44 protein-coding genes, 1 tRNA gene and 1 pseudogene are annotated in these 47,034 nt (G+C 67.2%); 36 read left to right on the forward strand and 10 right to left on the reverse strand.

The features are described 5' to 3' along the window. Positions 1-943: ATP phosphoribosyltransferase regulatory subunit (locus AAHM41_RS12830; protein ID WP_342236934.1), on the forward strand; the 943-nt coding region annotated here is incomplete at its 5' end. Between the two features lie 67 nt (positions 944-1,010). Continuing rightward, positions 1,011-2,303, forward strand: coding sequence for an adenylosuccinate synthase (locus AAHM41_RS12835; RefSeq protein WP_342236935.1), 1,293 nt, complete (start codon positions 1,011-1,013; stop codon positions 2,301-2,303). Here the strand turns inward: AAHM41_RS12835 and AAHM41_RS12840 are convergent. After that, entirely contained in the window at positions 2,300-3,448 is a 1,149-nt protein-coding gene (locus AAHM41_RS12840; RefSeq protein ID WP_342236936.1) for a PQQ-dependent sugar dehydrogenase, read from the reverse strand. The genes AAHM41_RS12835 and AAHM41_RS12840 overlap by 4 nt on opposite strands. Before the next feature lie 116 nt (positions 3,449-3,564). Between AAHM41_RS12840 and AAHM41_RS12845 the strand changes: the two genes are divergently transcribed. From AAHM41_RS12845 to AAHM41_RS12855, 3 genes are all read left to right on the forward strand, one after another. Continuing rightward, a complete protein-coding gene (locus AAHM41_RS12845) occupies positions 3,565-4,152 on the forward strand; it encodes a phosphoribosyltransferase family protein (RefSeq protein WP_342236937.1) in 588 nt (195 codons plus the stop codon). Between the two features lie 14 nt (positions 4,153-4,166). Then, entirely contained in the window at positions 4,167-4,559 is a 393-nt protein-coding gene (locus tag AAHM41_RS12850) for a VOC family protein (RefSeq protein ID WP_342236938.1), read from the forward strand. Between the two features lie 77 nt (positions 4,560-4,636). Beyond that, positions 4,637-5,674, forward strand: coding sequence for a WD40 repeat domain-containing protein (locus AAHM41_RS12855; protein WP_342236939.1), 1,038 nt, complete (start codon positions 4,637-4,639; stop codon positions 5,672-5,674). Positions 5,675-5,743: 69 nt separating this feature from the next. On the opposite strand, the gene rpoH is transcribed toward AAHM41_RS12855, so the two are convergent. Further along, positions 5,744-6,628, reverse strand: coding sequence for an RNA polymerase sigma factor RpoH (gene rpoH / locus AAHM41_RS12860; protein WP_342236940.1), 885 nt, complete (start codon positions 6,626-6,628; stop codon positions 5,744-5,746). A gap of 87 nt (positions 6,629-6,715) precedes the next feature. After that, on the reverse strand, positions 6,716-7,696 hold the full coding sequence (locus tag AAHM41_RS12865) for an RluA family pseudouridine synthase (RefSeq protein ID WP_342236941.1): 981 nt from the start codon (positions 7,694-7,696) through the stop codon (positions 6,716-6,718). 74 nt (positions 7,697-7,770) lie between these two features. Between AAHM41_RS12865 and AAHM41_RS12870 the strand changes: the two genes are divergently transcribed. The 9 genes from AAHM41_RS12870 (at position 7,771) to AAHM41_RS12910 (ending at position 16,603) form a co-directional block, all read left to right on the forward strand. Next, on the forward strand, positions 7,771-8,049 hold the full coding sequence (locus tag AAHM41_RS12870; RefSeq protein ID WP_342236942.1) for a hypothetical protein: 279 nt from the start codon (positions 7,771-7,773) through the stop codon (positions 8,047-8,049). A gap of 27 nt (positions 8,050-8,076) precedes the next feature. Further along, the gene (locus AAHM41_RS12875; protein ID WP_342236943.1) at positions 8,077-9,135 is read left to right on the forward strand and encodes a threonine aldolase family protein; all 1,059 of its coding nucleotides are present in this window, start codon (positions 8,077-8,079) and stop codon (positions 9,133-9,135) included. Positions 9,136-9,206: 71 nt separating this feature from the next. Then, positions 9,207-9,282 (forward strand) — tRNA-Glu (locus tag AAHM41_RS12880). Between the two features lie 572 nt (positions 9,283-9,854). Beyond that, positions 9,855-11,561 carry a putative bifunctional diguanylate cyclase/phosphodiesterase gene (locus AAHM41_RS12885; protein WP_342236944.1) on the forward strand — a complete coding sequence of 569 codons (1,707 nt, stop codon included), beginning with the start codon at positions 9,855-9,857 and terminating at the stop codon, positions 11,559-11,561. Between the two features lie 72 nt (positions 11,562-11,633). Beyond that, positions 11,634-12,155 (forward strand): hypothetical protein, encoded by a 522-nt coding sequence (locus AAHM41_RS12890; RefSeq protein WP_342236945.1) that lies wholly within the window; start codon positions 11,634-11,636, stop codon positions 12,153-12,155. Next, entirely contained in the window at positions 12,155-13,327 is a 1,173-nt protein-coding gene (locus AAHM41_RS12895; protein ID WP_342236946.1) for a class I SAM-dependent methyltransferase, read from the forward strand. Before AAHM41_RS12890 ends, AAHM41_RS12895 begins: the two co-directional genes overlap by 1 nt. Then, entirely contained in the window at positions 13,324-15,684 is a 2,361-nt protein-coding gene (locus AAHM41_RS12900) for a SpoIIE family protein phosphatase (protein ID WP_342236947.1), read from the forward strand. The genes AAHM41_RS12895 and AAHM41_RS12900 overlap by 4 nt, the downstream gene beginning before the upstream one ends. Next, entirely contained in the window at positions 15,684-16,265 is a 582-nt protein-coding gene (locus tag AAHM41_RS12905; protein WP_342236948.1) for a slr1658 superfamily regulator, read from the forward strand. Before AAHM41_RS12900 ends, AAHM41_RS12905 begins: the two co-directional genes overlap by 1 nt. After that, positions 16,265-16,603, forward strand: coding sequence for a slr1659 superfamily regulator (locus AAHM41_RS12910; RefSeq protein ID WP_342236949.1), 339 nt, complete (start codon positions 16,265-16,267; stop codon positions 16,601-16,603). The genes AAHM41_RS12905 and AAHM41_RS12910 overlap by 1 nt, the downstream gene beginning before the upstream one ends. 143 nt (positions 16,604-16,746) lie before the next feature. Here the strand turns inward: AAHM41_RS12910 and AAHM41_RS12915 are convergent, their stop codons facing one another. Then, positions 16,747-17,583, reverse strand: a complete 837-nt coding sequence (locus AAHM41_RS12915; RefSeq protein WP_342236950.1) for a response regulator transcription factor — start codon at positions 17,581-17,583, stop codon at positions 16,747-16,749. Between the two features lie 323 nt (positions 17,584-17,906). Between AAHM41_RS12915 and AAHM41_RS12920 the strand changes: the two are divergent. Then, positions 17,907-18,145 (forward strand): annotated as a pseudogene (locus AAHM41_RS12920) (transposase); the annotation flags it as partial. A gap of 450 nt (positions 18,146-18,595) precedes the next feature. Next, positions 18,596-19,189, forward strand: a complete 594-nt coding sequence (locus AAHM41_RS12925) for a hypothetical protein (protein WP_342236951.1) — start codon at positions 18,596-18,598, stop codon at positions 19,187-19,189. Positions 19,190-19,532: 343 nt separating this feature from the next. Here AAHM41_RS12925 and AAHM41_RS12930 read toward each other — a convergent pair whose 3' ends face one another. From AAHM41_RS12930 to AAHM41_RS12945, 4 genes are all read right to left on the reverse strand, one after another. Further along, positions 19,533-19,892, reverse strand: a complete 360-nt coding sequence (locus tag AAHM41_RS12930; protein ID WP_342236952.1) for a ribbon-helix-helix domain-containing protein — start codon at positions 19,890-19,892, stop codon at positions 19,533-19,535. Positions 19,893-20,375: 483 nt separating this feature from the next. Next, positions 20,376-20,837 carry a YeeE/YedE family protein gene (locus AAHM41_RS12935; protein ID WP_342236953.1) on the reverse strand — a complete coding sequence of 154 codons (462 nt, stop codon included), beginning with the start codon at positions 20,835-20,837 and terminating at the stop codon, positions 20,376-20,378. Further along, a complete protein-coding gene (locus AAHM41_RS12940; protein WP_342236954.1) occupies positions 20,834-21,250 on the reverse strand; it encodes a YeeE/YedE family protein in 417 nt (138 codons plus the stop codon). Before AAHM41_RS12940 ends, AAHM41_RS12935 begins: the two co-directional genes overlap by 4 nt. Before the next feature lies 1 nt (position 21,251). After that, a complete protein-coding gene (locus AAHM41_RS12945; protein ID WP_342236955.1) occupies positions 21,252-21,482 on the reverse strand; it encodes a hypothetical protein in 231 nt (76 codons plus the stop codon). Positions 21,483-21,574: 92 nt separating this feature from the next. Here AAHM41_RS12945 and AAHM41_RS12950 point away from each other — a divergent pair, with 92 nt between their 5' ends. The 3 genes from AAHM41_RS12950 to hemN all read left to right on the forward strand — a co-directional run bounded on the left by AAHM41_RS12950 (position 21,575) and on the right by hemN (position 24,673). Next, positions 21,575-22,072, forward strand: coding sequence for a hypothetical protein (locus tag AAHM41_RS12950; protein ID WP_342236956.1), 498 nt, complete (start codon positions 21,575-21,577; stop codon positions 22,070-22,072). 151 nt (positions 22,073-22,223) lie between these two features. After that, the gene (adhP, locus tag AAHM41_RS12955; protein ID WP_342236957.1) at positions 22,224-23,255 is read left to right on the forward strand and encodes an alcohol dehydrogenase AdhP; all 1,032 of its coding nucleotides are present in this window, start codon (positions 22,224-22,226) and stop codon (positions 23,253-23,255) included. 41 nt (positions 23,256-23,296) lie between these two features. After that, a complete protein-coding gene (gene hemN, locus AAHM41_RS12960; protein WP_342236958.1) occupies positions 23,297-24,673 on the forward strand; it encodes an oxygen-independent coproporphyrinogen III oxidase in 1,377 nt (458 codons plus the stop codon). Positions 24,674-24,676: 3 nt separating this feature from the next. On the opposite strand, the gene AAHM41_RS12965 is transcribed toward hemN, so the two are convergent. Then, positions 24,677-25,420 (reverse strand): sulfite exporter TauE/SafE family protein, encoded by a 744-nt coding sequence (locus AAHM41_RS12965; RefSeq protein WP_342236959.1) that lies wholly within the window; start codon positions 25,418-25,420, stop codon positions 24,677-24,679. A 131-nt stretch (positions 25,421-25,551) separates the two neighbouring features. Between AAHM41_RS12965 and AAHM41_RS12970 the strand changes: the two genes are divergently transcribed. The 9 genes from AAHM41_RS12970 to ccoS are packed head-to-tail and all read left to right on the forward strand — an operon-like array spanning position 25,552 to position 33,497. Then, a complete protein-coding gene (locus tag AAHM41_RS12970) occupies positions 25,552-25,776 on the forward strand; it encodes a hypothetical protein (RefSeq protein ID WP_342236960.1) in 225 nt (74 codons plus the stop codon). Continuing rightward, the gene (gene ccoN / locus AAHM41_RS12975) at positions 25,770-27,245 is read left to right on the forward strand and encodes a cytochrome-c oxidase, cbb3-type subunit I (RefSeq protein WP_342236961.1); all 1,476 of its coding nucleotides are present in this window, start codon (positions 25,770-25,772) and stop codon (positions 27,243-27,245) included. The genes AAHM41_RS12970 and ccoN overlap by 7 nt, the downstream gene beginning before the upstream one ends. Positions 27,246-27,248: 3 nt before the next feature. Further along, entirely contained in the window at positions 27,249-27,971 is a 723-nt protein-coding gene (gene ccoO / locus AAHM41_RS12980) for a cytochrome-c oxidase, cbb3-type subunit II (RefSeq protein WP_342236962.1), read from the forward strand. Between the two features lie 9 nt (positions 27,972-27,980). Beyond that, a complete protein-coding gene (locus tag AAHM41_RS12985) occupies positions 27,981-28,151 on the forward strand; it encodes a cbb3-type cytochrome oxidase subunit 3 (protein ID WP_342236963.1) in 171 nt (56 codons plus the stop codon). Positions 28,152-28,153: 2 nt separating this feature from the next. Beyond that, on the forward strand, positions 28,154-29,023 hold the full coding sequence (gene ccoP / locus AAHM41_RS12990; RefSeq protein ID WP_342236964.1) for a cytochrome-c oxidase, cbb3-type subunit III: 870 nt from the start codon (positions 28,154-28,156) through the stop codon (positions 29,021-29,023). Further along, positions 29,020-30,468 carry a cytochrome c oxidase accessory protein CcoG gene (ccoG, locus tag AAHM41_RS12995; RefSeq protein ID WP_342236965.1) on the forward strand — a complete coding sequence of 483 codons (1,449 nt, stop codon included), beginning with the start codon at positions 29,020-29,022 and terminating at the stop codon, positions 30,466-30,468. The genes ccoP and ccoG overlap by 4 nt, the downstream gene beginning before the upstream one ends. Continuing rightward, positions 30,465-30,950 (forward strand): FixH family protein, encoded by a 486-nt coding sequence (locus AAHM41_RS13000; RefSeq protein WP_342236966.1) that lies wholly within the window; start codon positions 30,465-30,467, stop codon positions 30,948-30,950. Before ccoG ends, AAHM41_RS13000 begins: the two co-directional genes overlap by 4 nt. 7 nt (positions 30,951-30,957) lie before the next feature. Then, positions 30,958-33,330, forward strand: coding sequence for a heavy metal translocating P-type ATPase (locus AAHM41_RS13005; protein ID WP_446719447.1), 2,373 nt, complete (start codon positions 30,958-30,960; stop codon positions 33,328-33,330). After that, positions 33,327-33,497, forward strand: coding sequence for a cbb3-type cytochrome oxidase assembly protein CcoS (ccoS, locus tag AAHM41_RS13010; RefSeq protein WP_342236967.1), 171 nt, complete (start codon positions 33,327-33,329; stop codon positions 33,495-33,497). The genes AAHM41_RS13005 and ccoS overlap by 4 nt, the downstream gene beginning before the upstream one ends. A 53-nt stretch (positions 33,498-33,550) precedes the next feature. Here the strand turns inward: ccoS and AAHM41_RS13015 are convergent, their stop codons facing one another. Further along, positions 33,551-34,270: a cyclic nucleotide-binding domain-containing protein gene (locus AAHM41_RS13015; protein WP_342236968.1), complete on the reverse strand. Its 720-nt coding sequence runs from the start codon at positions 34,268-34,270 to the stop codon at positions 33,551-33,553. A gap of 288 nt (positions 34,271-34,558) precedes the next feature. Here AAHM41_RS13015 and AAHM41_RS13020 point away from each other — a divergent pair, with 288 nt between their 5' ends. From AAHM41_RS13020 to AAHM41_RS13055, 8 genes are read left to right on the forward strand one after another with little or no spacing between them, the layout of a single operon-like run. Continuing rightward, the gene (locus AAHM41_RS13020; RefSeq protein ID WP_342236969.1) at positions 34,559-37,258 is read left to right on the forward strand and encodes a nitrate/nitrite transporter; all 2,700 of its coding nucleotides are present in this window, start codon (positions 34,559-34,561) and stop codon (positions 37,256-37,258) included. Between the two features lie 15 nt (positions 37,259-37,273). Next, a complete protein-coding gene (locus AAHM41_RS13025; RefSeq protein ID WP_342236970.1) occupies positions 37,274-41,005 on the forward strand; it encodes a nitrate reductase subunit alpha in 3,732 nt (1,243 codons plus the stop codon). Then, positions 41,002-42,528, forward strand: a complete 1,527-nt coding sequence (narH, locus tag AAHM41_RS13030; RefSeq protein WP_342236971.1) for a nitrate reductase subunit beta — start codon at positions 41,002-41,004, stop codon at positions 42,526-42,528. The genes AAHM41_RS13025 and narH overlap by 4 nt, the downstream gene beginning before the upstream one ends. Beyond that, a complete protein-coding gene (narJ, locus tag AAHM41_RS13035) occupies positions 42,528-43,232 on the forward strand; it encodes a nitrate reductase molybdenum cofactor assembly chaperone (protein ID WP_342236972.1) in 705 nt (234 codons plus the stop codon). Before narH ends, narJ begins: the two co-directional genes overlap by 1 nt. A gap of 11 nt (positions 43,233-43,243) precedes the next feature. Continuing rightward, on the forward strand, positions 43,244-44,023 hold the full coding sequence (gene narI, locus AAHM41_RS13040) for a respiratory nitrate reductase subunit gamma (RefSeq protein ID WP_342236973.1): 780 nt from the start codon (positions 43,244-43,246) through the stop codon (positions 44,021-44,023). 5 nt (positions 44,024-44,028) lie between these two features. Beyond that, the gene (locus tag AAHM41_RS13045; RefSeq protein ID WP_342236974.1) at positions 44,029-44,904 is read left to right on the forward strand and encodes a peptidylprolyl isomerase; all 876 of its coding nucleotides are present in this window, start codon (positions 44,029-44,031) and stop codon (positions 44,902-44,904) included. A 9-nt stretch (positions 44,905-44,913) separates the two neighbouring features. Beyond that, positions 44,914-45,243 (forward strand): hypothetical protein, encoded by a 330-nt coding sequence (locus tag AAHM41_RS13050; protein ID WP_342236975.1) that lies wholly within the window; start codon positions 44,914-44,916, stop codon positions 45,241-45,243. After that, positions 45,240-46,436 carry an NnrS family protein gene (locus AAHM41_RS13055; protein WP_342236976.1) on the forward strand — a complete coding sequence of 399 codons (1,197 nt, stop codon included), beginning with the start codon at positions 45,240-45,242 and terminating at the stop codon, positions 46,434-46,436. The genes AAHM41_RS13050 and AAHM41_RS13055 overlap by 4 nt, the downstream gene beginning before the upstream one ends. Positions 46,437-47,034 lie beyond the last annotated feature (598 nt).

The raw sequence follows: 47,034 nt of genomic DNA on the forward strand, positions 1-47,034 counted from the left end.
CCGCGGCGCCAACTTGCGGGGGCTGGCCCCCCCCCCCCCCCGCCCCCCCCGGGCCGCGGCGCCGCGGCCGCTGCGCCTGGCCTATGCCGGCCAGGTGCTGCAGGTGCGCGGCACCCAGCTTCGCCCCGAGCGGCAGTTCGCCCAGGTCGGCGCCGAGCTGATCGGCGGCGCCCAGCCGGCCGCCGACGCCGAGGCGGCGCTGCTGGCGGTCGAGGCGCTGCAGGCGGTCGGGGTCGACCGGCTGGCGCTGGACCTGACCGAGCCGACCCTGGTGCCGGCGCTGTTCGGCGCCCTCGGCGTCGATGGAGAAGCCGGTACGGCGCTGCGCCACGCGCTCGACCGCAAGGACGCCGCCGCCGTCGCCCAGCTCGGCGGCGCTGCGGCCGCGGCACTCGGCGGGCTGCTCGCCGCCTCCGGCCCGGCCGATGCGGCGCTGGCCGCCCTCGCGGACATCGACCTGCCGGCGGTGACCCGGCCGATCCTGGACCGGCTGGCCGAGGTGGTGCGGCTGATCCGCGCCTCGGCGCCGGAGCTGATGGTGACGGTCGACTTCGTCGAGCATCGCGGCTTCGAGTACCACACCGGCGTCGCCTTCACCCTGTTCGCCCGCGGCGCCCGCGGCGAGGTCGGCCGCGGCGGCCGCTACCGCGCCAATGGCGCCGAGGGCGAGGAGGCGACCGGCTTCACCCTGTTCATGGACACGGTGCTGCGCGCGGCCACGCCGCCGCAGGCGCCGCGCCGGGTGTTCCTGCCGCGCGGCACCGCCCGGGCCGAGGGCGCCGCCCTCCGGGCCGAGGGCACTGTCACCATCGCCGGGCTGGAGCCCGGCGCCGATCCTCTCGTCGAGGCGCGCCGCCTCGGCTGCGGCTGGGTCCTGCGGGACGGCCGGCCATGCCGGGTTTCCGACCTCGCGGGCGAGGGCGAGAACCCGGCAAAGCTGTAAAGTCTGCAGGTTCTCCCGCAGGGAGAACCTGCGGCGAGATCTGAGTTAGAAGGCACGAGGTATTCCGATGGCGAATGTGGCCGTGGTCGGCGCCCAGTGGGGCGACGAGGGCAAGGGCAAGATCGTCGACTGGCTGTCCAGCCGGGCCGACGTGGTGGTGCGATTCCAGGGCGGCCACAATGCCGGCCACACGCTGGTCATCGGCAACAAGGTCTTGAAGCTGTCGCTGCTGCCCTCGGGCATCGTGCGGCCGGGCAAGCTCGGCATCATCGGCAACGGCGTGGTGGTCGACCCCTGGGCGCTGCTGGCCGAGATCGAGCGGATCCGCGACCAGGATGTCGAGGTCGGGCCGGAGAACCTGCTGCTGGCCGAGAACGCGGCGCTGATCCTGCCGGTGCACGGCGCGCTGGACCGGGCCCGCGAGGCGGCGCGCGGCGAGAGCAAGATCGGCACCACCGGCCGCGGCATCGGCCCGGCCTATGAGGACAAGACCGGCCGCCGCGCCATCCGGGTCTGCGACCTGGCCGACGAGGCGGCGCTGCCGGGCAAGATCGAAAACCTGCTGGCGCATCACAACGCGCTCCTGCGCGCGCTGGGGGCCGACGAGGTCGACCCGGCCGAGCTGCTGGCCCAGCTGCGCGAGATCGCGCCGAAGATCCTGCCCTATGTCGGCGTGGTGTGGGAGCGGCTGGACGCGCTGAAGCGCGAGGGCAAGCGCATCCTGTTCGAGGGCGCCCAGGGCGCCATGCTCGACATCGATCACGGCACCTATCCCTTCGTCACCTCCTCCAACACCGTCGCCGGGCAGGCGGCGGCGGGCTCCGGCATCGGGCCGAAGGGCATCGGCTACGTGCTGGGCATCACCAAGGCCTACACCACCCGCGTCGGCTCCGGCCCGTTCCCGACCGAGCAGGAGAACGAGATCGGCCGCCGCCTGGGCGAGCGCGGGCACGAGTTCGGCACGGTCACCGGCCGGCCGCGGCGCTGCGGCTGGTTCGACGCGGTGATGGTGCGGCAGGCGGTGAAGACCGGCGGCATCGACGGCATCGCCCTGACCAAGCTGGATGTGCTGGATGGCTTCAAGACGCTGAAGATCTGCATCGGCTACGAGCTGGACGGCCAGGTGCTGCAGCACTTCCCGGCCGGCCAGTCGGCCCAGGCCAACGCCAAGGCGGTCTACGAGGAGTGGGACGGCTGGGAGGAGAGCACCAAGGGTGCCCGCTCCTGGGCCGACCTGCCGGCCACCGCGATCAAGTATATCCGCCGGATCGAGGAGCTGATCGAGGCGCCGGTGGCGCTGCTCTCGACCAGCCCGGAGCGCGACGACACCATCCTGGTGCGGGATCCGTTCGCCGACTAAGTCGCCGGTCCGACGCGCAGGATCTCGCCGTCGCTTTCGTCGGTGAGCAGGTACAGCGCGCCGTCCGGGCCCTGGACCACCTGGCGGATGCGCAGGCCGAGATCCTCCAGCAGGTCCTCCGACCCGGTGATCCGGTCGCCGTCGCGCTCGAGCCGCACCAGCTTGGGGATGGCGAGGCCGCCGACGAAGACGTTGCCGCGCCAGCCCGGCATCGCGTCGGCGGTGTAGAAGGCCATGCCGGAGACGCCGATCGACGGCGTCCAGTGGTAGATCGGCCCGGTCATGCCCGGCGCCTCCCGCTGGCCGGTGCCGACCGGGCTGCCGTCGTAGTTCACGCCATAGGAAACGATCGGCCAGCCGTAGTTCTTGCCGGCCTCGGGGATGTTGATCTCGTCGCCGCCGCGCGGGCCATGCTCGTTGATCCAGAGCACGCCGGTCTCGGGGTTCAGCGCCGCGCCCTGGGCGTTGCGATGGCCGTAGGACCAGATCTCCGGCAGCACATCCTTTCGCCCGGCGAAGGGGTTGTCCTCCGGCACCGAGCCGTCCGGCCAGATCCGGATCACCTTGCCGAGATGCGAGTCGAGCCGCTGCGCCTGGTCGCGGAACTGCGCCTTCGACCGCTCGCCGAGGGTGATGAACAGGTGGCCCTGCCGGTCGAAGACCAGGCGCGAACCGAAATGCATGGCGCTGTCGAGCTTCGGCTTCTGCGAGAACACGACCTGCACTCCGGTCAGCCGCGTGCCGTCCTCGCTGAGCCGGCCGCGGGCCACGGCGGTGGAGTTGCCGCCGTCGCCAGCCTCGGAATAGCTGAGATAGACGAGGCGGCTCTGGACGAAGGTCGGGTCGACGGCGACGTCCAGCAGCCCGCCCTGGCCGCCGGTGTCCACCTCCGGCACCCCTTCCAGCGGCTCGGAGACCTTGCCGCCGCCGATCAGGCGGAGATTGCCGTCGCGCTCGGTCACCAGGATCCGCCGGTCCGGCAGGAAGGCGAGGCCCCAGGGATGGCGCAGCCCTTCGACGATGGTCTGGACGCGGATCCGGCCCTTCTCGGTGTCGTAGGCGGCGTCGACCGCCGCGGCCTCCGGCACGGGGGCCAGCACGACCGCAAGGGCCGTGGCAGCGAAGGCGGGGAAGGGCGTGCGCATCGGGCTCTCCTCGTCTCGGTGTCGTCCTGGTTGAGATGGGGCCATGGCCAGTGCAGGCAACGCTTCGCCGCAGCGCGCTTCGCGGACATGATGACGCGGTCGGGGAGGGCAGGCGGATGACGGACGGGATCGGGCAGGCGCTGCTTCAGGCGGTCTCCGCCACGCGCGGGCACTTCCTCTATGAGTCGGGCCATCACGGCGACCTGTGGCTCGACCTCGACTCGCTGTTCCTCGATGCCGCCCGGATGCGCGGGTGGGCGGCGGCGCTGGCCGGTCGGGCGGCAGGGCTGGGGGCGGAGATCGTCTGCGGCCCGCTGACCGGCGGCGCCTTCCTGGCGCAGCTGATCGCGGCCGAGCTCGAATGCGACTTCGTCCACGCCGAACGCCGTGTCGAGGGCGGCATGGTCGAGTACCGGATCCCGGCGCCGCTGGCGGCGACGCTGGCAGGGCGGCGGGTCCTGGTCGCGGAGGATGCGATCAACGCCGGCTCGGCGCTCGGCCTGACCCTGGCGGAGCTGCAGCGCCACGGCGCGGTGCCGGCCGGGATCGCCTGCCTGCTCACCCTCGGCGAGGCGGCCGGCCGGATCGCCGTGGCACAGGGTGTGCCGCTGCTGGCCCTGGCGACGCTGGAGCGCGGCATGTGGCTGCCTCGGGACTGCCCGCTTTGCGCCGCCGGAACGCCGCTGCAGGATCGGACAGTCTGACGGAAAGGCAACGCATGACGCGGCAGAGGATCGGCGCGGTGACCGTGGTGGTCCGCGACTATGACGAGGCCAAGGTCTGGTACACCGAAGTGCTCGGCTTCGGCCTGGTCGAGGACACGCCGATGGGCGGCGGTAAGCGCTGGCTGCTGGTGGCGCCGCCCGGCGGCCCGAACCTGCTGCTGGCCCGGGCGGCGACGCCGGAGCAGGAGAGCCGGATCGGCGACCAGACCGGCGGCCGCGTCTTCCTGTTCCTGCACACCGACGATTTCCGGCGCGACCATGCGGCGATGACCGCCCGCGGCGTGGTGTTCCGCGAGGCACCGCGGGAAGAGGCCTATGGCACCGTCGCCGTGTTCGAGGACCTGTACGGCAATCTCTGGGACCTGCTGCAACTCAGGCACAGATAGCCGCACCGCCATCCGGCCTTCATGAAATCGCCCGGATTCCGCGGCAGGATCGGAGGCGGCGATCGAGGGGGGATCTCATGCGAGGCTGGCAGCGTGTGGCGGCGGCGGTCGTGGCGGCCGCGGCGATCGGCGGCGGCGTCTATGCCTGGGGCGAGGGAGCCTTCCTGCCCTGCGGGCCGGTGGATCGCCTGCTGCACACCAGCGCCTGCCGCATCATCGCGGTGCTGGACGACCAGGCTCTCGCCACGCTGAGCCCGGCGCCCGACGGCACGCTGCTGGGGGTGGTGCAGCAGCCGGGGCTGGCAAAGGAGGCCACCCGCCCGCAGGAGCTGCTGCGGATCGACCCGGCGACCGGAGCGGTGAAATCCCGCCTTCCGCTGCCGGGTGTGCCGAAGGATGCGGGCTGGCTGGGCCTCGCGGTCTCGCCCTCGGGCAATCTTGTCGCCGGCGGGTTCTTCGAAGGGCCGATCCAAATCATCGACAGCCGGACGGGCGCCACGCTCTCCCGCATCCGGCGCGGCGCCACCGGGCTGGCCTTCGTCGCCGAGGACCGCATCATGATCGACATGGGCTGGGGCAGCTTCTGGGAGGGCGCCGGCGAGACGGCGGTGCTCTCGGTTGCCGACGGCGGCGAGGTCGCCGCCATGCCCGTTCCCGGGGCGCTGCGCGCCACCGGCGTGTCCTCCGCCGTCTCGCCCGACGGCACCCTGGCGGCGGAGCATGTCGAGACCCGCGGCGACAGCGGCGTGATCGCGATCCGCCTCGCCGACAATGCCCACCGCAGCCTGTCCGGCCGACTTCTGGTCGGCGCGCTGTCGACCTGGCGGGGCAACGGCTCGCACCTCATCCCGCTGCTCGCCTTCAGCCCGGACGGGCGATCCCTGGCCGCCAGCTTCGACGACCCCGATGTCTGGGGGCGGGAGACGGCGGCCCTGTTCATCTGGGATGTGACGGATGGACGGCTGCTGCGCCGGGTGCCGACGCGGTCGCAGTGGCGGGAGCTGGTGTGGAGCGCCGATTCCCGCAGCCTGATGGCCACCCGCTACACGCCGGACACCTATACCGGGCCGGTGAAGACCGGCGTGTCGGAACTGGCGCGGATCGACCTCGACTGAAGCCACGGCCGGCGCAAACGAAAACGGCCGGAGCATCGCCCCGGCCGTCGCGTTTCAGCTATCCGCGTGTCAGTGGGCCAGCTTGGCCTCGACCGCGGCGTTGCGGATCGCCTTCTGCAGCTTCTCGAAGGCGCGCACCTCGATCTGGCGCACCCGCTCGCGGCTGATGCCGTATTCCTGGCTCAGATCTTCCAGCGTGGTCGGCTCGTCGCGCAGCCGGCGCTCGCTCAGGATGCGGCGCTCGCGGTCGTTCAGATGCGCCATCGCATCCTTCAACAGCTGCTGGCGCTTGCCGAGCTCCTGCCGGTCCGCGAGCATCACCTCCTGGCTGTCGCGCTCGTCGACCAGCCAGTCCTGCCACTCGCCCTCGCCGTCGACGCGCAGCGGCGCGTTCAGCGAATGGTCCGGCGCGGCCAGGCGGCGGTTCATCGAGATCACGTCCTGCTCAGGCACCGACAGCTCGGTGGCGATCTTGGTCACCGTCTCCGGCTTCAGGTCGCCATCCTCGATCGCCTGGAGCTGGCCCTTCAGCTTGCGCAGGTTGAAGAACAGCTTCTTCTGCGCCGCCGTGGTGCCCATCTTCACCAGCGACCAGCTGTGCAGGATGTATTCCTGGATGGCGGCGCGGATCCACCACATGGCGTAGGTCGCCAGGCGGAAGCCGCGGTCCGGGTCGAACCGCTTCACCGCCTGCATCATGCCGACATTGCCTTCGGAGATCAGCTCCGAGATCGGCAGGCCGTAGCCGCGGTAGCCCATCGCGATCTTCGCGACCAGCCGAAGGTGGCTCGTCACCAGCCGATGTGCCGATTCGGTATCGCCATGCTCTCGCCACGCCTTGGCGAGCATGAACTCCTCCTGCGGCTCCAGCATCGGAAACTGCCGGATTTCCTGCAGGTAGCGGCTCAGGTTGGATTCGGCCCCCAGGACCGGCAGGCGTGCTGCTTGTGCCATAAATCTTGCTCCCTCTCCGGCGCCCGGGCCTTGGAAGGCGGGCGCCCTTCCGGATGACTCATCCGGACCACTTCATAATACCCGACTTCAGTACTCGGGTATACGGTCTTCCCCCGCGAGGGAGACGAGCAAATGTCGCATGTCTCCCGGCAGGGGCCTCGTGAATTCGAGTTCACGTTGATCCGCCGGATGGCGGAAGCGCAGCTTCGCCGCATGCAGCGCCTGCCGCGGGAAGCCGCGCGCCGTCTCGTTGCCGCCGGCCTTGGGCCCGATAGCCGAGCGCTGGCGTCGGCCATAGACCGGGTCGCCGATCAGCGGGTGGCCGATCGAGGTCAGGTGGACCCGGATCTGATGGGTCCGCCCGGTGTCCAGCTTGCAGGCGACCAGGCTGGCCTCGGTGCCGGCCGGGCGCAACACCCGGTAGTGGGTCCGCGCCGGCTTGCCACCAGCCTTAACCAGGGCCATGCGCTGCCGGTTCCGCGGGTCGCGGCCGATCGCGCCCTCGATGGTCCCGGCCGAGGGGCTCGGCCGGCCCCAGACCAAAGCGAGATAGGTGCGCGACAGGGTGCGGTCCGCGAACTGGGCCGACAGCGCCTTGTGGGCCGCGTCGGTCTTGGCCACCACCATCAACCCGCTGGTTTCCTTGTCCAGCCGGTGGACGATGCCCGGGCGGGCGACGCCGCCGATGCCGGACAGCTGCGCGCCGCAATGGGCGAGCAGGGCGTTGACCAGGGTGCCATCGGGATTGCCAGCCGCGGGGTGGACCACCAGCCCTGCCGGCTTGTCGATGACGATGAGATGGGAATCCTCGTACACGATATCAAGTCCGATCGCCTGCGGTTCGGGCTCCGCCGGAACCGGCGGCGGCACCCGGATTTCGAAGCGCTGGCCGGGTTTGACCTTGATCGAGGCGTCTTCTACTGTCCGCTCGCCCTCCCGCACGCAGCCCGTGGCGATCAGCGCCTGCAGCCGTGACCGAGACAGATCCGGCACCGCGGCGGCCAGGGCGCGGTCCAGCCGCTGGCCGGCGGCGTCCGGGCCGATGACGACGGGAATCGTCCCGTCCATGGATAGGGGTGAGGCGGGTGCGTCTGGAAGCTGGGTCATTGCGGGCGGTGAAGATAACCGTTTGGGCGATGCTTGTGGTCATCATCCTGATCGCTGCCGTCGTCGTCGGGGAATTGGGCCGCCGGTTCCTTGCCCCGGGGACCGCCCCGGCACCGGCCGCCGCCACTCCCGCCACGACGCCGGCGACCGCCGCCGCGCCGTCCGCGCTGCCCGCCGGCAGCCGCATCACCAGCATCACCGCGATCGGCGATCGCGCAGTGACGCTGATCACACTGCCCGGCGGCGGGCAGGAGCTGCGCAGCATCGACCCGCGCACCGGCGCCGCCGCGACCCTCCTCACCACCTCTCCGTAACCGACCCCATCCGCCCGAGGATCCGGCATGACCGACGTGATCAATCTTGCCAGCGACAATGTCGCCGGCGCCGCGCCCGAGATCCTGGCGGCGATCGCCAGCGCCGCCGGGGGGCGCGTGCCCTCCTATGGCGGCGACGAGATCACCGCCCGGCTGCAGGACCGCCTGTCCGAGGTGTTCGAGCGCCGCGTCGCCGCCTTCCCGGTGCCGACCGGCACCGCGGCCAACGCCCTGGCCCTGGCCACGTTCACCCCACCCTATGGCGCGGTGCTGTGCCACCGCGAGGCGCATGTCGCGGTCGACGAATGCGGCGCGCCGGAATTCTACACCCATGGCGCCAAGCTGCTGCTGGCCGACGGCGCGCATGGCAAGCTGACGCCGCAGGCCCTGGCCGCCGCCGTCCCGGAGTGGCGCGGCGACGTCCATCGCAGCCAGCCGGCGATGCTGAGCCTGTCGCAGGCGACCGAATCCGGCACGGTCTACAGCCCGGCCGAGATCGGCGCGCTGGCCGAGGCGGCGCGGAGCCATGGTCTGGCCGTGCACATGGACGGGTCGCGCTTCGCCAACGCGCTGGCCGCCCAGGGCTGCTCGCCGGCCGAGCTGACCTGGAAGGCCGGGGTCGACGTGCTGTCCTTCGGCGGCACCAAGAACGGCTGCGTGATGGCCGAGGCGGTGGTGTTCTTCGACCCGGACAAGGCGGCGGATTTCGCCTTTCGCCGCAAGCGGGCCGGGCACCTCTTGTCGAAGATGCGGTTCGTCTCGGCCCAGCTCGAGGCCTATCTGGCCGACGGGCTGTGGCTGCGCCTGGCGCGCAACGCCAATGCCCGGGCGCGGCAGCTGGCCGAGGGGCTGCAGGCGCTGCCGGGCGTGACGCTGGAGCATCCGGTCGAGGCCAATGAGGTGTTCGTGCGTCTGCCGGCGGCACTGGCCGAGGGGCTGAAGCGGCAGGGCGTGTTCGCGGCGCATTGGGAGGGCGAGATCTGGCGCTTCGTCGGCGCCTTCGACACCGACGGCGCGACCATCGAGACGGTGCTGGAGCGGGCGCGCCGTTGCCTCGCGCCGGGCACCGTGGCGGCGGCCGGATAGGGCTGTCAAAAAACCGACGGAAATGTCTTGCGTCGGCGCGCGGGCTCCCCTATATCCGGGCCCGCGCCTCAGTCCCCTTCGTCTAGAGGCCTAGGACACCGCCCTCTCACGGCGGTAACAGGGGTTCGAATCCCCTAGGGGACGCCACTTCGGTACAAAACTAAGTACCTCCGGTGCCGCCGAGTCGGCGGTCTCCGCAGCGGCAAGTGTGCGCAGCAGCGCGCCTTTCGTGTAGCGCGCCAAATCGTTTGATCCCTCGCGCCACCAACTTTGATCCTGCTGCAAACCCGGTTTAAATCGTCATCAACCGGGCTGCAAACCACCTCGCCACCGATTCAACAGCGTTCCGTTCTGAAAGGTCATTGCTGACCTTCACAGGCCGTCAGAGCTCCTCCGGAGCGGTCTGTCATGCAGCCTTGGATGTGCGCAAACAATCGTATCAATGGTCTTTATAGCGCTGAGTTGCCCGACAAAAAACCGGAATTGTTAGGGCGGGTTTTCGCAGACGGGGCGAAGCGTGGGCGATTCTGGATCGTCCGGGTGCCTGCACCTGGACGTCAACCCAGCTTCATTCTATATTAATTACACAGAATAATTGCATACGTCGGTATGCCGACGTCTTGAGCGATTTGGTTGGTTGAATTTGATTGCGCCAGGACGTTGATTCCATGCGGCGGCGGGGAGACGTGAGGTTGCGGGGATCCTGGAAGAGCCGTGCATTGATCCAGCGTTGGAAGAGGCTGGTTGATGAAGAGCTAGGCCTCGCGAGCGCTAGCGCCGACCGCATCCGCCTGACGGATTGGCTGCACCACAGCCGGGAACTTGTAGCATTCTGCAGTGACGACCTGCGCCTCGTTCTCCTTGGCGACGGATTCCGGGACGCCTTTCCTCTGGCCGCCGAGCCAGGGGCGGAACTCTGCAACATTCTGCCGAAATTCGCCGATCCAGCGGTTCGGGATGCTCTGCTTAACCTTCGCGAGGTGGGCATGGCACTCGACGTCGACATGCCCCATCCGGCCACCGGGGTCAGGATAAACGCGCATGTGTTCCGGACCGGTGTAGGCTTCGGGGTCATCGTTCAGCCAACCGTGAAGCGGGAGGGAAGCTCGGATCATGGAGAGGTGGATACGCTTCTGCATTGGGCCACCCGCGACTCTCTGACCGGGCTGCAGAACAGGAGAGTATTCAGCGACAGCCTCGCGGGAATTCTGGCGGGGCTCGGCCGGTCGAAAATGGGTGTGGCGCTGCTTCAGATAGATCTGGACGACTTCAAGGCCGTCAACGATACGCTGGGGCACGGTGCCGGCGACGCTCTGCTGCAACTCGTCGCGCGACGGATCGAGGAGGCACTGGACCGGAACGCCGTCGGCTTCCGATATGCCGGCGACGAGTTCACGGTGATCCAGACGGCCGATGGACAGCCGCAGGCCGCCGAGCGGCTGGCCGATACCATTATTTCGCGGCTGCGGGTGCCTTTCGAGATCAGCGGCATACCGGTGTTCATTGGCGCCAGCGTAGGGATCGCCTTCGGGATCGAGCACGGCTCCAGCACGGAACAGCTGATGAAGGCCGCCGACATCGCTCTCTACGCCGCAAAGAGCGAGGGGCGGGGACGGGCCCGCATCTTCAACAATGCGATGCTGCTCTTTCTGGAAAGCCGGGAGAGTCTGCGTCGCGATCTCCGCAAGGCTCTGCAACGCGGCGAACTCTTCGTCGAATATCAGCCGGTGGTAAGGCTCCCGGTCTCCGTGGTCGCATTCGAGGCCCTCGTTCGCTGGCGTCATCCGGACGCCGGAGTCATCGCGCCCGGCGCATTCATATCGATCGCGGAGGCCGACGGCCTCATGGATGAAATCGGTCAATGGGTGCTGGAGCAGGCCTGCACCGATGCGCTGGAATGGCCGCCGACGATCAATATCGCGGTCAACCTGTCTCCAGCGCAATTCAGGAGCGGGATGCTCACCGATAATGTGGCGAAAATCCTCGACCGCGTTGGCATCTATCCGGAGCGGTTGGAATTCGAGATCACAGAGACGGTCTTGCTGGAGCAAACCACGGATAATCTGGACACGCTCCACACGCTGGGCCTGTTGGGGGTCAGGGTGCTGCTCGATGACTTCGGGACGTCATATTCCTCGCTGGGTTATCTCAAGGATTTCAGTTTCAGCGGACTGAAGGTGGATAAGTACTTCATCCGCGATCTCGAGGTGAATCCGAAGAGCCAGACGATCGTGCGTTCCATCCTTGGGCTCGCCCATGGTCTTGGAATGACGGTTACTGCCGAAGGCGTGGAGACCGATACCCAGGCGAAGTGGCTGGCCAGGGAAGGCTGCGACCGGCTGCAGGGATTTCTGATCGCGCCCCCACTGAGCAACCGCGACGCGATCGAGTTCATTCAGCGGGCACGGCATGGCGCGGTCGCGTGACAATGACTTCTCCGTCGTCCGGCGCGGAGCGGTGCCGGACCGGATCGGCTTCTGACAGCAGCGGGGGACGGCATGGTGACCGGTTCTGAAGCGACCTCGACGCCGGGCTTTGAGCCCTTGATCGAGGTGGCGATGACGGCCCGGGCCTTTTCGGCCTATTGGGCCCAATGCAGCTACGTCGCCACCTATGCCGCGCGGGCCGTCAGCCACAATCGAACCGATTCCACCCTCTATTCCAACCTGTTCTCCTCGGCGATCAACGAGCTCCTGGAACTCGCCTACCGCAGCCAGCATGGCGAAGGCGTCGTGGCATGCAGGGTGCTTCGGAGGGGCGCCGTGGATCGGATCGAGATCGAGATTCCGTGCGCGCCGGCCCACGGCCGGTTCCTGCTGAAGGCGGTCGAGCAGCTGTCCGGCCCCGGCTCCGAAGCGCGATATCTGAACGCCCTGACGTCCGACGAAGGGGGATGCCCGGAGATCGGTCTGCTCGAACTCGCGCACGACTACGGTGCCGACATCTCGGCGACGGCCGAGGATCACGAGCAGGTCAGATTGACCGTCAATCTTCGGCTCGAAGATCAGGTGTTGGTCTGATGCCGGGATCGTCGCAATCCTTTGCCGCACGGTATGACGAAAACAATCAGGAGTTCTCGCTGTCCGGCACAGTCCGGCCGGAAGCGGGCAGCGAGATCGCTGATTGCATGATCGTGTTCGACCGCGCCCTCCGTCATGTCAGAGGTACCCTCTACGTCAATGTGAAGCGCCTGGCCCGTCTGAACAACACCGGGTTCCGTATCCTGGCGCGAGCCATGGTCGAGGCTTGTCGCGTCCGGCCGGAGCTGAGGATCGTCGTGGTGACCTCCAGCGTGGTGGGCTGGGCCACCGCAAAGTTTGGCCGCTTGAGGCAGATCGAGCCGCGGATCTCCGTCAACGAGTATGACGGGCATTTCTATCCGGGCCAAAGCTTCCTGGAGGATGGCGGATTCATCTCGATCCTGAGAACCCAGACCAGGATGACGTGGCGCCACGAACGGGCCATTCTCCCTCGTCATGGGCTGAAGGAAGGCATGTCGATGGCCGACATCTGCTGCGGGATCGGTGACTTCGCGGTCCTGGTGCAGCGGGAGTTCGCGCCGTCCAGGATGGTTGCGCTCGATCATTCGAAAACGAGCTTGGCGTATGCGAGGTCGGTCGCGGAGGAATTTGGCATTCACGGCATCGAGTATACCTATGGTGATGCCGCAGAGATGCTTCTCGATCCCGACCAGTTTGATTTCGTGACTTGCCGGCACTCGCTGCAGATATTCAACAAACCTGACATGATTTTGAAAGAGCTGTTCAGAATTTGCCGGCCGGGCGGGCGTGTTTATATTACCAATGAGAAGAATTCTCACTGTCTTGGCGAACCGCGGGCGCGAAGCATTCAGTGGACTTATAATGAGGTGGCCAAGCTTTTCGAATATTTTGAGATGGACGTCGAGTTTGGCCCGAAAAGCCGGCGCTATTTGATGGATGCGGGATTCCACGATATCCGGATGGAGTCCTTCATGGTAACCAATCTCGATGGAGACCCGCAGGATTTCGCCGACATGATCGCCGCGTGGGAAAACGTCTATGCGGGCGAGATGTCCGCGCGGCGCGGGGACCCGCCGGAGTTCACCGAGCGCTTCCGCCAGGGATTCCGGGACCACATCCACGCCGCCCTTCACCCCAAAGGATATGCCGGCTGGCCGATCTGGGTCGCCTCCGGACAGAAGCCGGTATGAGGGTGCCGGCCGGCCTGCCCGCTCTCGGGCTTCGCTCATTCCGCGCCAAGTTCATCGCGATCGTCGGCACCGCCGTGCTGTTCGATCTTCTGCTCAGCAGCGGGCTCGCCCTGTGGAATGTGCAGCGCCTGTCCAGCGATGCCACCGTCCGGCTCGGCGAAGGCCTCACGGAGGCGACCGAAGAGTATATGCGCACCTATGCCGTCAATACGGCGCGGGATGCCAACCTGCTCATCAACCAGGTCCATGCCGAGGTGAACGCGCTGGCGGACGTCCTGCAATCGCAGATCGGCAATCCCGGGCAGCAGGCGGCGGTAGGGGAGGCGGTGGCCCGGGTGAATCCGAGCGCCACCTCAGTCGCTTACGACGAGAAAGGCGGCTGGGCCCAGAACCGGCCGGGCTCGCCGTCGGTGGTCAGCGTCTGGGGATATCTGCTAGGCCCCGATCGCAAGCCCTTACCCGCGGTTCAGGCCGAAATCGACGACAGCGCCGTCATCGATCTGGTCGCTCCTAGCCTGATGGCGGCCGGATCACCGAAGTTACAGATGTACTATATCGGCCCGAAAACAGCGCCGATCTTCCGAACCATTCCCTATACGGATCAGGCTCAGACCTTTGATCGGCTCTATCCGGGACACAACACATCGGAATTCTGGACCTTCTTCTTTCCGGGACTGTACGAGTCGTGGGAACGGTGGCTCGCCGAGCCTGGCACGCGGCCGGTCGGCAGCGAGATCACCATGACCGCGCCTTATACCGATGCGATCACCGGGAAGCTGATCGTCAGCTTCTTCCGACCGCTTGTCAGCCGGGATCATTCACGTGTCGCGGGGGTGGCCGGTACGGATATCACCCTTGACCAGCTGGCGGAGGTCGTAAAGAGCGTCCGCGTCGCAGATACCGGCTTCGGCTTCTTGGCGATGTCGAACGGGAACGTACTCGCGATCGAATCTGCCGGTGAGAAGACGCTCGGGCTGGTCTCCTCGAGCGATGCCGCCGGCCAAGGCGTCACAGCCGTCGACCGTTCGCTGAGAAAGAGCATTGAGCCGGCGGTGGCTTCCCTTTCCCTCGACGCGGCCGGAGGGGCGGTGCGCCGGATCGAGCTCGATAGGGCCGGGACCCCGATGCCCTATGTGATCGCCCTGTATCCGCTCAGCCCGGTTCATCTCTGGAGCGGCGGCCAGGTCGCCTCCGAAACGATGTCCGTCGGGATCGTCGTTCCGGAAAGCGAGATCTATGCGCCGCTGCATGCGGCCCAGCAGGGAATCTCGCAAGCAACCAAACGGATCATCGAGTGGCAGATCGCGGCCATCCTGCTCTGCATGATCGTCGTGCTCGGCGCGATCGTCGGCATTTCCAAACGGATCACCGCCGGGCTGAGCGCGCTGGCCGATGGGGCGAGAAAGCTCCAGGCGCAGGACTACTCGGTCCGGGTGGACATCCCGACGCGCGATGAGGTCGGCGAGGTGGGGCTGGCCTTCAATCGGATGGCGGAGGAGATCCGATATCACACGGAGAATCTGGAGCGGCTCGTCGAGGAGCGGACGGTCGAGCTGGCACGTGCCAATGAAGAGATCTCCGGCCTCAACGCGAAGCTGGCCGACGAGAACCTCCGGCTGGGGGCCGAGCTCGATGTCGCCCGCCACATCCAGCAGATGGTGCTGCCGAAGCGGAGCGATCTCGATGCGGTTCCCGAGATCGAGATCGCCGCCTTCATGCAGCCGGCCGATGAGGTGGGGGGCGACTACTACGACGTGCTGCGCAACGGCTCGGCGGTGAAGGTCGGCATCGGCGACGTCACCGGCCACGGCCTCGAAAGCGGTGTGCTGATGCTGATGGTACAGTCTGTGGCTCGCGCTCTTCACGAAGCTGGCGAAACCGATCCCAAGACTTTCCTTAGCCATGTCAATCAGGCGATCTTCAAGAACATCGAGCGCACCGGCTCCGGAAAGCACCTCTCGCTGGCGTTTCTCGACGTCGCCGGTCCGGAAGTGGTCCTGACTGGCCAGCACGAGGACGTAATTGTGGTACGTTCGTGTGGCGAGATTGAAATACTGGATACCGTCGATCTGGGATTCCCGGTTGGGTTGGAGCCGGATATATCACGATTTATAGAAACCAAGACATTTTATTTCGGAAAGGGCGACTTAATAGTGCTTTATACAGACGGTGTGACCGAAGCGGTTAATGGAGATGGTATCATGTTTGGTATGGAAAGGCTGTGCAAGAGCATATTTGATCGAAGAGAAAGAAGTTCTGAAATAATAAAATCTGGAGTTATTGGAGATCTTCTCGCTTATATCGGAACCGAGAAGATTCACGATGATATCACGCTCGTCGTCCTGAGGCACAAGTGATGTCAGGGACGGTGATCGGCTCGCCGGACATCGCGATCGAGGTTGGCGCATCGATCTGCAGTCTCCAGCTTTTCGATGGTCCGTTGGAGCTCAACTGGCATCATTGTGCCATTACGTCCGATTTCATCAGCGACCTGTGTATGCTCCGGATCCGTTGGTCATTCCAGGAGAGTAGGGATGTTCGACACAGCGTGGCCTATCTGACGAATGAATTGCTTGAGAATGCCGTGAAATTCAAGGCGTCGGGAAACATCGGTGTTCAGGCTGCTGTCACCAGCCGGTGCTTCACTGTCAAGACCTGGAACAGGATAGCGGCGGGCTCGGCGCTGCGATTGCAGAACCTTCTGTCGGAGCTCATGGCGGGCGATGCGGCCGATCTGCTGATCCGGAAGATCGAGAGCAACGCGCATTCCGGGACAGTCGAATCCGGCCTAGGGCTGCTGACCTTGATGAGCGACTATGGCGTCAGGCTTGCCTGGACCTTCGAAGCGGTTGATCGTTCGGACGAGGTGCGCTTGGAGACCTGCGCAGCGCTGCAGATCGGGACCGAAGATATGACGAACACCAGGAGTCGCCCTTGATGGAAATCAAGACCAATGATTTTCATGCCTGGTCGGAAGGAACCGAGGTTCACCTCGAAGGCATGATGCGCTTGGCCGGCAGCGAAGCGTACGCCCCGATCTATGCGTTGATGATTGACGTTTTGGATCGGGCAACTCCATCGATCATCATGAATTTGAGCAACCTGGAGTATCTCAATTCGTCAGGAATCAATATGATTGCTAAGTTTACGATTGAGGTTAGGAAAAGAGAGAGCATTCATCTGATCATAAAGGGTTCTGATCAAATCCCCTGGCAAAAGAAATCGTTAAGAAATTTAAAAAAATTACTTCCGGAATTGGATTTGCTTATTGAGTGATGGCTTGGCTTGTGGCGCGTTTATTCCCCAGATGCCAATTCTGCTGAGCGCAGATTGCATGCGCCTGCCGACACATGCTTGTCTCCGAAGTGAAGGCGGCGTCCTGTCCGCGAGTGACGGCCTATCCTGCTCCGCCGGCCCGGTCAGGCGTTCATCCCGGATGGCCACGCCGGGACGGGAGCAATCCGTCGAGTCTCGAGGTTGTGGAGTTTGAAGGCGACCTCGGTGCGGTTCCGGGCTTGCAGCTTCTTCATGATGCCGCGGATATGAACCTTCACCGTGCTCACACAGAGATTCAACTCATAAGCGATGACCTTGTTGGCCTTGCCCCTGGCGACCCCATCGGCCACCGCTGCCTGCCGTGCCGTGAGCAACTGGTTCACAGGGAGGCTGGTTCGGGATCCTTCCACCGGCTTCTGCTTGGACTGCATCAGGCTGCTGGCCGGCACGAACAGGCCGCCTGCCCGGGCGAGCGAGATGGCCTGAATGGCGACGACAAGGCTGACGCTGGTCGGGATGTATCCGCGGGCCCCATGGCTCAGTATCCCGAGAACATGGGACTGGTCCTCGATGTCTCCCATCACGATCGCGGGGATGTGGCTGAACTCCCGCGCCAGCAGTTGGAGGTCCTCTGCCAGGCCCGGATCATCCGCGTCCGTCGCGCCGATGCCCAGCAGGATTGCTGCCGTGTCGCTGCGGATTTGGTCATTCCGCAGCCATTCGTTGAGGCAGGCGAACGCCTGGCTGCGGAAACCGTGTTCCGGTGCCTCGAGCGCCCGCGCCAGGCTGTCCCGACCGAGGGTGCGGGGATCGATGATCGAGATCAGCGACGATCCGTTGTCCGGTCGCGTCAACGATAGTGCCTTGGCCGCACCGTGCGCCGATAAGTTGGCCTCATGCACGGCCTGAGAATTGGGGAGAGACTCTTCATGGACGATGTCGCAGGTCGAAGCAGATTGAGAGTTTCTGTAAGCGATCATGGCAATGACTCTCGGCGTTTGTTTTCAGGTGCTATCGATATGTTCGAGTTGGCCGAATTTCTATTCCTCATAATCAGATATGCGGTCGCGACAAAACTTTCCCGACGGGTCTTGGATCACATGCATGACCTCGACAGACGGCTAGGATATAAAGCATACTTAATTGGTGGATATCAAGTAAATTGTCTAAAATTTTATATATCATTTGAGTTAGGCGCCGTGCTCCAGTTGAGTTGTGCCGGGTACTCGAACTTGGGTGCGCAGCCACGGTGCTCGAGAGATCGGCATCGTTCAAAGGAACGGTTCCGGTGGTCCCTGCGGGCAGGCTGTGCGAGGAGGTGCATCTGAACCTTGCCTATCGCTGGTTCTGCCGGCTCGCCTGGAGGGCGATGTTCCGGACCATTCGACCTTCTCGAAGAACCGTCACGGCCGCCTCCGGGACAGCGATCTCCTGCGCGAGCTGTTCGAGACGACGGTGCGGCGCTGCATCGCGGCCGGGCTGGTCGGCGGCGACGGCTTCGCCACCGACGCCAGCCTGATCAAGGCGGACGCCAACAAGCAGCACTCGGGCCAATGCCGGCCTGAATGGCCTCAAACTGACGCCGGTCCTGCACGCCGTCATACCAGCGCCTGCGCCAATACGTCTTCTTCAACAAAGTCGGCGCCCTTCGGCTGCGTATCGGGAAGCGGGGATTGGCGGCCCGACATTCGCCTCATCAGATGGCTTGATATCGCGATGATCAGGCAACAGGAATACTCTGCATGCCATTTTTCGAGTTGTGCAGGATATCGAGCGATAGCGCCACTGAATGCTCGGAATTGTCCAGTCGCGATCCTCCAGCGATAGGGTGAATGACGGCGCCGGCAATAAAGTAACGCTATAGCAATTTATTATTTCGTTTTTGCGATCTGAATACTATTGTATTGACGCAAATATACAGCAGAATACCATTGTATGGAAGAAGGCGCATTTAGAGGAAGTGGATAATTTATCTAAAATTAGGAGGAAATCATGGCTGGTTTACTTGATGGTCTTCTCGGTAGCGTGTTTGGCATTGTCCAGCAGGTTCTGAATGGCGACAGCGATGGCTTGCTCGGCGGGCTGGTCAGTGGCCTGACCACCGGCGTGGCCGAAGGTCAAGAGGCCGGAGAGCAGGGGCTCCTCGGTGTGGCAGGTGGCGCAGTGGGCGGTGTTGTCGGCGTCGCCGTCGGCGCAGTCGACAATCTTGGCGATGCGGTCGGCGGAATTCCGTTGGTCGGCCCGCTGGTCGGAGGCCTCGTACACACGGTGACAGGGTTGGTGAATGGCGTGCTCGATACTGCCGTCGGCTTGGTCGACGGACTTCTTGCCGTCACTGACATCATCGATCTTGGGCCTGTCGGCCAGCTGCTGAACGGCGATAGCGGAGGCCTTGCCGGCGGGCTCACGGCAGGGCTGGAGATCGGCCTGGAGTATGGCAACGAAGTCAGTGCCCAGGGCGTTCTCGGCAGCGTCGGGGGCACAGTCGGCGGGCTCGTCGGCTTCATCAACGGCACCATCGTCAACCTCGACGAGGTGTTCGGTGCAGGTGAGGCAGCATCGGGCTCCGCGGATTACATGCTGTGACGCATCGAACGGGCCGGTCGCCCCGTTTGGCGACCGGCCTGCGACCTGTGCTGCTCCTCCGGCCATGACCGCGCCGGCAGAAGATCCACCGCCCGCGACAGTCGGGGCGCCGCCGGGACCCGTGCGCGTCAGGAGCCGAGCCACATTTGAAGAAGCTCTATCCGCGAGATGAACGTGCCATCGTCGCGCTGAATTTGATGCACTACTTTCCAGACGTCTCGATTGCGTGCGCTGCCCGAACGGCGTCGGCCCCGGTGTCTCGTTCGGTTGACGGCAACGGCTGCTGTGGTTGGCGGAAGCAGTCAAGCCTGCGATCCGAGTGCCATACGATGAAGGGCGTCATTTATTCGGGATCCTGAATCGAATCTCGATTGCGCGGCTTATGGGCCTTCCAGGCGGCCCCCCTCGGGAGCCTCGGTGTCCTGTCCTGGCTCAGCGCATAGAAGTAGCTGTGGATGAATACGCGAACTGCACTTGAGAGGTTTCCCCTGGCCGATTGGCGATCAGAGATTCTCGTGACAAGATCATTCAATGTGAGGCCTTCACGCTTGAGAATCTCTTCAAGTGCTTCCCAAAACGCCTCTTCCAGTCGTATGGTTGATCGCACTCCACCAATTGTTACGTTGCGCGTTCTTGACGCCGGAGCGGCCTGACTGCCCGAGAAATACATGATGCTGTCGTGATTATCATTCGATCCTTTCATTTCGATCCCGCAAAAACTCGTGATGCGAATTTCAATAAATGTCTTACCTTTAGAAAGGTAATAGCTGGATCATAGCATTAGTTTTTATTCCTGTCACGGCGTCGGGCAATTGGATCTGGCGCTGATTGAATCTGACAATCCAGCATCAGTCGAATGCCTGCTGCTGCCTCGCGGCCGCGAGCGCAAGATGCGCCGGTGCGAGTGTCCGCTCCTGAGTCGATCGGCCTGTGTCCGGAAATGGCTCGATTGAGCCGGATTTGGTGGGTTGCCAGGCCTGAGAGGAGGCGTCCCCGAACAGCGATGCACATTGCTCCTTGAAAGACTCCAAGGACCCGCGGTTCGCGCGTTTCCTGTACGATAGAAATGTCGATGTCGGGAATATTCTAAAGCAGAATCGGTGTCGTCAGGATCGATCCGCCGTCCCCGATCAAGCCCGGAGTAGATCCGACGAGGCTGCCGGAAGCCATGCGGCGACGGATCCGATCACGGCTGGCGTCCGGCCGGGGATCCGGCCCCGCCGACCATGCGGGTGAAGGCTCGATCGTGGATGGCCATGCCGGCGAGCATCGCGATGACGAACACCGCCGTCGGCAACAGCCCGACGGCCAGCGAGGCGATCGCTGGACCCGGGCAGAACCCGGCTAATCCCCAGCCGATCCCAAAGATTGCGGAGCCCACCACCAGCGGCGGATCGATCCGCGTCTTCTTCGGCAGGTGGAAGCTCTGGTCGAGGACAGGACGGGAGCGGCGGCGCATGATCAGGGTCCCGACCGCGGACACCGCGACCGCGCCCGCGAGCACGAAGGCGAGGCTCGGATCCCAGCCACCCGCGACATCCAGGAAGCCGCGTACCCGGGCCGGGTCCATCATGCCGGACATCGCGAGTCCGAGCCCGAAGATCAGGCCCGCGGCCACAGCGACCCCGATCCGGAGCAGCCCGATCATGGCAGGCCTCCCCAGCGCATGAGGGAGACGGTCGCGATGCCAGTGACCAGGAAGGTCGCCACGGCCACGATCGACCGCGGCGAGAGCCGCGCGAGACCCGCGATCCCGTGACCGCTGGTGCAGCCGGAGCCCATCCGTGTTCCGAACCCGACCAGAAGTCCGGCCGCCGCGAGGAGAAGCAACGAGCCATGGATTCGCATGATCGGCCATTCACCGATCCAGAACCGGTAGAGCACCGGCCCCAGGACCAGCCCGGCGACGAAGGCCGCGTTGGCCGTGGCGATGGGACCTCTTTGGATGAGGCCGGCGACGATCCCGCTGATTCCGGCGATGCGGCCGTTGAGCAGCAGGAGCATGGCCGCCGACAGGCCGATCAGCATCCCGCCCAGCAGGGACGGAAGGTACGCGCTCATTTCAGGCCATCTCCTGTGCGCCGGCAGTGGTCTCGGCGTCGAAGCCCTCGGCGCAGAAGATCGCGGGCAGTGCCTCGATCAGCTGTGCGGCCTTGCTCTCTATTCTTCGGTGCGCGATCACGATTTCACCTGGATGAGCATCGGCAGCCACGCGCCCGCATGGGCCAGGTGCTCCAATTTCCTTGCGGTCTATATCGATCAGATCGGACTTGGGCGATTTGACCTGGATCAAAGTCCCACCAACCAGGCCGATGTGCCCGGCCGAGGTCCGGAACGGGGGTCGGAGCGGGGACCGGAGCGCTAGACGCAGCCGGTAAGACGATCTTGCCCGCGATCGCCGTCTTGAGCCTGGCCCCGGCGGGCACGCCGTCGAAAGGGGGCGCGGACAGAGGCGCGCCGCGCCGAAATCCGCCTCGCCACGGCCGCGCACTGTCCGCGCGTCTCGTGGTCGCCGCCGACAGCCGCTTCTCGGAGATGCGCCGGATCTTCGGCATCCCGACGCGGATGCGCGATTTCGGCAGATCGATGCTGGTGTGCCGGGCGATCCACGAGGTCCCGCACGACCACACGGCCTGGGAGTGGTTCGACCACGGGCAGACCCTGGCCCTGCTTCCTCTGGGACGGGAGGGCGATCCGCGGAACCGCTCCTCAGCCGTCCTGACCTTGCCGGCCGCCTGCATGGACGAACTTCAGTCGATGGGCGGAGAGGCGTTCGGGCGCATCGGTGGACGACCCTGCCGCTCTATCTCGCGACCTGCGGCATCGTCGGCCTGTTCACGGACGATCGTCGGCCGGCGCGGATCCTGCGCCCCGCCGTGCTGAGGGCGGCCGACGCCTGCGTGCCCTTCAAGCGGCTTCTGGCCGCGTCCCTGGCCGGCGAGGGGCGACCAGCCCCGCGACTTTGATCTCGATCAAGGAGCGACGCGTTCCTCCGGTGTCATCTTCGCCCGCGTCATCCGATAGAGGGGCGATCATGAAGAGCACGATGCGCGCGGCAGTGGTTCGGCGGTTCGGCGATCCGCTGGTGATCGAGGAACGGCCGATCCCGACGCCCGGGGCCGGCGAATTGCTGGTCAAGGTGGTCGCCTGCGGCGTCTGCCACACCGACCTTCATGCCGCGGACGGGGACTGGCCAGTGAAGCCGGTGCCGCCCTTCGTGCCGGGGCACGAGGCTGCAGGTATCGTCGCCGCGATCGGGCCGGGTGTCACCGGATTCAAGGAGGGCGATCCGGTCGGGGTCGCCTGGTTGCACGACGCCTGCGGCGGCTGCGAATACTGCGGCACCGGCTGGGAGACGCTGTGCGAGGCCCAGCACAACACGGGCTACAGCTGCGACGGCGGCTTCGCCGATTACGTCATTGCCTCGGCAGCCTATGTCGCGCGGCTGCCGGAGCCGGTGGACTTCGCCCGGATGGCGCCGATCCTATGCGCCGGGGTCACCACCTACAAGGGGCTGCGGGAGACCGAGGCGCGGCCGGGCGAATGGGTGGCCATCTCCGGCGTCGGCGGTCTCGGCCATGTCGCGATCCAGTACGCGAAGGCCATGGGGCTGCACGTCGCGGCGCTGGATGTGAGTGCGGACAAGCTCGGCCTGGCCCGATCGCTCGGTGCCGATCTGGCCGTCGACGCCAGGGCGCCCGACGCCGCGGCGCAGGTGACGAAGGCGACCGGCGGCGGCGCCCATGGCGTGCTGGTGACGGCGGTGTCGCGCCCGGCCTTCGCCCAGGCGCTCGGCATGGTCCGACGCAAGGGTGTCGTCAGCCTGGTCGGGCTGCCGCCGGGCGAGTTCCCGACACCGATCTTCGACGTCGTGCTGAAACGGATCACCATCCGCGGCTCGATCGTCGGCACCCGGCAGGATCTGGCCGAGGCGATCGCCTTCGCCGCTGAAGGGAAGGTGAGGGCGACGGTCACGACTCGGCCCCTCGAGGCGGTGAATGCCGTCTTCGATGCGCTGCGGGCGGGCACGATCGAAGGCCGCATCGTCCTCGACATGGCCTCCTGACGGCTGCTGCTTCGCGCTGATCCCTCGTTCAAAGGCTTCGCATGACCTGGACCGATCTCCGGCCGCCCGCCACACCCGACCCGGCCTTGCTCCACCTCTTCGACGATCGGGTGCCGCGCTATACGAGCTATCCGACCGCACCGCAGTTCGGGCCGCTGGTCACCGCCACGGCCTACCGTCGATGGCTGATGGAGCTGCCGGACGTGCCGCTGTCGCTCTATCTCCACATTCCGTTCTGCCAGCAGCTCTGCTGGTATTGCGGCTGCGCGACGGTGGTGGCGCGGCGGCCGGGGCCGGTCGACGCCTATCGCGACCTGCTGCGGCGGGAAATCGCCATGGTCGCGGACGCCGTCGGCCGGCGCCAGCGGGTCAGCCATATCCATTTCGGCGGCGGCACCCCGAACATCCTGTCGGCGGCGCAGTTCGAGGATCTGATGGCGGCACTGCAAGCGGCGTTCGACTGCGATGGCGCGGAGGTCGCCGTCGAGATCGATCCGCGGGTTCTGGCGGACGACTTCGTCGCCGCCTTCGGCCGGGCCGGCGTGGCCCGTGCTTCGATCGGCGTGCAGGACTTCGCGCCCGCCGTCCAGGCCGCGATCAACCGGGTCCAGACCATCGAGCAGACCCGGTCGGCGGTCGAGCGGCTGCGGGCGGCCGGGGTTACCGGGATCAATCTCGATCTGGTCTACGGCCTGCCGCACCAGACCGAAGCTGGGATCGTCGAGTCCGTCGAGGCGGCGCTGGGCCTCTCGCCCGATCGCCTCGCCCTGTTCGGCTACGCTCATGTGCCCTGGATGCGCCGGCACCAGCAGCTGGTCGACGAGGCAGCCCTGCCGGACGGCCCGGCGCGCTGGCGCCAGTATCGTGCCGCCGGCGACCGCATCGCCGAGGCCGGATTCCGCCGCATCGGCTTGGACCATTTCGCCCGGCCCTATGACACCCTGACCGACGCGCTCGACGCTGGCCGGCTGCACCGCAACTTCCAGGGCTATACCGCGGACGACGCTCCGATCCTGCTCGGTTTCGGCGCCTCGGCGATCAGTCAGCTGCCGCAGGGCTACGTCCAGAACCCGGCCGGCGTTCCGGCCTATGGCGACATCCTGAAGGCGGGGAGGCTCGCGACCGTCCGCGGCATCGTGATGACAGACGAGGACCGCCTGCGCGGCTCAATCATCGAACGGCTGATGTGCGATCTCGTCATCGATCTCGAGGCGATCTGCCGCGATCATGACGCGGATTGGCGCCGCTTCGCGCCGGAGTTGGCAGCGCTCTCACGGTTCGAGAATGCGGGTGTGCTGGTGCGCCAGGGACCGATCCTCATCGTGACCGAGGCGGGCCGCGTTCTGCTGCGATCGATCGCCGCCGCCTTCGACGCCTACCGGACGCCGGACTCGCGCCGTCACGCCCGTGCGGTCTGACGCTCAGAGCGCTGCGCGCAGAGCGAGGAAACCGAGCAGGACGGCGTTGAACGCAAGCATCGCCGGGGCCAGCCGCATCATTCCCCGGCGCCATTTCCGTCCCGCCGCCTCGCCCGCGATGCCGATCGCGACGAGAAGCGGCACGGTGCCGAGGCCGAAGCTCAGCATCGCGAGTGCGCCGGGAACGGCGCCGCCGGTTCCGGCTGCGGCCGCAAGGGCTGCATAGAGAAGGCCGCAGGGCAGGAAGCCGAGAAGGATCCCCAGTCCGGCGGCGCGCCAGCCCGTCGGGCGGAAAAGGAGCGGTCGTGTCCAGTCCGCGAGGCGACGGGCCCAGGAGCCGTCGGAGCGTCCGGCGCCGCCATGCAGCCGCAGCGCCAGGGCCAGAAGCATCGCCGCGCCGAGCGCGAGCAGCGCCGCCGAGAGCCAGTTGAACCAGGGGAGCGCGACAAGCCCGCCGCCGATGCCGCCGGCCGCGCCGCCGAGGCCGGCATAGGTGGCGAGGCGTCCGAGATGATAGCCGGGCAGCAGCCCCTGGCCGACCCGCACGCCCTCGCACAGCCCCTCCATCGGCACGGCCGAGAGGCGGCGGCCGACCTGGGCCAGGACGAAGCCGCCGCACATCGGCCCGCAATGCATCAGGCTGCCGGCCAGCCCGGCCAGCGCCATCGCACCGAACAGGCCGAGGGCACCGGGCCCGGTCCAGCCCGGGCCGCAGAGCGCGGCAAGGGTGGCGAGATCGAAGGACAAGGCAGTCTCCGCGGAACGATGGCAGCCCATCCTTTCCCGGCGCGGCACCGGGCGATTTGATCCAGATCAAGGCGGGCGGCCGGACGCCGGTCTACCCGAGGGACATCGCCACCGCGGAGGGGAAGGGGATCATGACCGACGCGACCGCGCGCTGGATCGTCGGAAGCGGAATGTCGGCACTGGGGCTGCTCGGCCTCGCCATGGCATCGCGTGCGCTCGATCCGATGATCGACCTGTTCGGCCTCGGCCTGGCCGGTTTCGCTCTGATCTTCGTCTCCGGCCTGGTCAAGGCGCATTGGGACGAGGTGGACCGGCAGCGCTTCCTCGCCCGTCTCGACGGGGCCGACAGATGGTGAGCCTCGTTCTCGACCGTCCGGCCGACCGCGCCGCGCCGGATCTGCCGATCCCGATCGCGCGGACGGTGGCCTACAACGAGGCGATCGTCCGCAAATTCGTCGTCGCCACCGCCTTCTGGGCCGTCGTCGCCTTCCTGGCCGGCGATTTCGTCGCCTGGCAGCTCGCCTTCCCGCAGTTGAACCTCGGCCTCGAATGGACCACCTTCGGCCGGCTGCGGCCGGTCCACACCTCGGCGGCGATCTTCGCCTTCGGCGGGTCGGCCCTGATCGGCACCTCCTTCCACGTCGTCCAGCGCACCTGCCGTGCCCCTCTCTGGGGCGGCCGGGCGCTCGCCGACTTCGTGTTCTGGGGCTACCAGTTCTTCATCGTCATGGCGGCGCTGAGCTACGTGCTCGGCTACTCCCAAAGCAAGGAGTACGCGGAACCCGAGTGGTTCCTCGACCTCTGGCTGACGCTGGTCTGGGTCGTCTACCTGGCGATCTTCCTGGGCACGCTGATACGGCGGGAGGAGCCGCATATCTACGTTGCCAACTGGTTCTATCTGGCCTTCATCGCCACCATCGCCATGCTGCACATCGGCAACAACCTGGCGGTGCCGGTGAGCCTGACCGGAGCCAAGAGCTACTCGCTCTTCGCCGGGGTCCAGGACGCGCTGGTGCAGTGGTGGTACGGCCACAACGCGGTCGGCTTCTTCCTGACTGCCGGCTTCCTGGCGATGATGTACTACTACATCCCGAAGCGGGCAGAGCGGCCGGTCTATTCCTACCGGCTGTCGATCATCCACTTCTGGTCGCTGATCTTCCTCTACATCTGGGCCGGCCCGCACCACCTGCACTACACCGCGCTGCCGGACTGGGCGCAGACGCTGGGGATGGTGTTCTCGATCATGCTGTGGATGCCGTCCTGGGGCGGCATGATCAACGGCATGATGACCCTGTCCGGCGCCTGGGACCGGCTGCGCACCGACCCGGTGCTGCGCTTCATGGTCACCGCCGTCGCCTTCTACGGCATGGCGACCTTCGAAGGCCCGGTGATGTCGATCCGCGCGGTCAATGCGCTCAGCCACTACACCGACTGGACCATCGGCCACGTCCACTCCGGGGCGCTCGGCTGGAACGCCTTCATCACCTTCGGCGCGCTCTACTATCTCGTCCCGACGTTGTGGCGAAAGAAGGACGTGTGGTCGCTGCGCCTCGTCTCCTGGCACTTCTGGATCGCAACGCTCGGCATCGTCTTCTACATCGCCGCGATGTGGGTGTCGGGTATCATGCAGGGGCTGATGTGGCGCGACTACGACGGGCTCGGCTTCCTCCGCTACGCCTTCGTCGAAACCGTCGACGCCATGCATCCCTTCTATCTGATCCGCGCCACCGGCGGCCTGCTGTTCGTCATCGGCGCCCTGATCATGGTGTTCAACCTCTGGATGACCGTCCGCCGCGGCGAGCCCGCGGCGTCGGCGAGGGCGTGAGCCATGGCAATCCGCCACGCGGCAATCGAGAAGAACGCGCCGCTGCTTCTCATACTGACCCTGATCACGGTCGCCATCGGCGGGCTGGTCGAGATCGTGCCGCTGTTCACCATCGAGACCACGATCGAGGACGTAAAGGGCGTACGGCCATATTCGCCGCTCGAGCTCGCGGGCCGCGACGTCTATGTCCGCGAGGGCTGCTACCTTTGCCACAGCCAGCAGATCCGACCCTTCCGCGACGAGGTCGAGCGCTACGGCCACTACTCCATCGCCGCCGAGAGCAAATACGACCATCCGTTCCAATGGGGGTCGAAGCGCACCGGGCCGGATCTGGCGCGGGTCGGCGGCAAGTACTCGAACGAGTGGCATGTCGACCATCTGCGCGACCCGCAGGCGATGGTGCCGGGCTCGGTGATGCCGGCTTATGCCTTCCTCGCCGAAAAGCCGCTGCGCTTCGATGCGCCGGCCAATCTCAGGGCAAGCCGCAGCGTCGGCGTGCCCTACGACGACGCGATGATCGCCGCGGCTGCGGCCGACCTTCTGGTCCAGGCCGATCCGGAGGCGGACGCCGACGCGCTACGGGCCCGCTATCCGAAAGCCGTGACCGGCGATTTCGACGGCCATCCGAAGCGGCTGACCGAGATGGATGCGCTGGTTGCCTATCTGCAGATGCTGGGGACGCTGGTCGAGTTCAACGACCTTTCCCCGGAAGACCTGCAGCAATAGGGGGCGGCCATGGAAGACCTCGTCGCCCTCTACCAAACGGTCCGCTCCGGCTGGATCGTCCTGGTCATCCTCATCCTCGCCGCGATCGCGCTCCGGGTCTACCGGCCCGGCCGGAAGACGGCAATGGAGGCGCATGCCCGCATCCCCTTCGCCGATGACCGAGCCGAGGGAGGGAACTGACCATGCCGACCAAGATCGAGAAGGACGCCGTCACCGGCCAGGAGACGACCGGGCATGAGTGGGACGGCATCAAGGAGCTGAACACGCCGCTGCCGCGCTGGTGGCTCTATGTGCTCTACGCCACCATCGCGTTCTCGGCGGTCTGGATGGTGTTCTACCCCTCGGTGCCGCTCGGCACCTCCTACTTCAAGGGAGTCCTGGACTATTCCCAGAGGCAGGAGCTGGCGCGGGATGTCGCCGCGGCCACCGCCGTCCGGGCGCCAATGGTCGACCGCATCCGGTCGCTGCCGCTCGATCAGGTCCAGGCTGATCCCGAGCTGGCGACCTTCGCATTGACCGGCGGCAAGGCGCTGTTCGCCGAGAACTGCTCCGCCTGCCACGCGGCCGGCGGCGCGGGCCGGGCCGGCTTTCCGGCGCTCGTCGACGACGACTGGATCTGGGGCGGCTCGCTGGCCCAGCTCGAGCAGACGATCAGCTACGGCGTCCGGTCCGGCCATGCCCGGGCACATGCCATCGACATGCCGCGCTTCGGCGTCGACGGCATGCTGAGCCAGGCCGAGATCGGCGATGTCGCGGATTACGCGCTCACCCTGTCCGGTCGTGGCAGCGGAGCGCCGGGCGCGGCCAAGGGCGGAGACCTGTTCGCCCAGAATTGCGCCGCCTGCCACGGCGACCGCGGCCAAGGCAATCCGGAGATGGGGGCGCCCCGGCTCGACGACCAGGTCTGGCTCTATGGCGACACCCGGGCCGACATCATCCGCCAGATCGCCCAGCCGCGGCAGGGGGTGATGCCGAGCTGGAGCGGCCGGCTGGACGACGCTGCGATCAAGATGCTCACCCTCTACGTGCATTCGCTGGGCGGCGGGCAATGACCTCGCATGACGGGGCGGAGGCGGCGCCAAAGCTCTTCGCCGATCGGGTCAAGGTCTACCCGAAGGCGGTGAAGGGCCGGGTCCGGACCGTCAAATGGGCGGTGCTGATCCTGTGCCTCGCGATCTACTACCTCGTGCCTTGGCTGCGCTGGGACCGCGGCGCAGGCCTGCCCGACCAGGCGGTGCTGATCGACATGGCCGGGCGCCGCGCCTATCTGTTCGGGATCGAGATCTGGCCGCAGGAGATCTATCTCCTGGCTGGCCTGCTGATCCTCGCGGCGGTCGCGCTGTTCCTGGTCACCAGCCTGTTCGGCCGGCTGTGGTGCGGCTTCTCCTGCCCGCAGACGGTCTGGACCGACCTGTTCCTGCTGGTCGAGCGCTGGATCGAGGGCGACCGCAACGCCCGGATGCGGCTGGACGGTCAGCCCTGGTCGGCGGCCAAGGTCTGGCGCAAATCGGCCAAGCACGCGGTCTGGCTTCTGATTGCGGCCGCCACCGGTGGCGCCTGGATCATGTACTACGTGAACGCCCCGACGGTGACCCTGGAACTGGTCACCGGCGCGGCCTCCTTGACCGTGTATTTCTTCTTCGGCCTGTTCACGCTCACCACCTACGTCCTGGCCGGCTGGGCGCGGGAGCAGGTGTGTACCTATATGTGCCCCTGGCCGCGCTTCCAGTCGGCGATGTTCGACGAGGGCACCACGACGGTGACCTACGCCGCCTGGCGCGGCGAGCCGCGCGGCAAGCACAAGGCCGGCACCGGCTGGGAGGGGCGCGGCGACTGCGTCGATTGCCGCGCCTGCGTCAATGTCTGCCCGACCGGGATCGACATCCGCGACGGGCTGCAGATGGAGTGCATCTCCTGCGGCCTCTGCGTCGACGCCTGCGACGACGTGATGGGCAAGCTCGGCCGGCCGCCGCAGTTGATCGGCTGGGACACCGAGGTCAACCAGCGCGCGCGGGCGGAGGGGCGTCCGCCTCGGCATCGCCTGCTCCGGGCGCGCAGCGCGATCTATGCCGGCGTGCTGGTCGCGCTGGCGACGACGATGGCCTACGCCCTGGCCGCCAAGTCGAGCCTGGAGATCGCGGTGCTGCGCGACCGGGCGCCGATCTACGTCACCCTGTCCGATGGATCGATCCGCAACGGCTACACGCTGAAGCTGCTGAACAAGGGCCATGAGTCTCGCCGGTTCCGGGTTGCGGTCGACGGGCTGCCGGGTGCCGGGATCGCCGTTCTCGGCGCCGACGGATTGCCGGTCCCGGACGACGGGCTGGTGGTGCCGGCGGAGGGTCAGTCCGCGTTCCGCCTGTTCCTGACGCTGCGGCGCGACGCCGTGCCGGAGGAGACGCGGGCGATCTCGATCCGGGCGGAGGACGAGGATGGCGGCGGCCGCCTCACGGCCGAAACCCAGTTCTCCGGTCCCGAAAGGAGGGAAGGGCGATGATCGCCTCAGCGACGATGCCGCGACGCGGCCGCTGGATTCCCTGGATCTTCGTGCTCGGCTTCTTCGTGATGCTGGGCGCGAACGGGGGCCTGATCTACTTCGCCCGCCAGAGCTGGGTCGGCCTCGCCTATGACCGGCCCTATGAGCGCGGCCTGGCCTACAACGCGCTGCTGGCCGAGGCCGATCGCGAGGCCGCGCTGGGCTGGACCGTCGCGATCGCGCGCCAGGACTATCGGGACCGGACGCTGATGCTTGCCCTGCACCTGACCGGGAAGGAGGCTGCGCTCCCGGACGGCGAGGTCGAGGCCCGGCTGGTGCGGCCGATCGAGGGCGACGCGGTCACCCTCGAACCGGTACCGATCCGGGAGGGGCGCGTCCTGCTCGCGGCCGGTGGGCTGCGGCCGGGGCTGTGGGATCTGCGGCTGACCATCCGACGGGGCGAGGCGGTGATGCACACCGACCGCCGCCTGATCCTGCGCTGAGGCGGCGATGGCACAGGCGGCGATCTTCCACACCGGCTCTCCTGCTCCACGGAGCGCCGTGACGGCGGCCTGCGCCCATTGTAGCGCGCCGATGCCCGACGGGGCGGCCGGCCCCTACTGCTGCAGCGGCTGCGCCGGCGCCCATGCGCTGATCCGCGAGTTGGGGCTCGACGCCTATTATCGCCAGCGCGATGCCGTCGAGACTCCGGGCAGAATCGGTGACAGCGAGGAGGCCGCCGACTGTGCCGCCTTCGTGCGTCCGGGGCCGGATGGCACTGCAGCGCTCGACCTGATGGTCGAAGGTCTGCGCTGCGGCGCCTGCATCTGGCTGATCGAGGCCGCCCTGGCGCGGCGGTCGGAGGTGCGCGCGGCGCGGATCAACATGGGCACCCGTCGCCTGCATCTCGAATGGACCGGCGGGGCGGCGGAGGCGGAGCGGCTGGTGTCGCTGGTGGCGCGGCTGGGATACCGCCTGGTGCCCTTCGATCCGGCCCGGCTGGCCGAGGCCGAGGACCGCACGGGCAAGGCGCTCTTGCGGGCGCTCGCCGTCGCCGGCTTCGCCAGCGCCAACATCATGATGCTGTCGGTTGCGGTCTGGATCGGCCACGCCCAGGGCATGGGTCCGGCGACGCGCGATTTCCTGCACTGGGTCTCGGCGCTGATCGCCCTGCCGGCGATCGCCTATGCCGGCCGGCCCTTCTTCCGCTCTGCCTGGGCCGCGCTCGGCCATGGCCGCACCAACATGGACGTGCCGATCTCGATCGGCGTGACCCTGGCGACGGCGATGAGCCTGTACCAGACCGCGGCCGGGCAGCCCGATGCCTATTTCGATTCCGCGGCGACGCTGCTGTTCTTCCTGCTCATCGGCCGCTTCCTTGACCACCGCGCCCGCGGCCGGGCACGGGCGGAGGTCGAGCAACTTCTGACCCTGCGCGCCACCTCCGTCCGGGTGATCGGGCCGGACGGCACCCCGATCGCCACGGCGCCGCACCGGGTGGCGCCGGGCGATTGGATCCTGGTTGCTGCGGGGGAGCGCCTCGGCGTCGACGGCGTGGTCCGGGAGGGCCGCTCCAGCCTCGACACCGCGCTCGTCACCGGAGAGACGGTGCCGCGCCCGATCATGCCGGGAGAAGCGGTCTTCGCCGGCACGATCAATCTCGACGCGCCGCTGACAATCGAGGCGACGGCGAGCGGCGAGGGCACGCTGCTGGCCGAGATTGCGCGGCTCATCGAGGCGGCACAGGGCCAGAGATCTCGCTTCGTCGCCCTGGCGGACCGCGTCGCCCGGCGCTACGCCCCGGTCGTGCATCTGACCGCGCTTGCCACCTTCCTCGGTTGGAACCTGTCGGGCACAGTCGGCTGGGCCCAGGCGCTGGGATATGCCGTCGCGGTGCTGATCATCACCTGCCCCTGCGCACTCGCGCTGGCGGTGCCGGCGGTGCAAGTGATTGCCGGCGGCCGGCTGCTGCGCCGCGGAACGCTGCTGAAATCGGCGACGGCGCTGGAGCGCCTGGCGGCGGTCGACACGGTGGTGTTCGACAAGACAGGTACCCTGACCGAAGGGCGACCACAGCTTCTCGACGCCGCCGCGCATGACCAAGACACGCTGCGCCGCGCCGCGGCTTTGGCCCTGTCCAGCCGGCATCCGCTCGCCCGCGCCCTGGTCCGGGTGGCGCCGCCGGCCGCGCCGGTCGAGGTGCGGGAGGTGCCGGGCGCGGGGCTGGAAGGCGCATCGGCCCGGCTCGGCAGCCGGGCTTTCTGCGGCGTCGATGAGGATGCGGCGGAAGGGCCGGAGCTCTGGTTCGCGGAAACGGGCAGGGCGCCAGTCCGTTTCGCCTTCGCCGATGTCCTGCGCCCCGATGCGGTGGAAACGGTGACGGCGCTGCAGAGCGCCGGCATGTCGGTCCTGCTGCTGTCCGGCGACCGGACCGCTAGCGTCGCCCCGGTGGCCGCGGCGCTCGGCATCGCCGACTGGCGGGGTGGGCAGACGCCGGCCGACAAGGCCGCCGCGCTCGCCGCACTGCGTGCGTCGGGCCGACATGTCCTGATGGTCGGCGACGGGCTCAACGACGCGCCGGCGCTGGCCGAGGCCACGGTATCGATGTCGCCGGCCGAGGCCGTGGACATCGCCCAGACCACGGCCGACCTCGTGTTCCAGGGCGGGCGCCTCGGCGCGGTGGTGGAGGCGCTGGAGCTGGCGCGAGCTGCCGGCCGGCTGGCGCGGCAGAACATCGGCTTCGCACTCGTCTACAACCTGCTGGCCGTGCCGCTTGCGGTCGCCGGCCTGGTGACACCGCCCGTCGCCGCAGCGGCGATGTCCTCCTCCTCGCTGATCGTCATCCTCAACGCCTTCCGGCTGTCTCGGGGGAGGGGAGCATGAACGTCCTCGCCTATCTTATCGGCGGGAGCCTGGTGCTGGGCTCCGGGGCCCTGGCATTGTTCCTGTGGTCGCTGCGCTCGGGCCAGTACGAGGATCTCGATGGGGCGGCCCGGCGGATCCTGTTCGATGGCGAGCCAGACAGCGGAGACGGCGCCGAGGGGCGGTGAACGCCGGTCGGCGGCGAGGTTGCGTGATCCGTTGCCGCCGATTGGATGTCCTCTCAGTGCGATCGGGTCGAAAGCTCGTCTTCCGGAGAATCGATCAGCGGATCCGGCTGGGCGAAGCGGGCGAGAGCCCCACGATCGCCGATCTCGATGCGGGGTCCCCTGACCTCTACACCCTGGACCCGAAGCGCGGCAAAGGCGCGCGAGAGATTCTCGGCCGTCATGCCGAGGCGAGAGGCGAGCGTCCGCTTCTCGAAGTGGATATCGACACGGCCCCGGTCGCCTTGCTGGCGCTCGGAGCGCAAAAGCCAGTTGGCCAGCCGTTCCGTGCCGGTGCGCAGCTTCTGGTCTTTCAAATCCCGGATCGTTCCTCGATAGGCCCGCGCGAGCTCGGTCACGATCGCCTGCATGAACGCAGGATCGGACGTCATTGCCCGGCGTACCCTGTCGGCCGGTATCATCAGCACGCGCGACTTCTCCAGCGTGCGTGCCGATTGGAGATAGACCTGATCGCTCAGCACCGCCGCCAGGATGAAGACCCCGACGGGGCCGACGAAATCGAGTGTGGTCTCGCGCCCGGCCGTGGTCGCGAACATCTCCACGGCCCCCTCGACGACGATGTGCAGGAAATCCGCCCGGTCGCTCTCCTGGATGAGGACGAGCCCCGGCGGAAACTGCTGTACGAACCCGTTCTCGACCAGGGGCGTGAATGTCTCGTCCCGCATGTCCCGGAAGAGGGGGAGGTTGCGAATCCCGGAGACGTCGTCGGGCCGCATGGTGATCTCCGAAAGCGGTGGTGCTCGGTGGTTTGATAAATATCAATTATAAAGTATAAAATTGTCAAATTCTCAGTCGATATTTTTAATATCTTTCTTCTTTCTCTGGATATAGGGCGGCAGGTCATGTCCTCGAATCCGTTTCTCTGATCTAGATCAAAGCCCCTCGGCCGCCGGCACAGCAATTTTCGGGTGCGGCGCGAATCTGCGGCGCCAAGCCAGCGGCTAGGGGGCCTTATGGACGATCTCCAGCACATCGATCGGAGCGGTCGAAACCGGTCACTGGCGATGAGCACCATCGCGTTCACAGTGTGCTTCGCGGCTTGGACCATCTTCGCCATCATCGGCATCCGGATCCGCCAGGAGCTCAGCCTCAGCGAGACCCAGTTCGGCCTCTTGGTCGGCACGCCGATTCTGACCGGTTCGCTGATCCGGGTCGTGCTCGGGATCTGGGCCGACCGCTACGGCGGCCGCGTCGTCTTCACCGCAACCATGTTGGCGGCGGCCGTCACGACCTTCCTCCTGTCCTACGCCACCACCTATCCGGAGATGCTTGCCGCGGCGCTCGGCGTCGGCATCGCCGGCGGCTCCTTTGCGGTCGGCATCGCCTATGTGTCGCGCTGGTATCCGCCGGGCCGGCAGGGGCTGGCGCTCGGCATCTTCGGCGCCGGCAATGTCGGTGCCGCCGTCACCAAGTTCCTCGCCCCCTTCGTGCTCGTCGCCTATGGCTGGCAGACGGTTGCGCAGGTTTGGGCCGCGGGTCTCGCGGTCATGGCCGTCATCTTCTGGGTCACCACCGAGGATGACCCGGTCGTCGTCGCGCGGCGGCGTTCGGGGACGACGCCGAAGAGCGCCTGGCTCGAGCTCGAGCCGCTGAAGAACATCCAGGTCTGGCGCTTCTCGATCTACTACTTCTTCGTCTTCGGCGCCTTCGTCGCCCTGGCGCTGTGGCTGCCGCAATATCTCGTCGCCGTCTACGGCCTCGACATCCGGGCGGCCGGCATGATCGCCGCCTTCTTCTCGGTGCCGGCCAGCCTGTTCCGCGTCTATGGCGGCCACCTGTCCGACGTCTACGGCGCCCGCCGGGTGCTGTACTGGACATTCCTGGTCTCGGTGGCCGCGACCTTCCTCCTCTCCTATCCGCCGACCGACTATGTGGTCCACGGCGTCGCCGGGGCGATGGCCTTCCACCTCGAGATGGGCCTCGTCCCCTTCACGGCCATCGTCTTCGTGCTCGGCTTCTTCATGGCGCTCGGCAAGGCGGCCGTCTACAAGCACATCCCCGCCTACTATCCTGACCATATCGGCTCGGTGGGCGGCCTCGTCGGCATGATCGGCGGGCTCGGAGGCTTCGTGCTGCCGATCCTGTTCGGGCTCCTGCTCGACCTGACCGGCCTGTGGACGAGCTGCTTCATGGCGCTGTTCCTGCTGGTCGCCGCAGCGCTGGTCTGGATGCATCTGGCGATCCGCCAGATGGAGCGGACCGCGGCCGCCCGCGAACTCGGCCAGCTGCCGCCGTTCCCGGAGATGCAAGGCATGCCCGCGCCGGCCGCGGCCCCGCAGCCGAGCGGGGCGGTGCTCACGGACTGGCGCCCTGAGGATCCGGAGTTCTGGAAGGGCAGGGGACGCCGCATCGCCCGCCGCAATCTGTGGCTCTCGATCCCGGCGCTGCTCCTCTCCTTCGCCGTCTGGCAGGTCTGGTCGGTCGTCGTCGCCAAGCTGCCGCTCGTCGGCTTCACCTTCACCACCGACCAGCTGTTCTGGCTCGCGGCTCTGCCGGGCATCTCGGGCGCGACGCTCAGGATCTTCTACTCCTTCATGGTGCCGATCTTCGGCGGGCGGCTGTGGACCACGCTCACCACCTGGTCGCTCGTCATCCCGGCGCTCGGCATCGGCTACGCCGTGCAGAACCCGGAAACGCCCTACATCGTCCTGCTGGCCTTGGCGCTGCTCTGCGGCTTCGGCGGCGGCAACTTCGCCTCCTCCATGGCCAACATCTCCTTCTTCTTCCCGAAGGCGGAGAAGGGCAACGCGCTCGCGCTCAACGCCGGCCTCGGCAATCTCGGGGTCAGCGTCGTCCAGTTCGTGGTGCCGCTCGCGATCACTGCCGGCATCTTCGGCTGGCTCGGCGGCGACCCGGCCATGGTCACGGGCGCGGCCGGCGAGGCGCCGCTCTGGCTGCAGAATGCCGGCTTCATCTTCCTACCGTTCATCGCTTTGTCCGCCTTCGCCTCCTGGTTCGGCATGAACGACATCGCGTCGGCCAGGGCGTCCTTCGCCGAGCAGGCGGTGATCTTCCGGCGCCGGCACAACTGGATCATGTGCTGGCTCTACACCGGCACCTTCGGCTCCTTCATCGGCTATTCCGCCGGCTTCCCGCTGCTGACCAAGATCCTGTTTCCGGACGTCAACGCGCTTCAGTTCGCCTTCATCGGGCCGCTGGTCGGGGCGCTCTCCCGGTCCGGCACCGGCTGGCTCGCGGACAGGTACGGCGGCGCCCGCGTCACCCTTTGGGCCTTCATCCTGATGATCGCGGGCGTGGCCGGGGTGCTGTGGTTCATCGGCGCCAAGGACCAGGCCGGCGCCTTCTGGGGTTTCTTTGCCGCCTTCCTGCTGCTCTTCTTCGCCACCGGGGTCGGCAACGCCTCCACCTTCCAGATGATCCCCGCGATCATGGGCAAGGAGATGGCCCGGCTGATGCCCGGGGCCGACGCGGAGGCCCGCCGCCGGCAGGCCGAGAAGGAGGCCGCGGCGATCACCGGCTTCACCTCGGCGATCGCGGCCTTCGGCGCCTTCTTCATCCCGAAGAGCTACGGCACCTCGATCGCGCTGACCGGCGGGCCGGAAGCGGCGCTCTGGGGCTTCCTGATCTTCTATGTGAGCTGCCTCGCCGTCACCCACGCGGTCTACGCCCGCAAGGGCGGCCTGCTCCACGACGTCGAACGCGCCCGCCGCGGCGCGACCACCCATCCGGCTGCGGCCGAGTGATCAAGGGCGCACGCAATGTCGCATTTTCTCGACCGGCTGACCTTCTTCCGCAAGACCGAGGGCGAGTTCTCGGACGGCCACGGCATCGTGACCAGCGAGGACCGGTCCTGGGAGGACGGCTACCGCAAGCGCTGGCAGCACGACAAGATCGTGCGCTCGACCCACGGCGTGAACTGCACGGGCTCGTGCTCCTGGAAGATCTACGTCAAGGGCGGGATCGTCACCTGGGAGACGCAGCAGACCGACTATCCCCGGACGCGGCCGGACCTGCCCAACCATGAGCCCCGGGGCTGCGCCCGCGGCGCGTCCTACAGCTGGTATCTCTATTCCGGCGCCCGGCTGAAATACCCGATGATCCGCGGCCGCCTGCTGAAGCTCTGGCGGCAGGCCCGGGCCACGAAGCCGCCCGTGGCGGCGTGGGCGTCGATCGTCGAGGACGCCGGCAGGCGGCAATCCTACACCTCGATCCGCGGGCATGGCGGCTTCGTCCGCGCGACCTGGGACGAGGTCAACGAGATCATCGCCGCGGCCAACGCCTACACGGCGAAGCGGTACGGGCCCGACCGGATCATCGGCTTCTCGCCGATCCCGGCCATGTCCATGGTCTCCTACGCCGCCGGGTCTCGCTATCTCTCGCTGCTGGGCGGCGTCTGCATGTCATTCTATGACTGGTACTGCGACCTGCCCCCGGCCAGCCCACAGACCTGGGGCGAGCAGACCGACGTGCCGGAGAGCGCCGACTGGTACAATGCCGGCTTCATCATCGTCTGGGGCTCCAACGTGCCGCAGACGCGGACCCCGGACGCGCATTTCTACACCGAGGTCCGCTACAAGGGCACGAAGAGCGCGGTCGTCAGCCCGGACTACGCCGAGGCGACCAAGTTCGCCGACATCTGGCTCAATCCCAAGCAGGGCACCGACGCGGCCCTGGCGCTCGCCATGGGCCATGTGATCCTGCGCGAGTTCCATCTCGACCGGCCGGTGCCGTATTTCGACGACTATCTCCGCCGGTTCACCGACATGCCCTATCTGGTGCGCCTGGCGGAACGGGACGGCCGCTTTGTGCCAGAGCGGCTGCTGCGCGCCTCGGAGCTCGAGGGCGCCCTCGGCGAGAGCAACAATCCGGACTGGAAGACGGTCGCGATCGACGAGAGGACCGGCGCCCCCGTCGCCCCGCTCGGTTCCATTGGCTACCGCTGGGGCGAGGAGGGGCGGTGGAACCTCGAGGAGAAGGACGGGCAGGGCCACGACATCCGTCTGACGCTCACGCTGGCCGGCGCTGACGCCGAGATCGCGGCGGTGGACTTCCCGTATTTCGGCGGCCGCGCCACCGAGCATTTCGTGGCGACGCAGCACGGCGAGATCCTGACCCGCACCGTGCCGGTCCGGACGCTGGCGACGGCCGATGGCGGGCAGGTGACGGTCGCGACCGTCTACGACCTGATGATGGCCAATTACGGGCTCGACCGCGGCTTCGGCGGCGGCAACGTCGCGCGAAGCTATGACGAGGACATCCCCTTCACGCCCGCCTGGGCGGAACGGATCACCGGGGTGAAGCGCGACGCCATCGCCACCGTCGCCCGCGAATTCGCGGCCAATGCCGAGAAGACCAACGGCCGGTCGATGATCATCATCGGCGCCGGCATCAACCATTGGTACCACATGGACATGAGCTACCGGGGGGTGATCAACCTCCTGGTGTTCTGCGGTGCCGTCGGGCAGTCGGGCGGCGGCTGGTCGCACTATGTCGGGCAGGAGAAGCTGAGGCCGCAGACCGGCTGGACGCCGCTGGCCTTCGCGCTCGACTGGTCCCGGCCGCCCCGGCAGATGAATTCGACCTCGTTCTTCTACGCGCACACCGACCAGTGGCGGTACGAGACGCTGACGGCGGCCGAGATCCTGTCGCCCACCGCTCCGGACGGGGACTGGAACACGAGCTTCATCGACTACAACGTGCGGGCGGAGCGCATGGGCTGGCTGCCGTCGGCGCCCCAGCTCAAGCAGAACCCGCTGACGATCGCCGCCAGGGCCGCCGCCGTGGGGCTGGAGCCGAAGGACTACGTCGCCCAGGCGCTGTCGTCCGGCGAGCTGGAGCTCGCCTGCCATGATCCGGACAACCCGGCCAACTGGCCGCGCAACATGTTCGTGTGGCGCTCCAACATCCTCGGCTCGTCCGGCAAGGGGCACGAGTACTTCCTGAAGCACCTGCTCGGCACCCGTCACGGCGTGATGGGCAAGGACCTGGGGCCGGAGGGCGCCGTGCGCAACCGCGAGGTCGCCTGGCACGAGACGGCGCCGGAAGGGAAGCTGGACCTGCTGGTGACGCTGGACTTTAGAATGTCCACCACCTGCGTCTACTCGGACATCGTGCTGCCGACGGCCACCTGGTACGAGAAGAACGACCTCAACACCTCGGACATGCATCCCTTCATCCATCCGCTGTCGGCGGCGGTGGACCCGGCCTGGGAGGCGCGCTCCGACTGGGAGATCTACAAGGGCCTCGCCCGGACCTTCTCCGAGGTGGCGCCGGAGGTGCTGGGCGTCGAGACGGATGTGGTGCTGACCCCGATCCAGCACGACACGCCGGGCGAGATCGCCCAGGCCTTCGACGTGAAGGACTGGAAGCTCGGAGAGGCCGAGGCGATCCCGGGCCGGACGATGCCCGCGGTCGCCGTGGTCGAACGCGACTATCCCAACCTCTATGCCCGCTTTACCGCGCTCGGCCCGCTGATGACGACGCTGGGCAATGGCGGCAAGGGCATCGGCTGGAAGACAGGGCACGAGGTCGACGCGCTGGCCGCCCTGAACGGCGCGCATGCGGCCGGGCCGGCCGAGGGCCTGCCGCGGATCGAGACCGATATCGATGCCGCCGAGGTGATCCTGATGCTGGCGCCGGAGACCAATGGCGAGGTGGCGGTCAAGGCGTGGGGCGCCCTGTCGAAGGCGACCGGCCGGGAACATGCCCATCTCGCGCTGCCGAAGGAGGACGAGAAGATCCGGTTCCGGGACATCCAGGCCCAGCCGCGCAAGATCATCTCCTCGCCGACCTGGTCGGGCATCGAGAGCGAGTCGGTCTGCTACAGCGCCGGCTACACCAATGTGCACGAGCTGATCCCCTGGCGGACGCTGACCGGCCGGCAGCAGCTCTACCAGGACCATCTCTGGATGCGGGCTTTCGGCGAAGGCCTCGTCACCTGGAAGCCGCCCATCGACCTGAAGACGATCCGCTCGGTCAAGGACCGGCGCCCGAACGGGAACCGCGAGATCGTCCTCAACTTCATCACGCCGCACCAGAAGTGGGGCATCCACTCGACCTACAGCGACAACCTGCTGATGCTGACGCTCAACCGCGGCGGCCCTGTGGTGTGGATCTCCGAGCACGACGCCGCCACCGCCGGCATCGTCGACAACGACTGGGTGGAGGTCTTCAACGTCAACGGCGCGCTCACCGCCCGTGCGGTTGTCTCCCAGCGCGTCAAAGACGGCATGATGCTGATGTATCACGCCCAGGAAAAGATCGTGAACACGCCGGGCTCGGAGCTCACCGGCAACCGCGGCGGTATCCACAACTCGGTGACCCGCACGGTCCTCAAACCCACTCACATGATCGGCGGCTACGCCCAGCAGTCCTACGGCTTCAACTACTACGGCACCGTGGGCTCCAACCGCGACGAATTCGTCGTCCTGCGCAAGATGGCGAAGGTGGACTGGCTCGAAGACGCGCTGACGACGGAGGCCGCAGAATGAAGATCCGTGCCCAGATCGCGATGGTGCTGAACCTCGACAAGTGCATCGGCTGCCACACCTGTTCGGTCACCTGCAAGAACGTGTGGACCAATCGCGAAGGCGTCGAATACGCCTGGTTCAACAACGTGGAGACCAAGCCGGGCGTCGGTTACCCCCGGGAATGGGAAAACCAGGAGAAGTGGAACGGCGGGTGGCGGCGTCGGCGTGATGGCCGGATCGAGCCGAAGATGGGCGCCAAATGGCGGATCCTCGCCAACATCTTCGCCAATCCGGACCTGCCGGAGATCGACGACTACTACGAGCCATTCACCTTCGACTACGAGCACCTGCACACGGTGAAGGAATCGAAGGCCTTCCCGACCGCGCGCCCGCGCTCGGCCATCACCGGCGAACGCATGGAGAAGATCGTGTGGGGGCCGAACTGGGAGGAGATCCTCGGCGGCGAGTTCGAGAAGCGCTCGAAGGACGTGAACTTCGAAGGCGTCGAGAAAGAGATCTACGGCCAGTTCGAGAACACCTTCATGATGTACCTGCCGCGGCTGTGCGAGCACTGCCTCAACCCGGCCTGCGTCGCCGTCTGTCCGTCGGGCGCGATCTACAAGCGCGAGGAGGACGGCATCGTCCTGATCGACCAGGACAAGTGCCGCGGCTGGCGCATGTGCGTCTCCGGCTGCCCCTACAAGAAGATCTATTACAACTGGTCTTCGGGAAAGTCGGAGAAGTGCATCTTCTGCTTCCCCCGCATCGAGGCCGGCCAACCGACCGTGTGCTCGGAGACCTGCGTCGGGCGCATCCGCTATCTCGGCGTGGTGCTCTATGACGCCGACCGGATCGAGGCGGCGGCCAGCGCGCCGGACGAGAAGGACCTCTACAAGGCGCAGCTTGAGCTGTTCCTCGACCCGAACAACCCGGCGGTGATCGCCCAGGCCCGCGCCGACGGCGTGCCGGAGGCCTGGCTCGAGGCCGCGAAGCGCTCGCCGGTCTGGAAGATGGCGATGGAGTGGAAGATCGCCTTCCCGCTCCACCCCGAATACCGCACCCTGCCGATGGTCTGGTACGTGCCGCCACTGTCGCCGATCCAGTCGGCCGCCGCGGCCGGGAAGATCGGCGCCGACGGCGAGATGCCGGATGTCCGCTCGCTGCGCATCCCGCTCCGCTACCTCGCCAACCTGCTGACCGCCGGCGACGAGGAGCCCGTGGCCCTGGCGCTGGAGCGGATGCTCGCGATGCGCGGCTACATGCGGGCGAAGACGGTCGACGGTCGTCTGGACGAGCGCATCGCCGCCCGGGTCGGCCTCACCGGGGCGGCCATCGAGGAGATGTACCAGGTGATGGCGATCGCCAATTACGAGGATCGCTTCGTCATCCCCACGGCGCATCGCGAATGGAGCGAGGACGCATATGACCTGCGCGGCTCCTGCGGCTTCTCCTTCGGCAACGGCTGCTCCGGCGGCACGTCGGAGGTCGACCTGTTCGGCGCCAGACGGACGAAGAAGGCCTCCAACCCGATGGAGATCGCGTGATGGCCGGCCCGGTTGCGACCAAGACGTTCAAGGCCCTCTCGGTCCTGCTGGCCTATCCGACGGCGGAGCTGGCCGCGGCAGCACCCGAAATTGGTGCGGCGATCGCCTCGGAGGGGGTGGTGGCCGCCGAGGCCGGCGCCGGCCTCGCGGCGCTGCTGGCCGAGCTCGAAACGGCCGACCTCTACGACCTGCAGGAGCGGTACGTCGGCCTCTTCGACCGGACGCGCAAGCTGTCGCTGCACCTGTTCGAGCATGTCCACGGCGAAAGCCGGGATCGGGGCCAGGCCTTGGTCGACCTCGCCGCGCTCTACGAGAAGGGCGGACTGGCCCCGGCGACGAACGAGTTGCCGGACCACCTGCCGCTGTTCCTCGAATACCTGGCGACACGGCCGCTCGACGAGGCGCGGGCTTTGCTCGGGGACACGGGCCATATCCTCGCCGCGCTTAGAGAGCGTCTCGAAAAGCGCGAGACGCCGTATGCGGCGGTGTTCTCGGCGCTTTTGTCCATCGCCTCCGGGCCGGCCACTGCCATCGACGACAAGAGTCCGGATCCGGCCGGAACCAATGACCTCGCCGCGCTCGATGCGGCGTGGGAGGAGGCGGCGGTCACCTTCGGACCGGGCGCCTCGGACGGCTGCCCGGCGGAACGGCTCGGCACCCGCCTGCGCGCGGCCCAGCGCGACATGCGTGCGACCACGGCGTGAAGGAGGAGACGATGTCCGCTACGATCAACGCCGCGCTGTTCGGCTGGTATCCCTATCTCTGCCTCACAGTCTTCCTGGTCGGCAGCCTGCTCCGTTTCGACCGGGAGCAGTACACCTGGAAGTCCGGCTCCTCGCAGCTGCTGCGCCGCCGGCAGCTGCGGCTGGGATCGAACCTCTTCCATGTGGGCATCCTCGTGATCTTCGCCGGCCACACGGTGGGCCTGCTGACTCCGATCTCGGTGTTCGACGCGCTCGGGGTCAGCCACTCCTTCAAGCAGGGCCTCGCGATCGTCGTCGGCGGCGTCGCGGGCATCGCCTGTTTTGCCGGCATCACGCTGCTCGCCCATCGCCGCCTCTTCGATCCGCGCATTAGGGCCACCTCGAGCTTCGGCGACACGGCGATCCTGCTGATCCTGTGGGCCCAGCTGACGCTCGGCCTGTCCACCATCTTCATCTCGCTCGGCCATATGGACGGTCACGAGATGGTGAAGCTCATGAACTGGGCCCAGGGCATCCTGACGCTACAGCCGGCGGCGGCCGCCTTCGTCGCGGACGTGCACCCGGTCTTCAAGGCGCATCTGCTGCTCGGGATGACCATCTTCCTCGTGTTCCCGTTCACGCGGCTCGTCCATGTCTGGAGCGCGCCCGTCTGGTATCTCGGCCGGCCCGGCTACCAGGTGGTTCGAACCCGCTTCGCGCGACGCCCCCGCGACGCGGCGACGCCGGCCGGATATCGACCGGTGCCTGCGCGGCCGCTGCCGGCCCCCGCCGTCCGCAGGCCCGCGGAGTGACTCCGATGCAGACACCGATCCGCGATCACTCCTTGGTGGCCGGTGCCGACGGACCGATGCCGACGCCGTCCCTGGCAAAGTTGGCACCGATGCCGACGGTGACCGTCAACGGCGTCGCCATCTCTCGAAAAGCCATCGCCGCCGAGGTGCAGAACTTCCCGGGCCCCGATCCTCGCGGGAGCTGGGAGGCGGCGGCCCAGGCGCTCGCCATCCGCGAGCTGCTCCTCCAGGAGGCGTGGCGGCTGGAGATCCCGGTCGAACAGCGGCGGGACGAGACCGGCCGCCTGGAAACCGGGGAGGATGCGCTGGTGCGCGCCCTCATCGAGCGCGAGATCCGGACGCCCGAGCCGGACGAGCAAGCTCTCCGCCGTGTCTACGAGACCCATCGGAAGAGGTTCATTTCACCCACGCTTTACGAGGCGGATCACATCCTCATCGCCGCGCGCCGTGACGATGCCCTGGGCATCGCCGCCGCCCGCGGGAAAGCGGCCGCCCTTGTCGCCGTCCTCGCCGTGGTGCCGGAGCGCTTCGCCGCCCTTGCGCGGGAGAATTCCGACTGCCCATCCGCCGCCCTCGACGGCAGCCTCGGCCAGATCGGCCCCGGGGACACCACTCCGCCCTTCGAGGAGGCGCTCGCACGCCTCGAGCCGGGCGAGATCTCCGATCCGGTCGAGACACGATACGGGATCCACCTCATCCGGCTGAACCGGCGGATCGACGGACGGCAGCTTCCCTTCGAGGTCGTTCGGGACAGGATCGCCGCCTATCTCACCGACCGCGTCCGCCAACAGGCGCAGGCGCAATACGTGGCGCTGCTGGTAGGCCGGGCCGACATCCGCGGCATCGGCCTCGCCGCCGCCGCATCTCCCCTGGTCCAGTAGGAGGCCGCCATGCTGGGCGCCCTGATCGCGTCTCTCGATGATCCAGCCGTCGCCTCCGGGCTCGTCGCGGCCCTTGACGATCCGTCCCTGGCCGCGCGGGTGGCGGCGGCGGCTGCCGCTTCGGGCCGCGCGCCGGCCGAGATCGTGGCGGCAACCGTGCGCGGCTTCCTCGACACCGCCTCGGACGACCACTGGGTGCAACTCGTCGGGATCATGAACCGGGCAGCGGATCCCGGCCTCGCGACGCTCCGCGCCATCCTGTCGAAGGCGCTGCCGGAGGCCGGGGCATGGGCGCTGCGGACCGGGGTCGGCCAAGCTCACGGAGCGCATGCCCCATGATCCGCTCAGCCAAAGCAAGGCGGACATGGCGGGGTCCGGTCCTGTTGAGCTGCGGCTTCCGTCCATTCTTCCTCGGCGCCGCAGCCTGGGCCGCCATCGGCATCGCCCTCTGGATGCCGTTCTATGTCGGAGAGATCGAGATCCCCACGGCCCTTGCCCCGGTGAGCTGGCATGCCCATGAGATGATCTATGGCTACGGTTCCGCGGTTGTGGCCGGCTTCCTCCTGACCGCAATTCCGAACTGGACTGGTCGTCTCCCGGTTGCGGGCTGGCCGCTCGCCGCCCTGGCGGCGCTGTGGGCCGCCGGGCGGATCGCCGTTCTGGCCTCCGCGATGATCGGCTGGCGAGCGGCGGCCGTGATCGATGTCGCGTTCCTTGCCGTCTTCGCCGCTGTCGCAGTCCGCGAGGTGGTCGCTGGCCGGAACCGGCGGAACCTGAAGGTGGTGGCCCTGTTGCTCGGACTCGCCGGTGCAAACGCGGCCTTCCATGTCGAGGCCGCCACGGCCGGCGCGGCCGTGGTCTCCACCCGCGTCGGCCTCGCCCTGATCGTCTTCATGATCCTCCTGATCGGCGGGCGCGTCGTTCCCAGCTTCACCAGCAACTGGCTCGCGAAGAGAGGAGAGGAGGCCCTGCCGGCGCCGTTCGGGCGGGCGGACGGCGCGGTGATGGCGCTGTCGGCCACAGCACTCGGCCTGTGGGTCGTGGACCCGGGGCAGGGGGTGGCCGGGGCCACCCTCCTGCTCGCGGCCGCCGGCAACGCCTGGCGGCTGTCTCGCTGGCGCGGCTGGAGCACCCGATCGGATCGGCTGGTGCTCGTGCTCCATGCAGGGTTTCTCTTTGCGGTCCTCGGCTTCGTGTTCGCGGGAGCGGGCTCTCTATGGCCGGACCTCGTCCCATCCGCGGCCGGTATCCATGTCTGGGCGGTCGGGGCGATTGGCACCATGACCCTTGCCATCATGACCCGTGCCTCGCTTGGCCACACCGGACGGGCACTCAGGGCGTCGGGCTTGACGCAGCTCCTCTACTCGGCTGTGGCCGTGGCAGCCGCCGCGCGTGGCGCCATGATCTTCCTGCCCGGAGCGGCGCTACCCTTGATGTCGATCGCGGGGGCCGCGTGGATCGCCGCGTTTGGCGGGTTTGTCGCCGCATACGGACCGATGCTTTTGGAGTGGCCCCGTCGTTCCGCTCCATGAGGTCCCTTCCGACAAAGTCAGGAGGCCGGCGCGCCGCACCTTGAAAGGCTGGGGCTCGAGCATCGACCGGCTCGGGCCTGTCGCGGCCAGCGGCTTGGATCCGGGCATGATCCGGCCGGGATTTCAGCCGCAGGCGATCGAAGAGCCTTCGGATTCGGCCGGGGCCAGTCCTTTCCGATCGCCGTGCGCCAGAATGCGTGAGCGTCGTTGGCGGCGCGTCCCCGCCATCTTCGTTATACCCCCTCGACATTGATCCGAAGTCTCACCCCGAGAAGGCGGGCTTCCTGCGTTCTGCGGACCATTCACGAATGCAACCGAGCCTGCTCTGAGGCGCTGATCCCAACGCTCGACCATGACAGCTATCACGCGTTGGGGCTCCGTTGCCGACGCCTTTGGCGAGCAGGGAAGGGCGTCGTGCGAGGCGTGGTCCTCACCGTACGTCTGAGCACACTGGCGGATGATCGACCAATTCCTCAGCACGACTGTCCCAGTCTCGCGCGGCGAGGATGTGCAGCGGAGGCGGCGCCGGCTGGTAGCTGGAACGCTCTTGAGCCTCAACGGCCGAATTCAAAAGAGCCCTTGTTCACGCCGCCTCAAA

This window comes from Inquilinus sp. OTU3971, assembly GCF_038440215.1.

Coding starts and splice junctions, on each gene's coding strand:
- AAHM41_RS12835 (WP_342236935.1), top strand. CDS start 1,011: ATGGCGAATGTGGCCGTGGTCGGCGCCCAGTGGGGCGACGAGGGCAAG.
- AAHM41_RS12840 (WP_342236936.1), bottom strand. CDS start 3,448: ATGCGCACGCCCTTCCCCGCCTTCGCTGCCACGGCCCTTGCGGTCGTG.
- AAHM41_RS12845 (WP_342236937.1), top strand. CDS start 3,565: ATGACGGACGGGATCGGGCAGGCGCTGCTTCAGGCGGTCTCCGCCACG.
- AAHM41_RS12850 (WP_342236938.1), top strand. CDS start 4,167: ATGACGCGGCAGAGGATCGGCGCGGTGACCGTGGTGGTCCGCGACTAT.
- AAHM41_RS12855 (WP_342236939.1), top strand. CDS start 4,637: ATGCGAGGCTGGCAGCGTGTGGCGGCGGCGGTCGTGGCGGCCGCGGCG.
- rpoH (WP_342236940.1), bottom strand. CDS start 6,628: ATGGCACAAGCAGCACGCCTGCCGGTCCTGGGGGCCGAATCCAACCTG.
- AAHM41_RS12865 (WP_342236941.1), bottom strand. CDS start 7,696: ATGGACGGGACGATTCCCGTCGTCATCGGCCCGGACGCCGCCGGCCAG.
- AAHM41_RS12875 (WP_342236943.1), top strand. CDS start 8,077: ATGACCGACGTGATCAATCTTGCCAGCGACAATGTCGCCGGCGCCGCG.
- AAHM41_RS12890 (WP_342236945.1), top strand. CDS start 11,634: ATGGTGACCGGTTCTGAAGCGACCTCGACGCCGGGCTTTGAGCCCTTG.
- AAHM41_RS12895 (WP_342236946.1), top strand. CDS start 12,155: ATGCCGGGATCGTCGCAATCCTTTGCCGCACGGTATGACGAAAACAAT.
- AAHM41_RS12900 (WP_342236947.1), top strand. CDS start 13,324: ATGAGGGTGCCGGCCGGCCTGCCCGCTCTCGGGCTTCGCTCATTCCGC.
- AAHM41_RS12905 (WP_342236948.1), top strand. CDS start 15,684: ATGTCAGGGACGGTGATCGGCTCGCCGGACATCGCGATCGAGGTTGGC.
- AAHM41_RS12910 (WP_342236949.1), top strand. CDS start 16,265: ATGGAAATCAAGACCAATGATTTTCATGCCTGGTCGGAAGGAACCGAG.
- AAHM41_RS12915 (WP_342236950.1), bottom strand. CDS start 17,583: ATGATCGCTTACAGAAACTCTCAATCTGCTTCGACCTGCGACATCGTC.
- AAHM41_RS12925 (WP_342236951.1), top strand. CDS start 18,596: ATGGCTGGTTTACTTGATGGTCTTCTCGGTAGCGTGTTTGGCATTGTC.
- AAHM41_RS12930 (WP_342236952.1), bottom strand. CDS start 19,892: ATGAAAGGATCGAATGATAATCACGACAGCATCATGTATTTCTCGGGC.
- AAHM41_RS12935 (WP_342236953.1), bottom strand. CDS start 20,837: ATGATCGGGCTGCTCCGGATCGGGGTCGCTGTGGCCGCGGGCCTGATC.
- AAHM41_RS12940 (WP_342236954.1), bottom strand. CDS start 21,250: ATGAGCGCGTACCTTCCGTCCCTGCTGGGCGGGATGCTGATCGGCCTG.
- adhP (WP_342236957.1), top strand. CDS start 22,224: ATGAAGAGCACGATGCGCGCGGCAGTGGTTCGGCGGTTCGGCGATCCG.
- hemN (WP_342236958.1), top strand. CDS start 23,297: ATGACCTGGACCGATCTCCGGCCGCCCGCCACACCCGACCCGGCCTTG.
- AAHM41_RS12970 (WP_342236960.1), top strand. CDS start 25,552: ATGACCGACGCGACCGCGCGCTGGATCGTCGGAAGCGGAATGTCGGCA.
- ccoN (WP_342236961.1), top strand. CDS start 25,770: ATGGTGAGCCTCGTTCTCGACCGTCCGGCCGACCGCGCCGCGCCGGAT.
- ccoO (WP_342236962.1), top strand. CDS start 27,249: ATGGCAATCCGCCACGCGGCAATCGAGAAGAACGCGCCGCTGCTTCTC.
- AAHM41_RS12985 (WP_342236963.1), top strand. CDS start 27,981: ATGGAAGACCTCGTCGCCCTCTACCAAACGGTCCGCTCCGGCTGGATC.
- ccoP (WP_342236964.1), top strand. CDS start 28,154: ATGCCGACCAAGATCGAGAAGGACGCCGTCACCGGCCAGGAGACGACC.
- ccoG (WP_342236965.1), top strand. CDS start 29,020: ATGACCTCGCATGACGGGGCGGAGGCGGCGCCAAAGCTCTTCGCCGAT.
- AAHM41_RS13000 (WP_342236966.1), top strand. CDS start 30,465: ATGATCGCCTCAGCGACGATGCCGCGACGCGGCCGCTGGATTCCCTGG.
- AAHM41_RS13005 (WP_446719447.1), top strand. CDS start 30,958: ATGGCACAGGCGGCGATCTTCCACACCGGCTCTCCTGCTCCACGGAGC.
- ccoS (WP_342236967.1), top strand. CDS start 33,327: ATGAACGTCCTCGCCTATCTTATCGGCGGGAGCCTGGTGCTGGGCTCC.
- AAHM41_RS13015 (WP_342236968.1), bottom strand. CDS start 34,270: ATGCGGCCCGACGACGTCTCCGGGATTCGCAACCTCCCCCTCTTCCGG.
- AAHM41_RS13020 (WP_342236969.1), top strand. CDS start 34,559: ATGAGCACCATCGCGTTCACAGTGTGCTTCGCGGCTTGGACCATCTTC.
- AAHM41_RS13025 (WP_342236970.1), top strand. CDS start 37,274: ATGTCGCATTTTCTCGACCGGCTGACCTTCTTCCGCAAGACCGAGGGC.
- narH (WP_342236971.1), top strand. CDS start 41,002: ATGAAGATCCGTGCCCAGATCGCGATGGTGCTGAACCTCGACAAGTGC.
- narJ (WP_342236972.1), top strand. CDS start 42,528: ATGGCCGGCCCGGTTGCGACCAAGACGTTCAAGGCCCTCTCGGTCCTG.
- narI (WP_342236973.1), top strand. CDS start 43,244: ATGTCCGCTACGATCAACGCCGCGCTGTTCGGCTGGTATCCCTATCTC.
- AAHM41_RS13045 (WP_342236974.1), top strand. CDS start 44,029: ATGCAGACACCGATCCGCGATCACTCCTTGGTGGCCGGTGCCGACGGA.
- AAHM41_RS13050 (WP_342236975.1), top strand. CDS start 44,914: ATGCTGGGCGCCCTGATCGCGTCTCTCGATGATCCAGCCGTCGCCTCC.
- AAHM41_RS13055 (WP_342236976.1), top strand. CDS start 45,240: ATGATCCGCTCAGCCAAAGCAAGGCGGACATGGCGGGGTCCGGTCCTG.